Here is a 57,402-nt window from a genome sequence, read left to right on the forward strand (position 1 = left end):
CGCAGCGGCGGGCGCCTCGACCGCGGGCGGAGGGGCCACCGCGGGTGCGGGCGCTTCAGCCGCCGGGGTGTCGGAATCGGCCGGAGCGGCCGAGCCGTCGCCGATCTTCGCCAGCACGGCGCCGACCTCGACGGTCTCGTCCTCCTGGACGAGGATCTCTTCGATCACACCGCTGACGGGCGACGGGATCTCCGTGTCGACCTTGTCCGTGGAGATCTCGAGCAGGCCCTCGTCCGCCTCGATCGTGTCGCCGACCTTCTTGAGCCAGCGGGTGACCGTTCCCTCTGTGACGCTCTCACCGAGAGCGGGGAGGACCACGGAAGTGCTCATGACGATGTCTCCTTCGGAATGGATATCGGATCTAGCTTAGTGATGGCGGACGCCGAGGCGGACGTCACAGCGTGTGCAGCGGCTTGCCCGCCAGTGCGAGGAAGGCCTCGCCGAGGGCTTCGCTCTGTGTCGGGTGGGCGTGCACGTACGGTGCGATGTCCTCGGGGTGGGCTTCCCAGCCGACGGCCAGCTGGCCCTCGGTGATGAGCTCTCCGACCCGATCGCCGATCATGTGGACGCCGAGCACGGGGCCGTCCTTCGCACGCACCACCTTGACGATGCCGCTGGTGCCGAGGATCTCGCTCTTGCCGTTGCCCGCGAGGTTGTACTCGTAGGCGACGATGCCGTCGACGCCATGCGCTTCGGCGGCCTGCGTCTCGGTCAGCCCGACCGAGGCGACCTCGGGGTGACTGTAGGTGACCTTGGGGATGTGGACGTCCGGGATCACGACCGGAGCCAGGCCGGCGATCTCCTCGGCGACGAAGATCCCCTGCTGGAATCCACGGTGCGCCAGCTGGAGGCCGGGCACGATGTCGCCCACGGCCCAGACGTGCTCGACCCCCGTGCGCAGCCGCTCATCGGTGACGACGAACCCGCGGTCGATCGTCACACCGGCCTCCTCGTACCCGAGGCCGGCGGTCGCCGGACCGCGGCCGACAGCGACGAGCAGATAGTCCGCCTCGAACGTCTTGCCGTCCTCGAGGGTGACGGTCACGGCATCCGCAGTCTGCGTGGCGCTCTGGAAGCGCACGCCGAGCGAGTACTGGATGCCGCGGCGGCGGAATGCGCGCTCGAGGCCCTTGCTGAGTGCCACGTCCTCGTTGGGGACGAGGTGGTCCAGGGCCTCGACGATGGTCACCTCGACGCCGAACGAACGCCAGACGCTCGCGAACTCCACGCCGATGACGCCGCCTCCGAGGACGACCACCCGGGCGGGGATCTCGTCGAGCTCCAGCGCGTGCTCGCTCGTGAGAATGCGCCCCCCGACGTCCAGACCCGGGAGCGAGCGGCTGTACGAGCCGGTCGCCAGGATGACGTCGGAACCGCGGTAGAGGTCATCTCCCACGCGGACCGCGGGACCGGCCTCAAGGCGTCCTTCACCCGGCACCACCGTGATCCCTCGGGCCTTGACGAGGCCTTCCAGGCCCTTGAACTTCTTCGCCACGATGCCCTCGCGGTACGCCCTCACCCCGGCCGGATCGACGCCCTCGAAGGTGGTGCGGATGCCGATGGCCGAGGCATCCCGCGCCGTGTCGGCCACCTCGGCCGCGTGCAGCAGCGCCTTGGTGGGGATGCAGCCGCGGTGCAGGCACGTCCCGCCGACCTTGTCCTTCTCCACGAGGGCGACGGACTTGCCCAGTTCCGCGGCACGCAGCGCTGCGGCATATCCGCCGCTGCCGCCGCCGAGGACGACGAGGTCGAAGGTGTGCTCGGTCATCGTGACTCCTCTGTCAGGACGAAGCGGATGAGGCTGCGGACCGAGGCCGCCGTCGGCCCCTTGTCGGTGAAGCCGTACGGAGCGCCCTTGTGCATGCCGACGCCGGCGATATCGAGGTGCACCCACGGGATGCGAGGGGCATCCGCTTCGTCGCCCGCCCGTCCGACGAAGTGACGCAGGAACAGCGCCGCGAACAGCGAGCCACCGGCGGGGTCGCCGATCTTGGCGTTCTGCAGGTCGGCGATCGGCGAGTCGAGCTCCTCGACCATGTGCGCGGGCAACGGAAGCTGCCAGGCCAGCTCGCCTGCCTCGCCCGCGGCGGCGAGGTACCGGGCGACAGCGTCGTCGTCACCCATGACCCCCGCGTGCCGTGTTCCGAGAGCGATCGTGATGGCACCGGTGAGGGTCGCCACGTCGACGATCACATCGGGCTTCATGCGACTTGCCGCGACCAGCCCGTCGGCCAGCACGAGCCGCCCCTCGGCATCCGTGTTGAGCACCTCGACCGTGGTCCCGTCGAGCATGCGCAGCACGTCGCCGGGCCGGGTGGCTCGCCCGGACGGCATGTTGTCGGCGATGCACAGGAATGCCGTGACCCGGACGGGCGCACCGACGGCCGCCACAGCGCGGAGGACGGCGAGAGCCGTGGCCGCGCCGCACATGTCGTACTTCATCCCCACCATCGACGCGGCGGGCTTGAGCGAGAGACCCCCGGTGTCGAACGTGATGCCCTTCCCGACCAGGGCGACATGTCTCGTCGCCTCGGCGGGCGCATACTCGAGGCGCACCAGGCGCGGCGGGCGATCCGATCCCTGTCCGACGCCGAGGATGCCGCCGTAGCCCTGGGCACGGAGAGCCACCTCGTCGAGCACCTCGACGGTGACCGCGAGATTCTCGACCGATTCGGCGGCCCGGGCAGCGAAGTCGGCGGGACCGAGCCACTCGGCCGGCGTCGAGACGAGGTCCTTCACGAGCGCGACGGCCGCCGCCGTCTCGGTGACGATGCGCAGGGCGTCGTCGTCGACAGCCGCCGTGCCGTGCACGATCACGCGCGAGGCCCTCGCCTTCGGGCTCTCGGTCTTGTAGCCGTCGAAGCGGTATCCGCCGAGCGCTGCACCTTCGGCGGCGGCGGTCCACAGCTCCGGGTCTGCGAAGGGCGCGGCGACGGCGACGGTCGGGAATCCCGTGAGGATGCGAACAGCAGCGCCCACCGCGTCACGCAGGGCCGCGGCATCCGGAGCCGTCCCGGTACCGACGACTGCCAGCGGAAGGGTCGTGCTCTCGGGCGCGTACACCCGGGTGAGGCTTCCGGCGCTTCCCGTGAATCCCACCGCGGCCAGAGCGTCGGCTACGCCGGGCCAGTCGGTCAGATCGGGGGATCGATCGCCCTCGAGCGGCGGAAGAGCGAGCACGAGCGCATCGGCATCGGACTCTCGGATCGGTGTGGTGCGGTACTCGAGGTCGGGAAACGACATGAGGTCCATCCTAGGGACGCGAGGTGTTCGCTCTGAGCGCCACCGGTGCGACCCCTCGCCATCGTCCGCCTCGTAGCATGGAGACATGCCCTTTCCCGGTCCGCTTTTCGAGCGTTCGGCGTCTGCGCCGCCGATCCCGCGTGGGCTACCCCTGGTCATCGCGCTCACCGGCTTCACGGATGCGGGCAGTGCCGTCAGCCGCGTGATCGACTACTTCCGTGACGAGCTGGCGCCCACCCCCCTCGTGGTCTACTCCAACGATTCGCTCCTGGACTACCGCGCCCGGCGCCCGATCGTGTCGTTCGAGAAGGACCATCTCACCGACTACCGGCCGCAGCGCCTCGAGCTGTCCTTCGCCCACGACGCGCTCGGTCAGCCGTTCCTGCTGCTCGCGGGATACGAGCCCGATTTCGGGTGGGATGCGTTCGCGGCCTCGGTGGTCGAACTCGCCGAGCAGTACGGCGTGTCGACCGTCACATGGGTGCACGCCATCCCCATGCCCGTGCCGCACACGCGCCCCATCGGCACGACGGTCAGCGGGACCCGGACCGAGCTGACGGAAGCGCACTCGGTGTGGCAGCCGCACACGCAGGTGCCCGCCACCGCCGGCCATCTGCTCGAGTACCGGCTCACGCAGGCCGGAGTGCGGATCGCGGGGTTCGTGCTCCTCATCCCGCACTACCTGGGGGACACGGAGTACCCCGCTGCGGCGCTGGCCGCACTGGACAGCCTCACGGTAGCCACCGGACTCGTCTTCGCGGGCGACGATCTTCGCGACGAGAACCGCGAGTACCTCGCCAAGGTGGGCGAGCAGATCGAAAGCAGTGACGAGCTCGCCCGCATGGTGCAGGGACTCGAGGAGCGGTACGACGCCTATATGGCGGGCTCCACCCTCGCGACCCCCATGATCCACACCGGAGATCTCCCCAGCGCAGATGAGCTGGCCGCCGAGCTCGAGCGATTCCTCGCGACGCGTCCGGGTGAGGACGACAAACGCGGGGCCTGATCGGAATGCGATGCGCCATCGCGGCGTTGTACTCATCGGATCGACGCGCGCCCCTCGAATGGGGTAATGCTGGTGGCGCGCGGCAAGTATGAGATACTGGATGCCCTGACCCGTTGTCAACCGTTTCGGTGAGGCTTCTCATCGAAACGTGGACTTGACAAGGGTCTTACTAGTGTCCGAAATCGACCGGGGGACTGCCGCGCATGTCTGTCGGTGAAAGGCGAAACGTGACTCCAGGCACGAACACCAAGGCTCGCTCGGCCGCGAAGGACACCGAGACGGACGAGACCACCGCTGCCGCGCCCGCGAAGGCGCCGGCGAAGAAGGCTGCTCCCAAGGCGAAGGCCGCTCCGAAGGGCAAGGCAGCCCCGAAGACCGCGACCAAGCGCGGAGCGAAGTCGGGCGATGAGTTCGAGGACGACGTCGAGGAGCTCGACGACGACGTCGAACTCGACACCGACGCCGAGGCCGGCGACGACCTCGAAGACGCCGCCGCCGAAGGAGAGGCCGGCGCACAGCCGGCCGCGAAGGGCGCCGCCAAGGCGACCGGCGAGGCCGCGGCTGCGGGCGAGGACGATGAGGAGGACGAGGAGAGCACCAAGCCGGCGTTCACCGAGCCGCTCCCCACCGGCGCCATCGTCATCTCGTCGAGCGACGAGGACGACGTCCCCGTCTATTCGACCCAGATCACCGGCGCGACCGCCGACCCGGTCAAGGACTACCTGAAGCAGATCGGCAAGGTGCCGCTGCTGAACGCGGCCGAAGAGGTCGAGCTCGCGATGCGCATCGAGGCGGGCCTGTTCGCCGAAGAGAAGCTCTCGCACATGTCTCCTGCCGAGAAGTCGTCCCAGATCGGACTGGACCTGCAGTGGGTGGCGCGCGACGGACAGCGTGCGAAGAGCCACCTGCTCGGCGCGAACCTCCGCCTCGTCGTCTCACTCGCCAAGCGCTACACCGGTCGTGGCATGCAGTTCCTGGACCTCATCCAGGAGGGCAACCTCGGTCTGATCCGCGCCGTCGAGAAGTTCGACTACACCAAGGGCTTCAAGTTCTCCACGTACGCCACGTGGTGGATCCGCCAGGCCATCACCCGCGCCATGGCCGACCAGGCCCGCACGATCCGCATCCCGGTGCACATGGTCGAGGTCATCAACAAGCTGGCGCGCGTGCAGCGTCAGATGCTGCAGGACCTCGGACGCGAGCCCACGCCGGAAGAGCTCAGCCGCGAACTCGACATGACTCCCGAGAAGGTCATCGAGGTCCAGAAGTACGGCCGCGAGCCGATCTCGCTGCACACCCCGCTGGGCGAGGACGGCGACAGCGAGTTCGGCGACCTCATCGAAGACACCGAGGCCGTGGTTCCGGCCGACGCGGTGGGCTTCACCATGCTGCAGCGGCAGCTGGAATCGCTCCTGGACTCGCTCTCCGAGCGCGAGGCGGGCGTCATCCGCATGCGCTTCGGCCTGGGCGACGGTCAGCCCAAGACGCTGGACCAGATCGGCGACACGTTCGGCGTCACTCGCGAACGGATCCGGCAGATCGAGTCCAAGACGATGGCGAAGCTGCGGCACCCGTCGCGATCGCAGTCGCTGCGGGACTACCTCGAGTGAGTGAGGCGAACGCCGGCAAGGCGCTCACCGTTCAGATCGAAGGCTCGTCGTTCGCCCGCATTCCCATCCGCACGCGGGTGGTCCTGCCGGGCGACGACCTCGACGCCTTCATCCGCGAGTACGCCGCCGACCTGGTGCGCGCGGGCGACCTGCTGTTCGTCACCGAGAAGATCGTGGCCATCACGCAGGGCCGTTCGTACCTCGTGGAGGACATCAAGCCCCGCAAGCTCGCGCTCTTCCTGTCGAAGTACGTCACACGCACGCCGTACGGCATCGGACTCGGCATGCCCGAGACCATGGAGATGGCGTTGCGCGAATGCGGCACGCTTCGCATCCTCTTCGCCGCCGCGGTCTCTGCCGTCACCAAGGCGTTCGGTCGAAAGGGCGACTTCTACCGGATCGCCGGCGACAAGGCGCGCGCCATCGACGGACCGACGAGCGGCACCATCCCGCCGTACAACAAGGCCGTCGTGCTCGGGCCCGATCGGCCGCGCGAAGTTGCCGCGCACGTGAAGTCGCTGCTGGGCGGGGTACCCGAGGTGGCTGTCGTCGACATCAACGACCTCGGCGGCAACATTCTCGGATCGACGCTCGACAAGGCGGGGGAGAAGCGCCTGGTCGCGATCCTCAAGGACAACCCGCTCGGTCAGGGCCACGAGTCCACCCCGCTGGGGATCGTCCGCGCGGTCTGAAGCCTCTGACGAAGGGCAGGTCCTGCGGGACCTGCCCTTCGTCGTCAGAACCCGATGGCCGCCCGATAGCGGGGCTTGTGGCCCGTGCGGATGCCGGTGACGCTCGGCTTGTTCTCATACACCCCGGCGCCCCAGTTGCCCTCGACCAGCACCGGGCCCTCCGGCGTCACGACGATGTCCCAGCCGACGTACTGCACCTGAGGCACGACGCGAGCGACCTCATCGACGAAGGCTGCCACCTCATCGACCATCGGCAGCCGGAAGTCCTCGATCGGGAAACCACTGTCGGGGTGCGTTCGGTGCACGTGACCGTGCGAGTCGTAGCCGGGACCGACCGCCTTCCCGTTCTCATCGAGCATCGTGTAGAAGCCGCCGAACGTCATCTGGTCGCTCACGGCGCCGCGGCCGAACTTCTGCGCCATCGCGAGGATGTGCGTCTTCTCGCCGTCGAAGAAGGCGGTCACCCGCGTGGTGTTCACGGTTCCGGGGCAGACCGCGGCGAGGTGGTCGTGCTGCCGGATGACCTCTTCGATCAGCACCTCCCCGCGGGCCAGAAGTCCGCGGTGGAACTCGTCCCAGTCCTCGATCTCGGCCGCGCGGTAACGGTGCACACCGGTCCCCGCCTGCCCGACGGGCTCTTTGGTGACGATGGTGCCGTGCTTCTCGGCGAAGCGCCGCACAGCGTCGGCGTTCCCAGGCTCGACGACCATCCACTCGCGCCGCAGGAAGTCGCTGAAGACGCGATCGAATTCCACCTTGTCCTGGAAGATGTGGCGGTAGTCGGGGTGGTCGTACCTCTGGGACAGCTGATTCGAGACCGGGTGGGTCATGAACGTCGCCCGCTCGGCGCGGCTGAGGATGGCGAAGTCGTAGTCGACGTAGTCCTGGAATCCCACCTGGCGGAAACCGGCCGACCACAGCATGTCGGCCAGCACGGCCGGCGTCCACTTGCCGTGGTCGCGTGCGCTCTCCTTCGCGCGTTCGAGGACCGAGCCGACGTCGATGCGGCGGGCTCGTCCGGCGAGATAGCGAAGGCGGGGCGCGAGGCCGAGGCCCTGAGAAGGCATAGGTACTCCGGGTCGGGAACGAGGGACCCCGATAGTCTAGGTCCGTGAGTTCGACGATCCCGGGGCACGACGCCGCCGTACCGGGATCGGGGGGCCGCAGCGGCCCCGTCGCGTCCGTGTCCCGGTCCGCTCTCACCTCCAACGTGCGAATCGCGGTGGCACGCGGCATCCGTCATTACGACCCGTCCGTGCTGGCGGCGGATGCGTGGGGACACGGCGAGCACCTCGTGAAGGACGTGCTCGGGGCCGAGGGTCTGGGACCCGCGCCGGACGAGTCGGCCGCCGTGATCGACGGCCCGGAGCTCTATGGACTGCCCCCGAGCGCGACCGGCGCGACCGTGCTCCGGCTCGCGGGCACTGTCCTCGCGGTGAAGGCGCTTCGCGCCGGTGAGGGCGTCTCGTATGGATACGCCTATCGCGCCCCCGCCGACACGCGGGTCGCGCTCGTGACAGGCGGGTACGCGCAGGGCATCGTGCGAGCCCTCGGCGGCGCCGTCGAGGTCGGCATCGCGGGGAGGCGACACCGCATCGTCGGACGCGTGGCCATGGACGTCTGCGTGGTCGAGATCGCGGATGCCGCAGCCCGGCGTGGCGACGAGGTCGTCTTCCTCGGCGACGCGTCGCGGGACGAGCCGTCGCTCGATGACTGGATCGGCGCGACCGGCCTGACCGCGGCCGAACTGATCACGGCTGTCGGGTTGCGGGCTCGCCGGGTGGATGCCGCATGAGCGCACGTCTGCACGTGGATCTCGGCGTCCTCGCCACGAACATCGCCCACGTCCGAGCCACTGTCGCTCCGGCCACCCTCATGCTGGTCGTGAAGGACGACGCCTACGGCCATGGGCTCGCGCCGGTCGTGGGTACCGCGTCCGCCGGCGGAGTCACCTGGTTCGGGGCGTTCGATGTCGCCACCGGTCTCGCAGTGCGCGCCGCGCTCAGCAAGGCGCCGGGTCGAAGACTTCACGCCTCGGCGCCGGAGGAGTCACGGGTCTTCGTCTGGATCGCGGCGACCGCCGATGAGCTCGCCGACGCCGTCGCGGCGCGACTGGACGTCGGCGTCGGCGACCCGGAGCTGCTCGAGGAGCTCGCCGCCGCCGCACGAGAGGCCGGGGCCGTCGCCCGCGTCCATCTGAAGATCGACACCGGTCTGCACCGCAACGGCGTGCGTCCGGAGGATTGGCCGGCGTTCGTCGCGCGTGCCGCGGAGCTCGAAGCGGCGGGCGTGATCGACGTCGCCGGAGTGTGGAGTCACATCGCCGAGGCGTCCGACGAAGAGGACGACGCTGCGAGGCACCAGTACGAGCGCGCCCTGCAGGAGGCGGAGTCCGTGGGCCTCAAGCCGCAGGTACGACATCTCGCAGCCAGCGCCGCCGCGTTCGCGCGGCCCGAGTTCCGTTACGACATGGTCCGCGTGGGGGCCTTCTGCTACGGCATCCGCCCCGCAGGCGGACCCTCTGCCGCCGAGCTGGGTGTCGGCCCGGTGTCACGACTCGAGGCCGACGTGGTGGCGGTGGACGCCCGTGGCGTCACCATCGAGCTCGGGTCATTGGACGGCGTCCCGTCGTCGCTGGCGGATCGGGCGAGCGTGGGAACGCCCGCCGGTCCGCGCAGACTGCGCGAGATCGGCGGGCGTTCGGTGATCGACGCGTGGGACGGAGCCGCGGTCGGAGACCAGGTGACGATCTACGGCCCCGGATCAGCGGGCGAAGGCTCTGCCACCGACCTCGCCGAGCTCATCGGCACGATCGGCGAAGAGATCGCGGTACGCGTGTCACCGCTCGTCCCACGCGTGTACTCGGGGGAGTGAAAGGCGTCAGACCGACTCGGCGAGGCGAGCCGTCTCGTCGTGCCATGAGGTGGCGACGGCGCGGAGCTTCTCTTCGTACTTGCGCCCGTGGTGGGCGCAGAAGAGCAGCTCGCTGCCGTTGACCTCGGCGGCGATGTAGGCCTGCGCGCCGCAGGAGTCGCATCGGTCGACCGCCGTGAGACGGTGTTCGAGAACGGCGCCCTGCTCGGTTGCTGTCGAAAGTGTGGTCATATCGGTGCCTCCTCGTATGCGTAGAACTCCGGTGCGGTCATGAAATACAACCACGGGGATCATTCGAGAATGCCGGGAAGGCGCCACATTTCGCTGAGCGCGTACGCCCGCATCCCGAGATGCGTGTCGCCGCGGTCGCGTCGGCCGCCGCGATTACGATGGGAGATTGTGACCGCCGAGTACTCTGCCCATCATCTTCAGGTGCTCGAGGGCCTCGAGGCGGTTCGCAAGCGCCCCGGAATGTACATCGGGTCGACCGACTCCCGCGGGCTGATGCACTGCCTCTGGGAGATCATCGACAACTCCGTCGATGAAGCGCTCGCCGGCCATGGCTCCCGCATCGACGTCGTGCTCCACGCCGACGGCAGCGTCGAGGTGCGCGACCGTGCACGCGGCATTCCTGTCGACATCGAGCCGCGCACGGGGCTCTCCGGAGTCGAGGTGGTCTTCACCAAACTCCACGCCGGCGGCAAGTTCGGCGGAGGCTCGTACGCCGCGTCCGGCGGTCTCCACGGCGTCGGAGCCTCGGTGGTCAACGCGCTGTCCGAGCGGCTCGACGTCGAGGTGGACCGCGGCGGGAAGACCTGGGCGATGTCGTTCCACCGCGGCGAGCCCGGCATCTTCTCCAACGGCAAGCCCGACTCCACCTTCACGCCGTTCGAAGAGCGCAGTGAACTGCGCGCCGCCGGCCGCGCGGCGAAAGGCGTCACCGGGACGCGGATCCGCTACTGGGCCGACCGCCAGATCTTCACGAAGGACGCGGCCTTCAACGTGCAGGAGCTCGAGCAGCGCGCACGGCAGACCGCGTTCCTCGTCCCCGGTCTCGAGATCGTCATCAGCGACGAGCGCGGCGAAGAGCCCGTCGAGACCAGCTACCGCTTCGACGGCGGCATCTCGGAGTTCGCCGAATTCCTCGCACCCGACAGCCCGATCACCGACACCTGGCGGCTCACCGGCTCGGGAACCTTCACCGAGACCATCCCGGTGCTGCAGCCGACCGGTGCCATGGTGGCCACCGAGGTCGAGCGCGAGTGTCACGTCGACGTCGCCGTGCGATGGGGAACCGGGTACGAGACGGCGACGCGGTCCTTCGTCAACATCATCTCGACCCCGAAGGGCGGCACCCATCAGGCGGGCTTCGAGCTGGCGCTGATGAAGGTGCTCCGCACGCAGGTCGAGCAGAACGCCCGGCGGCTCAAGGTCGGCAACGACAAGCTCGAGAAGGACGATATCCTCGCGGGCCTCACCGCCGTGCTGACGGTGCGCCTTCCCGAGCCGCAGTTCGAAGGACAGACGAAGGAGGTCCTCGGCACTCCGGCGGTCCGCCAGATCGTCGCGAACGTCGTCACCCGCGAGCTGACGGCGCGATTCACGTCCTCCAAGCGCGACGACAAGGCGCAGACCGCACTCCTCCTCGACAAGGTCGTCGCCGAGATGAAGGCGCGCATCTCGGCCCGTACCCACAAAGAGACTCAGCGACGCAAGAACGCGCTCGAGTCCTCCTCCCTGCCGGCGAAGCTCGCGGACTGCAGATCCACCGAGGTCGGCGAGTCGGAGCTGTTCATCGTCGAGGGCGACTCCGCTCTCGGCACCGCCAAGCTGGCGCGCAACAGCGAGTACCAGGCGCTCCTGCCGATCCGAGGCAAGATCCTGAACGTCCAGAAGGCGTCGGTGAGCGACATGCTCTCGAACGCCGAGTGCGCCGCGATCATCCAGGTGATCGGCGCCGGCTCGGGGCGGTCGTTCGATCTCGAGACCGCACGCTACGGCAAGGTGATCCTGATGAGCGACGCGGATGTCGACGGCGCGCACATTCGCACCCTGCTGCTGACCCTCTTCTTCCGCTACATGCGCCCTCTCATCGAGGAGGGACGCGTCTTCGCCGCCGTCCCGCCGTTGCACCGGGTGGTGGTGATGAACCCCGGTACGAAGCCGAACGAGACCATCTACACCTACTCGGAGCAGGAGCTGCATGCGCTGCTGACCAAGCTCACGAAGGCCGGCAAGCGCTGGCAGGAGCCCGTGCAGCGCTACAAGGGGCTCGGCGAGATGGACGCCGATCAGCTCGCGACGACGACCATGGACCGCGCCGGCCGCACCTTGCGGCGCGTGCGGATGACGGATGCCGAGGCCGCGGCATCCGTCTTCGAACTGCTCATGGGCAACGACGTCGCGCCCCGCAAGGAGTTCATCGTGGACTCCAGCGACCGCCTCGCGCGCGAACGCATCGACGCCTGACGAAGCCGGGGCCAGCCCGGCGCCGACGCACGCCGGAGGCGAGGTCTGACGGACGCCGATGCCTAGCGGACGCCGGTGCCCACGGCGCCGATGACGCCGTCGAGCGGCACCCCGGACGCGTCGCGCTTCGCACCGGACGCCGGCAGCGCACGCGTGGCGCCGTCGGAACCCACCGCGCGGGGGTCGGTGCCCACCCACGCCAGCGTGAGCGCGTCCTCGCCCTTCAAGAACCGGTGAGCCCGGACTCCGCCGGTCGCGCGGCCCTTCGCGGGGAACTCGCTGAAGAGCGAGACCTTGCCGCTGCCGGGATCAGCGCCCGCCAGCGCCGTCGTCGAGCCGGCGACGGTGACGACGATCGCGTCGAAGTCCGAGGGTCCGACGACGTGGAACGAGATCACCTGCGCGCCCTCGGTCAGCCGGATTCCGGCCATGCCGCCGGCCGACCGCCCTTGCGGGCGCACCGAGGAGGCGTCGAACCGCAGCAGCTGTGCATCGCTGGCCACGAAGACGAGCTCCGCGCCGTCGGAGGCGGGCGCGGCGCCGATGACGTGGTCGCCGTCGCGCAGGGAGATGATCTCGATGTCGTGCTTGGGTCCGAGCTCCGTCGCCGCGACGCGCTTCACGATGCCCTGCTGCGTGCCGATCGCGATCGGCGGCGACTCGACGAGGGGGACGATCGCGACGATGTGCTCGCCGCCGGAGAGCCCCAGGTACTGATCAGCGCGCGTACCCGCCGCCAGCTGGACGGAGTTGCCCGGTACGGACGGCAGATCCACGGGTGAGAATCGGATGAGTCGGCCGGCGCTCGTGACGGCTCCGACGTCGCCGCGCGTGGTCGTGTCGACCGCGGAACGGATCGCGTCATGCTTCGAGCGGCGCGCGGGAGGCACGATCCCGCCGGCGGCGCCCTCGGCGGTGAGGTCCGCGCGGACCATGCGGCCGGTGGCCGAGAGGAACACACGGCAGGGCGCGTCGGCGATCTGGAGGTCGGCCGCCACGGCGGCGGCGCGGGAGCGGGGCGTGACGGGTCCGCCGTTGAGCAGCAGCGTGCGCCGGGGAGTGCCGAACTGCTCCGCTGCGGCGTCCAGCTCCCGTGCGACCTGCGCCCTCAGCAGCACGTCGCTCGCGAGCAGGGTCTCGAGCTCCGCGATCTCGGCCTTCAGCTTGTCGCGTTCCGCCTCGAGCTCGATCCGCGAGAACTTCGTGAGCCGCCTCAGCCGCAGCTCGAGGATGTACTCGGCCTGCAGGTCGGTCAGGTCGAACACGTCCATCAGGCGGGTGCGGGCCTGCTCGCCGTCGTCGGACGTGCGGATGACCTGGATGACCTCGTCGATGTCGAGGATCGCGATCAGGAGGCCCTCGACGAGGTGCAGCCGCTCCTTCCGCCGCGCCAGCCGGAACTGGCTGCGCCGCGTGACGACCCTGAGTCGATGGTCGAGGTAGACCCGGAGAAGCTCCTTGAGTCCCAGGGTCTGCGGCTGCCCCTCGACGAGGGCGACGTTGTTGATGCTGAACGAATCCTCGAGCGGAGTCAGCCGGTAGAGGTGCTCGAGGACGGCCTGCGGGTCGAACCCGGTCTTGATGCCGATGACGAGCCGCAGACCCTTGTGCCGGTCGGTGAGGTCGGTCACGTCGGCGATGCCCTGGAGCTTCTTCGCGTTGACGGCGTCCTTGATCTTCTCGATGATCCGCTCGGGACCCACGAGATACGGCAGCTCGGTCACCACGAGACCGGTGCGACGCGGACCCAGCGGTTCGACCGCGACCTTGGCACGGGTGCGGAAGCTGCCGCGACCGGTGGCATAGGCGTCCTTGATGCCGTCGACCCCCACGATGATCCCGCCGCCCGGAAGATCCGGGCCCGGGACGTACTCCATGAGCTCTTCGACGGTCGCATCCGGATTCTCGAGCAGGTGCGTCGCAGCGCCGACGACCTCGATGAGATTGTGCGGGGCCATGTTCGTCGCCATGCCGACCGCGATACCGGTGGTGCCGTTGACGAGCAGGTTCGGGAACGCGGCGGGCAGCACCTCGGGCTGCTGGAACTGCCCGTCGTAGTTCGGGATGAAATCGACGACGTCCTCGTCGAGGTTCTCCGTAAGCGCGAGGGCGGAGGGAGCCAGCCGGGCCTCCGTATAGCGCGCGGCGGCCGGACCGTCGTCGAGCGAGCCGAAGTTGCCGTGCCCGTCGACCAGTGCGACGCGCAGCGAGAACGGCTGCGCGAGCCGGACCAGCGCGTCGTAGATGGGCGCGTCGCCGTGCGGATGCAGCTTTCCCATCACCTCGCCGACCACGCGCGCGCTCTTGACGTGACCGCGGTCGGGCCGCAAGCCCATGTCGGCCATCTGGAAGAGAATGCGCCGCTGCACCGGTTTGAGGCCGTCTCGCGCGTCGGGGAGCGCGCGAGAGTAGATCACGGAGTACGCGTACTCGAGGAACGACGTCTGCATCTCGGACGAGACGTCGATGTCTTCGATGCGGCCGTGGTCGGCGGGTACGGAGTCGGTGCGGGAAGCGGGCATAGACGAATGAGGCCTCGGGTGACGGCGGAGCGGCGGGGGCCTCCAGGCGGTGTGCGAGACTGGCCCCGATGTCCCTCAGCCTACCTGCGGACCCGCCGAGCGCCCGGAGCCTGACCCGTGTCGTGCCCGAGATGTCGGCGGCGCTCGACGGACGCTCCGAGTGGTTCGCGCCCGCGCGGAGCGCGATCGTGTGGGTGCTGGACGGCCTCGGCGCGCACAACCTCACGACGCGCGCCGGTCATGCCCGCTTCCTCTCGGAGGCGCGTTCGAAGAAGGATGCCGCGCGCACGGTGTTCCCCTCGACGACCGCGGCCGCGCTCACGAGTCTCCTGACCGGCGTGCTGCCTGGCCAGCACGGGATCGTCGGCTACCGAGCGCGCGTTCCCGGCACGGACGAGGTCGTCAATCAGCTGCGCGGCTGGGACACGGATGGACTCGATCTGTCCTTCCAGCGCGCCGCTCCGCTGTCCACGACGCTCGGGCGGCCCTTCTTCGCCGTCTCCCGGCAGGAGTACGAGGGCACCGGCTTCACCGCCGCCACGCTGCCTGGTGCGAAGTTTCACGGAATCGATGATCTGGGGGATCGCGTCCGCGCGGCCGCCGACCTCGCCGCGCGGCATCCGGGATCTCTCGTGTATCTGTACGCGCCGGATCTCGACGGAATCGGGCACAAGCGCGGGTGGGAGTCGGACGAGTGGGTGGCGGTGCTGGAGACGGTGGATGCCGCGGCCCGCACTCTGGCCGCGGCGCTGGCGCCCGGAACCGGCGTCGTGGTGACGTCCGACCACGGCATGGTCGACGTCCCCCGCCACCGGCACGTCCTGCTCGGCGAGGGGGACCCCCTGCTCGAGGGCGTCAGGCTGATCGGCGGCGAGCCCCGGATGCTGCACCTGTATGCGGAGCCCGGGCAGGGCGCCGGCGTCCTCGAGCGCTGGCGCGCCGCAGAGTCGTCACGATCCTGGGTGATCGCCCGCGACGAGCTCGTCGTGTCGGGTCTGCTGGGCGCGGTGGCGCCGGAGGTGATCGAGCGGATCGGCGATGTCCTCGTCGCACCGCGGGCCGGCATCGCGTACTACGACGACCGGCTCACCGACAAGGCTCCCCAGAAGATGGTCGGGCAGCACGGCTCGCTCACCGACGAGGAGCGGATCGTCCCGCTGATCCGCCTCGGCGCGTTCGCCTGACGCGTCAGTCGTCGGAGCGGGCCCCGAAGACGATCTCGTCCCACGACGGCATCGAGGGACGTCCCTTTCGCCGACCGGCCTCGGCGACCGCTGAGGGCGCGGCGGGGTAGTCCGGGGCCGGCGTGGGCTCGTCGGCGTCGTCGTCCGTCGTGGACGCGTCGTAGCCCGGCTCGAGCGCATCGAAAAGGGCGACCGGCGCGGCGCCGCGTGCGGGAGAAGCCGCTGGCTCGTCGAGGCCGGGAAGCGGCTCGCGCTGACCTCGGCGACGACGCAGCGCTTCGAGCAGGTCGGCCGTCTCGGCCGAGGTCACGATCGGCTCGTTGGCGCGCTTGATGGCGGCCTCCTGCACCGCCGGCGCGGTGGGGGAGGGAAGGTCCGGCGACTCGAGATCCGCCTCAGGGAGATGGCGCGGGCCGAACGCACCGCTGTCGAAGCGCGAGTCGTCCTTCGCGGGAACGCTGTCCAGAGCGCGCAGCCGCGGAATCAGGCCCTCGGGAAGGGAACCCTGACGCGACAGCTGAATGGCGTCGGTGTTGAGCGGCGACAGTGTGCTGCGGCGAGGATCGAAACCCCACCGGGCGTCGTGGTCGACGTCGTTCGCGGTGAACTCGAGCTTCACGATCCAGCCCGTGGGCTCTTTCCAGCTCGTCCAGCGCTCACCGGTCGATCCCGCTTCCGCGAGCTTCCCGCGCACCGCCGACCCGAACGTCGCGTGCCCATCGCCCTCCAGATCTCCACCGAGGAGAACGGGAACCGCGAGCGCCTGGCCGACGATGTGCTCGCGCTCGGCCAGGACGGGGCCCTCGAACCGCACGATGTCTTCGACGCGCGCGCCGAGAAGCTCGGCGACCTCCCGAGCCGAGAGCCCGGCGCGGATGTGCGATTGGATCTCGCGGGGACTCGGCCGGGACGCATTCGCGTCGACGTCCCGTTCCCGGCGTGCTTTGCGCAGTTCCGCGCGCAGCACATCGTTGACGGCGAGCGAGAATCTCTCGCCAGAGTCGGTCGCCAGGATGAGCTTGTCGTCCTCGGTGCCGATGACCTTGAGCTGTTCCATGCGAAACGCCCCTCCGATCCTGCCTGTGCGCCCATGGTGTCACAGCGCATCGCGTGCGCCGGGAATATCCAGCGCGTGGCGCGAGTTTCATGGCAACGCACGAGCGAGACGCAACCGGAATGCATTTGCAAAAGGGGATCCGGTCGTGCAAACTATCGCCGCCCGTAAGGGCACGCGCAACCCGCCTTACCCGGAAGTAGGACCCTCACGCATGGCCACCGATTACGACGCCCCCCGCAAGACCGAGGATGACAGCGAGTCGATCGAGGCGCTCAAGGAGCGCGTTCCCGACAAGCTCTCGGGCGCGGTCGACGTGGAGGACGCCGACAACCCGTCGGGCTTCGAGCTGCCGGGTGCCGACCTGTCGGACCTCGAGCTCGACGTCGTCGTGCTGCCGCCGCAGGAGGACGAGTTCACCTGTTCGAACTGCTTCCTCGTGAAGCACCGCTCGCAGCTCGATCACGACACCGCCGACGGGCCTATCTGCGCGGAGTGCTCCGCGTAGCCTGCGCCTGTCGCACTGCAGCGGCGAGACGATCCGGCGTCCGCGACGAGATCGTCCACGCCGCTGTCGGATCGTCGGGGTCGGTCACCGGAAGCACGACCACCCCGTCGATCCCGCCGCGGATCAGATGCCATCCCCGCGGATCCAGCCCCGCCCCTCGCGCGTGACGCGCGGCATCGCCCGTATGGACCTCGGGAGCGCCGAGGAATTCGACGCCGATGTGCGCACGGCCCGCCCGCAGCTCCCCGCCATCGACCTCGAGGATCGGCGACGTCAGCACGAGCAGTCCCACGATCGCGATCCCCACAGCGGCCCCGGCCACCAGGGCTATCGTGGTGTCGAACGGCGAGAGCACGAGGGCTGCCATGGGGGCCGTGACGGCCGCGGCGCACAGGATCCACAGCGACGGACCCAGCCGCTCTCGATAGCGGGGCCGCTCCCTGCGGCCGCGGGGCTCGGGATGGCCGCCGGACCCGGCATGACGCGCTGTCTTCTGCATTACCCTCGTTGGGTGACTGAAACGGTGGACGTCCCCATTATCGCCCCCGATGTTCCGGCGTACGCGCACCCGGGCGATGCCGGGGCGGACCTCGTCGCCGCGGAGGCGCTGCGACTCGGTCCCGGCGATCGCGCCATGGTGGGCACCGGCGTCCGCATCGCCCTGCCGGAGGGCTACGCCGCATTCGTCGTCCCGCGCAGCGGGCTCGCGGCCAAGCACGGCATCACCGTCGTGAACTCGCCCGGCACGGTCGATGCGGGCTACCGCGGCGAGATCAAGGTCATCCTGCTCAACACCGACAAAGAGCGCGCCCACGACATCGCGGTGGGCGACCGCATCGCTCAGCTCATCGTGATGCCGGTGACCCGCGCTGTCTTCCTCCCCGCCGAGGTGCTGCCCGACAGCGCCCGCGGCGAAGGCGGCTTCGGCTCCACCGGCTACCAGAAGGACGGAGTCCTGGCATGACCGATCCCACATCCGCAGACGCCCCGCGCAAGGCGGCCCCCGAAGACCGCGCGAGCACCGGCCCGTTCGACGAGTCGGAAGCGAACCCCGTCCGTCCCTATATCGACCTCGGCGGCATCAAGATCCTTCCGCGCGAGGGCCTGAACCTGCGCCTCGAGGTCGAGGAGCAGACGAAACGGATCGTGGCGGTGGGTCTGGACTACGCGGGTTCCACCCTCCAGGTGCAGCCGTTCGCGGCTCCGCGCTCGGTCGGCCTGTGGGAGGAGACCCGCGAGCAGATCCGGCAGCAGATCCGTCAGCAGGGCGGCCGCGTCGAGGAGCGGGAGGGCCCGCTGGGTCCGGAGCTGCTCGCCGAGGTTCCGGTCGTCGCAGGCCCCGACAGCACCGCCGGCAAGCGTCTGGCGCGATTCGTCGGCGTCGACGGCCCGCGCTGGTTCCTGCGCGGTGTGATCGGGGGAGCGGCCACGAGCGATGTGGCGGCCGCCGCCGACATCGAGGATCTGTTCCGCTCGATCGTCGTGGTGCGCGGCGGCTCGCCGATGCCGCCACGGGATCTCATTCCGCTGCGCATGCCGGCCACCCCGGGCGTCGCGTGAGCGATCTGCATCCGCCCGAAGATCCTTCGCGCCGCGCCGATCGCGGCCCGGAGGGCACGGAGGGTGCGCAAGGCGAGGCCTCGGCCTCCGACATCCTGGGTGCGGCGCTCGGCGACGCCGCGCGCCGTGCCGGATTGGACCCTTCCGAGGGGAAGAGCACCGGCACCGTGGTGTGGACCGCGATGGGCGGGTGGCGGGGCGTGCTCGAATCCGTCCTTCCGGGCCTCGTCTTCATCGTCGTCTACACCCTGACGATCGACCCTGCGACGGGTGACGGAGATCTGTGGCTGTCGCTCGGCCTGTCGGTCGGCATCGCCGCGGTCTTCACGATCGTGCGCCTGGTGGCGCGGCAGCCGGTCACCGCCGCCGTCGGCGGGCTCGTCGCCGCAGGTGCCGCCGCCGCGATCGCCGCGTTCACCGGTGAGGCCAGCAACAACTTCATCCCCGGATTCGTCACCAACGCGCTGTACGGCTCGGCATTCCTGGTGTCGGCCCTCGTCGGCTGGTCGCTCATCGGGCTCGCCGTCGGCTTCCTCATGGGAGAGGGCACGGCGTGGCGACGCGACAAGCGCAAGCGGCGCGTCTTCTTCTGGCTGGCGATCGCGTGGGCGGGCCTGTTCGCCGCACGGCTGCTCGTGCAGCTCCCGCTCTACTTCGCCGACAACGTGACGGCGCTCGGAACCCTCAAGCTCGTGATGGGCCTGCCGCTGTTCGCGCCGCTGGTGGCTGTGACGTGGCTCGCCGTGCGAGCGCTCTACCCACCCGCCCCGAAGTGATACATTTATCTTGATATCGAGATAAATTCTCTCCGCCCGAATAAGGCCATCCTCACTAGCCGAGGGCTCCGGGGCGGGGGAAGATGGGGAAGCCGGGCATCGGCCCGCTCCCGCCGCCGACGAAGGAGACAGACGTGTCCACGGTTGACAGCTTCGGTGCCAAGAGCACCCTGACGGTCGGCAGCACCGACTACGAGATCTTCCGCATCAGCACCGTCGAGGGGCATCAGAAGCTCCCGTTCAGCCTGAAGGTGCTGCTCGAGAACCTGCTTCGCACCGAAGACGGCGCGAACGTGACGAAAGCGCAGATCGAGGCGCTCGGCGCGTGGGATGCCGACGCCGAGCCGAACACCGAGATCCAGTTCACGCCGGCGCGCGTCGTCATGCAGGACTTCACCGGTGTGCCCTGCATCGTGGACCTCGCCACGATGCGCGAGGCTGTCGAGACCCTGGGCGGTGACCCCAAGCGGATCAATCCGCTGTCGCCCGCCGAGATGGTCATCGACCACTCCGTCATCGCCGACCTCTTCGGCACCGAGAACGCCCTCGAGCGCAACGTCGAGATCGAGTACGAGCGCAACGGCGAGCGGTACCAGTTCCTTCGCTGGGGCCAGACCGCCTTCGACGACTTCAAGGTCGTCCCGCCCGGCACCGGCATCGTCCACCAGGTGAACATCGAGCACCTCGCCAAGGTGATCTACGACCGCACCGTCGACGGCGTGCTGCGTGCGTATCCCGACACCTGCGTCGGGACCGACTCGCACACCACGATGGTCAACGGCCTGGGCGTGCTCGGCTGGGGCGTGGGCGGCATCGAGGCCGAGGCCGCGATGCTCGGCCAGCCGGTCTCCATGCTCATCCCGCGCGTCGTCGGATTCAAGCTCTCGGGCAGCATCCCGACCGGTGTCACCGCGACGGACGTGGTGCTCACGATCACCGACATGCTGCGCCAGCACGGCGTGGTCGGCAAGTTCGTCGAGTTCTACGGCGAAGGCGTCGCCTCCGTCCCGCTCGCGAACCGCGCGACCATCGGCAACATGAGCCCCGAGTTCGGCTCGACCGCCGCGATCTTCCCCATCGACGACGTCACGATCGACTACCTGCGCCTGACGGGCCGCAGCGAGCAGAGCCTGGCTCTGGTCGAGGCGTACGCCAAGGAGCAGCGCCTGTGGCACGACCCGGCGGTGGAGCCGGTGTTCAGCGAATACATGGAACTGGACCTGTCGACGGTGGTTCCCTCCATTGCGGGGCCCAAGCGCCCGCAGGACCGCATCCGGCTCTCCGACGCCAAGGCGCAGTTCGAGAGGGACATCGTCAACTACGCCGACGCGTCCGAGTCGACCTCGATCGTCGACCTCGAGTCCAAGCACTCGTTCCCCGCATCCGACCCGGGCGCCGTACCCGGGGATGAGGAGCCCGTCACTCGGACGGTCCACATCGCGAGTGGAGGACCGGCCGCGGCATCCAAGCCGGTCACGGTGGAGCCCGCCGACGGCAGTCCTTACATCATCGACAACGGCGCCGTCACGATCGCCGCGATCACCTCGTGCACGAACACCTCGAACCCGTCGGTCATGCTGGCCGCCGGCCTGCTCGCCCGCAACGCGGTGAAGAAGGGACTCAAGGCCAAGCCGTGGGTGAAGACCACTCTCGCGCCGGGTTCCAAGGTGGTCACCGACTACTACGAGAAGGCAGGACTGACCAAGGACCTGGAGGACCTCGGGTTCTACACGGTGGGGTACGGCTGCACCACGTGCATCGGCAACTCGGGACCGCTCATCGAAGAGGTCTCGGCAGCCGTCCAGCAGAACGACCTCGCCGTGACGGCCGTGCTCTCGGGCAACCGCAACTTCGAGGGGCGCATCAACCCCGACGTGAAGATGAACTACCTCGCCAGCCCGCCCCTGGTGATCGCGTACTCCCTCGCCGGCTCGATGCACTTCGACTTCGAGACCGACCCGCTGGGCAAGGACCAGGACGGCAACGACGTCTTCTTGAAGGACATCTGGCCCGACGCCGCCGAGGTGCAGGCCACCATCGACTCGTCCATCAGCGAGGACATGTTCACCAAGCAGTACGCCACCGTGTTCGAGGGCGACGACCGCTGGAAGAACCTGCCGACCCCGACGGGCGACGTCTTCGAATGGGACGAGTCCTCGACGTACGTCCGCAAGCCCCCGTACTTCGACGGCATGACCATGGAGCTCACGCCGGTGTCGAACATCCAGGGCGCTCGCGTGCTGGCCGCGCTCGGCGACTCGGTCACCACCGACCACATCTCGCCGGCCGGCAACATCAAGGCGGGCACCCCGGCCGCGCAGTACCTCACCGAGCACGGCGTCGCGCAGAAGGACTTCAACTCCTACGGCTCGCGCCGCGGCAACCATGAGGTCATGATCCGGGGCACCTTCGCGAACATCCGGCTGAAGAACGAGCTCGTCGCCGCCGTCAACGACGGTCAGATCGTCGAGGGCGGCTACACCCGCGACTTCACGCAGGCGGACGGACCGCAGTCGTTCATCTACGACGCCAGCCAGAACTATCAGGCGCAGGACACTCCGCTCGTGATTTTCGGAGGCAAGGAGTACGGCTCGGGCTCGTCCCGCGACTGGGCGGCCAAGGGCACCAGTCTGCTGGGCGTAAAGGCCGTCATCACCGAGAGCTTCGAGCGCATCCACCGCTCGAACCTCATCGGGATGGGCGTCGTGCCGCTGCAGTTCCCGGCCGGCCAGACCTGGAAGTCGCTGGGCCTGGACGGCACCGAGATCGTCTCGATCGAGGGCCTGGACGAGCTGAACGAGGGTGTCACGCCCAAGACCGTCAAGGTGACCGCCGAGCCGAGCGAGTTCTCGGCCGAGGGCAAGCAGACCGTCACCTTCGACGCGGTCGTGCGCATCGACACGCCCGGTGAGGCGGACTACTACCGCAACGGCGGCATCCTGCAGTACGTGCTGCGCTCGCTGGTCTGACAGCGGTTTCACGGGGACCGGATGCCGCGGCATCCGGTCCCCGTCCGTGTCCCGGGTAGACTTGCAGGGCCCTCCTGGGCCGGGAAAGGAGCGGGAATGCCGCTGCTGTCGTCCATCGCCGGACCACGTGACCTCGATGCTCTCAGCCTCGACCAGCTGGAACAGCTCGCGGACGAGATCCGCGGATTCCTGGTCGAGAACGTCGCGCGCACCGGGGGCCACCTCGGACCCAATCTGGGTGTCGTCGAGCTCACGATCGCGCTGCATCGGGTGTTCGATTCGCCGTCGGATCCCTTCATCTTCGACACCGGACATCAGTCGTATGTGCACAAGCTGCTCACCGGGCGACAGGACTTCACCCGTCTCCGTGCCCGGGGCGGTCTGGCCGGCTATCCGCAGCGCTCCGAGAGCCCGCACGACGTCGTCGAGTCCTCCCACGCGTCGAGCTCGCTGAGCTGGGCCGACGGGGTCTCGCGTGCCCTCACCCGCACCGGTCGCAGAGACCGCCACGTCATCGCGGTCGTCGGCGACGGCGCGCTGACGGGGGGAATGACGTGGGAGGCGCTCAACAACATCTCCGACGACAACGACCGCAACCTCGTCATCGTCGTCAACGACAACGGGCGCTCCTATGCGCCGACGATCGGCGGAATGGCGCGCTATCTGAACCGGGTGCGCACCGCGGACTCGTATCGCACCCTCCACCGCGGCTCCGACACGCTGTTCCGCAAGCTCGGTCCCGCCGCGCGGGCGGTCTACCGCGGCGTTCGCGGGGGGACGCACGGCTTCCTGTCGCGCTTCACGAACAACGCGGCCCTCTACTCCAACCTCGACATCAAGTACCTGGGTCCTGTCGACGGACACGACCTGCCGACGCTCATCGAGACGCTCGAGCTCGCGAAGGAGTACGGCGCGCCGGTGATCGTCCACGCGATCACCGAGAAGGGTCGCGGCTACGGACCCGCCCTGGAAGACGAGGCCGATCAGTTCCACGCCGTCGGCAAGATCGACCCGCTCACGGGCGTGGCGCTCGGCGGCCCCGGCGACACGACGTGGACCGACGTCTTCGCCGACGAGCTGGTCGCCGTGGGCGAGGAGCGCGACGATGTCATCGCGATGACCGCCGCAATGCTGCGACCCACTGGCCTGCTCCCGTTCGCTCAGCGCTTCCCGGATCGCGTCTACGACGTCGGCATCGCCGAGCAGCACGCCGTGGCCTCGGCCGCGGGTCTGGCGTTCGGCGGTCTTCATCCGGTCGTCGCGATCTACGCGACGTTCATGAACCGCGCCTTCGACCAGGTGCTGATGGATGTCGGCCTCCATCGTGCGGGTGTGACGTTCGTCCTGGACCGTGCCGGCGTTACCGGCCCCGACGGCCCCAGCCATCACGGCATCTGGGATCTTGCGATGCTGCAGATCGTCCCGAACATCCGCATCGCCGTGCCTCGGGACGGCGAGCGGCTGCGTGAGGAGCTGCGCGAAGCGGTCGCCGTCGACGATGCTCCGACGGTGGTGCGGTTCCCCAAGGCGACTCTCGGCGCGGAGCTTCCCGCGATCGAGCGTCTCGACGACGGCGTCGACGTCCTGGTGCGGTCCGAGGCCCACGACGTGCTGCTGGTCGGCATCGGACCCATGGCGCACACCGCGGTGGACGTGGCGCAGCGCCTGCGCGCCCAGGGCATCGGCGCGACGGTCGTCGACCCGCGATGGGTGATCCCGGTGCAGCCGTCGATCGTCGAGCTCGCGGCATCCCATCGCCTCGTCATCACGATCGAGGACGGCATCCGCGTCGGAGGCATCGGCACCCGTGTGCGTCAAGTGCTGCGCGAGGCGGGGGTCGACACCGCCGTCGACGAGCTCGGCGTTCCCGATGCGTTCATCGATCATGCGACCCGGGACCAGATCATGGAGGACGCCGGCCTGCTGCCCGCCAAGATCGCGCAGGACGTGGTCGCCCAGGTGCTCGGCACGCGGATCCCCGTGGCGCGCGGAGCGGCCCCCGGCGACGTCTCGACGCTCGACGACCTCGCCCGGGCCCGCGAGTCCCGCGACTGACCGCCGGGCGGGACGCCGAAAGGGCACATCCTCACCATGAGGATGTGCCCTTTCGCCGATCGCTGCGGCGGACTACGCCTTGATGCCCCTGATGGCCGGGTGGTGGAAGGTGTCGCCGAAGACGCGCTCCGACGCTCCCTCGCGGTCGAGGTACGGCGATGCTCCGCCGTCGATGAAGGGCCAGCCGGCGCCGAGGATCAGGCAGAGGTCGATGTCCTGCACCTCGGGCACCACGCCTTCGTCGAGCATGATCCGGATCTCCTGCGCCAGGCCGTCCTGCACGCGGCGCAGGATCTCGGCGGCGGGGGTCGGCGTCTTGCCGACCGCGGGCCTGAGGGTCTTCTCCGCCGCCTTGGTCCATCCCGTTACGCGACCGCCCTTGTCCTTCTCGACGACCTCGGGCAGCTCGGCAAGGGCGTGGAAGTTGTCGTTGGCGTAGAACCGGTCGGGGAAGGCGCCCACCATCGTGTCCTGCACGTGGGCCGCGACCTTCCAGCCGACGAGATCGATCAGCTGGAACGGTCCCATCGGCAGCCCGAGGGGAGCGAACGCCTTCTCGACGTCGGCCACCGGCGTGCCCTCGTACACGGCTCGGGCGGCCTCGCCCATCACTTTCGCGAGCAGCCGGTTCACGACGAAGCCCGGAGCGTCGGCCGTGAGCACCGCGTTCTTGCCGAGGTTCTTGGCCACGACGAACGCGGTGGAGAGCGCGGCATCCGCCGTGTGCGGCGTCTTGACGATCTCGATCAGCGGCATCACCGCCACCGGATTGAAGAAGTGGAAGCCGACCAGGCGCTCGGGGTGTGCGAGCGTGGCGCCGATCTCCTCGACCGACAGCGATGAGGTGTTCGTCGCGAGGATCGCGTCCTCGGCCACGATCTTCTCGATCTCGCCGAAGACCTGCTGCTTGACGCCGACCTCCTCGAAGACCGCCTCGATCACGAAATCGCAGTCCGCGTAGAGGCTCTTGTCGGTCGTGCCGGTCACCAGGGCTCGCAGCTGGTTGGCGGTGTCGCCGTCGAGGCGTCCCTTCGCCTCGAGCTTGCCGATCTCTTCGTGGATGTAGGCGACGCCCTTGTCGACGCGAGCCTGGTCGAGGTCGGTGATGAGGACGGGCACCCGGAGCTTGCGCACGAACAGCAGCGCGAACTGAGAGGCCATGAGGCCTGCGCCGATGATGCCGACCTTGGCGACCTTCTTGGCGAGCGCCTTGTCCGGCGCGCCCACCGGACGCTTGGCCCGCTTCTGCACCAGATCGAAGGCGTACATCGATGCGGCGAACTGGTCGCCTGCCACGAGCTCGGCCAGCGCCTCGTCCTCGCGCGCGAAGCCCTCGGCTCGCGTACCGCCCCTCGCCTTGTCGAGCAGCTCGAGCGCCGCGTACGGGGAGCGCGGCATGGTGCCGATCTTCGACTCGAGCATGCCGCGCGCCATCTTGATCGCGACGGGCCACTTGACGGCGCGCTCGATCTTGCCGGGCTCGTTCCTGCGGTCCACCTTCACGCGTCCGCTGAGCACGCGGTCGGCCCACCCGAGGGACTCCTCGAGATAGTTCGCCGCCGGGAAGATCGCATCGACGATGCCGTAGTCGAAGGCCTGCTGCGGCTTGAGCATCCGGTTCTGCTTGAGCGGGTTGGAGACCACGACCTCGAGCGCGTTCTCGATCCCGATCAGGTTCGGCAGCAGGTAGGCCCCGCCCCAGCCGGGGATGATGCCGAGGAACACCTCGGGCAGCGCGATGGCGGCGGCCGAGGCATCCACCGTCCGATATGTCGAGTTGAGCGCGATCTCGAGCCCGCCGCCGAGGGCGAGTCCGTTGACGAAGGCGAAGGACGGCACTCCGAGGTCGGACAGCTTGCCCAGCACGTGGTGGCCGAGCTGGGCGATCAGGCGGGCGTGGTCTTTCGAGCCCACCTTCGAGATGTCGGAGAGATCGGCGCCGGCGGCCAGGATGTACTGCTTGCCGGTGATGCCGACCGCCTGGATCTCGCCCTTGCCGGCGCGGGTACGGAGGGTGTCGAGCGTCTCTCCGAGCTCGGTGAGGGTCGCCGGCCCCAGTGTGTTCGGGCGGGTGTGGTCCCGGCCGTTGTCGAGCGTGATGAGAGCGAGCACCTTGCCGGAGGCGAGGCGGATGTCGCGCACGCGGGAGTGCGTGATCACCTCGCCCTCCGTCAGGGCCTGAATGGGGGAGAAGTCGATCTGTTCGTAGTTCGTCATTCCAGCCGGCCCCTACTTCTTCCGCTTGCCGTCGTAGTGCGGGTTCTCCCAGATGACCGATCCGCCCTGCCCGAGTCCCACGCACATCGCGGTGAGGCCGTAGCGGACGTCCGGGCGCTCAGCGAACTGCGCGGCGAGCTGGATCATGAGGCGCACGCCGGACGCGGCGAGCGGGTGGCCCACCGCGATCGCGCCGCCCCACTGGTTGACGCGAGGGTCGTCGTCGGCGATCCCGAAGTGGTCCAGCAGCGAGATGACCTGGATGGCGAAGGCCTCGTTGAGCTCGAACAGCGCGATGTCGTCGATCTTCAAGCCGGCCTTCCTCAGCGCCTTCTCGGTCGCCGGGATCGGCCCGATGCCCATGATCTCGGGCTGGACGCCCGCGAACGCGAACGAGACGAGCCTCATCTTCGGCGCGAGCCCGAGCTCCTTGACGGCTGCGCCGCCGGCCAGCAGCGACATCGTCGCTCCGTCGGTGAGGGGCGAGGAGGTGCCGGCCGTGACACGGCCGTGCGGACGGAAGGGCGTCTTGAGGCCCGCCAGGTCTTCCATCGTCGTCTGGGGGCGACGTCCCTCGTCCTCGGTGGCAAGACCCCACGCGCCTTCGGCGTCCTTGACCGCGACCGGCACCAGGTCGGGCTGGATCTTGCCGGTGTCATAGGCGGCCTGCAGCTTGTGCTGGCTCAGCATGCCGAACCGGTCGGAGCGCTCCTTGGTCAGATGCGGGAAGCGGTCGAAGATGCGCTCGGCGGTGACGCCCATGTTGAGCGCGCCGGGGTCGACCATCTTCTCCGCGACGAACCGCGGGTTGGGGTCCGCATTGGCACCGATCGGGTGGTGGCCCATGTGCTCCACACCGCCGGCCAGCGCGACGTCGTACATGCCGACTCCGATGGACGCGGCCATCGTCGTGACGCTCGTCATGGCGCCCGCGCACATGCGGTCGATCGCGAACCCGGGGACGCTCTGCGGCAGCCCGGCCAGGATCGCGACGCTCCGGCCCAGGGTCAGGCCCTGGTCGCCGGTCTGCGAGGTCGCGGCGATCGCGACGTCGTCGATGCGGTCCCGGGGAACGTCGGCGTTGCGCTCCATCAGGCCGATCGTCGCCTTGACGGCAAGATCGTCCGCTCGGGTGTTCCAGTACATGCCTTTCTCGCCGGCGCGCCCGAACGGGGTGCGCATTCCATCGACGAAGAAGACGTCCGAAATCTCGGCCACTCTGCCTCCAAAAATAGGGATGACGTCAGCCTAGGAGCGGCCGCTGGCCGCTGAGAATCGGGTGGCGGAAACCTACGAAGCCGTTTCCGACGCGGTCGCGGGCTCTTGCACGGATCCCACAAAGGCATCGGCAATAGGCTGTGCAGTCTGCTCAATCTGCCAGCGGCGCGCGCCGAGCGTTTCCAGGGCATCGCCGACGGATGCCGCGGTCAGCGGTTCCGGCGGAGACCAGGCGACGCGACGCAGCAGGTCGGGCGTCAGCAGGTTCTCGGTCGGCATGCCGAGCTCCTGGGCACGCTGCTCCACCACAGGGCGCGCCGCCTTGAGCCGCGCGTCGGCCTCCGGGTTGCGGTCGCTCCATGCCCGAGGCGGGGGGAGGGAGTCTCCGCCGCCGCCGCGCTCCAGGGGGAGCGGATCAGCTGCCCGCCCGGCCTCGATCGCGGCCCACCAGCGATCCAGCTGCGATCGGCTGGCGCGTCCGGTGAAGTCCTTGACAGCCGCCAGGGCGCTCTTGGACGCGGGATCGGCCAGCACCGCGGCGACGAGCGCCCGATCGGGTACGAGGCGCCCCGGCGCCACGTCCTGCTCCTGCGCGAACTCCTCGCGTGCCGTCCACAGCGCGCGGGCGACGGCAAGCGCCCGCCGGCCGCGGACCGTATGCAGCCCGCTCAGCCGGCGCCACGGCTCTTCGCGGACGGGCTTGGGCTCGCGCTCGAGGACCGCCAGGAACTCCTGTGCGGCGAATTCGGTCTTGCCCTGCTCTGCGAGCTCGTCGGCGAGCTTGTCTCGGACGTCCACGAGGTGCTCGACATCCAACGCGGCGTACTCGAGCCAGGCCTGGGGCAGCGGGCGGGTCGACCAGTCGGAGGCGGAGTGCGCCTTGGCGAGCGAGATGCCGAGGGTGTCCTCGACGACGGCGCCGAGACCGACCCGCTCGTGTCCGAGCAGCCGGGCGGCGAGCTCGGTGTCGAAGATCTTCGCCGGCCGGAGTCCGAGCTCGCGCAGCGAGGGCAGGTCTTGGCTGGCGGCATGCAGAACCCACTCCGCGTCGCCGATCGCGTCCTGCAGCGCGGTGAAGTCGCCGATGGGCGGCGGGTCGAACAAGAAAAGGCCCGCGCCACGCCGGAACACCTGTACGAGGTAGGCGCGCTGGGAGTAGCGGAAGCCGGACGCGCGTTCCACGTCGACGGCCACGGGGCCGCTCCCTCCGGCGAGCACGCGAGCTGCTTCGACAGCACCTTCGAGCTCGTCGATGACGACGTAATCAACCACGCGTCGACCTGCGAGAATCCAGCATCGCAATCCCTTCAGAGCCCGGCGGTAGCCCGGCCAGCATGCACACCAACTCTGCCCATGCTTCCACGTGCGGAGCGATCGCGCCTTCCGGCGACCAGGATGCGCGCAGTTCTATCTGCGCGCCGTCGCCCTCGGCCGCCAGGGATCCGAAGCCCTTCGAGAGAGTCTTGGTGGCGGTTCCGGATGCCGAGTGATAGCTCGCCCGGCGCGAGTCCAGGGCGTCGGTCAGCCATGACCACGCCACGTCGGCGAGCAGGGGGTCGACGCCGATGTCTGGTTCCAGCGGCGCCTGCGCGAAGCAGACGATCCGCCACGGGCCGTTCCACGGAGCCGGCTCGTCGGCGTCGTACAGAAGGATCAGCCGCCCGGTGCCGTAGGGCGAGTCCAGGCCGTCCGGTTCCTCCTCTGCGCGCACGTCGCCCGCGATCGCAAGGGCGTGCGGAGCGATGCCGGTGGGTGCGGGGATCTCGCGCACGGTGAGGTCGTCGCGGAACGACATGGCGCGCACATCGTCGGCCGCTTGCGCGAACGAGGACGGCGCCGCCGGAGGACGATGCTCAGCCACGCGGACAGACTAGGCTGAGGCCTCGATGGTCGACTCCAGGCGCGCCGCGATGCCCGGCGCATCTCCCGCTCTCGTGGCCGGAGTGAGAGCGGCGCTCGCGGTGCTGAGCCTCGCCCTCGCCGGCGTGCTCGGCCTCCTCGCAGCGGGATCGGTGCGCATGGCGCGCCGAGTGGTCACCCCGGCGCGGCGCGTGCCCGACACGCGCATCCTCTCGCTCGACACGGCGGCGCAGACGATCACGCTCGCGCGCACCCCCGACACCGAGCTGCCCGGGCGGTACGGGCTCTTCACGAGCGGGACCGCCGACTACATCAAGCTCGGCTCGGTGCTCTCGGAGGACGAGGTCAGTGTCAAGCGCAAGCTGCTGACGCACGTCGGGTCCGATGCCCGGCTCGCACCGGAGGCGGCGTTCAGCGGCTGGTACTACGACACACCTGAACAGCTGCATCTGCCGTACACTCCCGAGCTGATCGGCTCGACGGTAGGACCGTGCCCGGCGTGGCTGTTTCCCGCCGGCGACGGCGACACGTGGGTGGTCCAGGTTCACGGACGGGGAACGACGCGCGCCGAGTGCCTGCGGGCGGTCCCGGTGTTCCACGGACTCGGCATCACCACCCTCGTGGTCTCGTATCGCAACGACGGCGAGGCTCCCCGCAGCCGGAGCGGCGCCTACACCCTGGGTGCGACCGAATGGCGGGATGTCGACGCGGCGGTCGGCTTCGCCCGCCGGCGCGGCGCACGACGCGTGATCGTCATGGGATGGTCGATGGGCGGCGCGATCGCGCTGCAGCTCTCGCTCAACTCCGCCCACGGCGATTCGATCGCCGGCCTGATCCTGGAGTCGCCCGTCGTGGACTGGCGGATCGTCCTGGACTATCAGGCTCGTGCCATGCGCGTCCCGCCGGCAGTGAGCGGACTCGCGATCGAGGCGCTGAAGACCGAGTGGGCCTCACCCCTGACGCGGTCCGGGGGAGCGATCCCGTTCGACCGCCTCGACGTCGTGGCGCGCGCGGCCGAGCTGCGGCATCCGGTCCTCATCCTCCACAGCGACGACGACGGCTTCGTGCCCTCGGACGCCTCGCACGACCTCGCCGTGGCACGACCGGACCTCGTCGACCTGAACGTCTTCGAAGTGGCGCGTCACACCAAGCTCTGGAACTACGACCAGGGCCGCTGGAGCGACAGCATCCGCTCCTGGCTGGCCGCTCAGGGCCTTGTCGAGCCTGCGGCGAGCACCGACCGCTGACGAGCCTCAGCCGGCGCTCGTCGCGCTTGCGCGCTTGGCGCTCACCTGCCGCTTGGCGCGGAGCAGCATGCCGGTCATGCCTGAGATGCGCAGGGGCGACACCACGCGCGTCAGGCCGATGCTCTGCGGGAAGTCGGACGGGATGGAGAGCACCTCGTCGGCGCTGAGGCCGGTGATGCCCTGCGCGAGGATGCTCGCGAATCCCCGTGTCGTGGGCGCCTCGGGCGGCGCCGTGGCGTGCATCGCCACCGTGTCGTCGGGGTCGACATCGATCACGATGAAGACGGGGGACTGGCACTCCGCCACCCGCTCGTACAGCTCGGGGTGGTCCTCGTACTCGGCCGGCACCGGCGGCAGCTCCTGCGAGAACTCCAGCAGCAGCTGCAGGCGATCGGACTCGGGGAGCGCGAGGAACTCGTCGCGGATCTCGGCGAGGCTTTCAGGCAGATCGGCGTCGGTCATCGCTCACCGCCCCTGCTGCACGGAGCCGGGCTCGGAGCCGGCCACGATCGGCACGCGCACGGCACTGCCCCACTCCGTCCACGAGCCGTCGTAGTTGCGCACGTCGCCGAAACCGAGCAGGTGCCGGAGCACGAACCAGGTGTGACTGGACCGCTCGCCGATGCGGCAGTACGCGACGATCGAGTCGTCGTCGCGCAGTCCGATCTCGTCGCGGTAGATGGCGTCCAGCTCGGCGCGCGTCTTGAAGCCGCCGTCCGCGCCGACCGCGCGCGCCCAGGGCACGCTCTGCGCGGTGGGGATGTGGCCGGCGCGCAAGGCGCTCTCCTCCGGATACGCGGGCGCCGTCGTGCGGGACCCGTCGTACTCCTCGGGCGAGCGCACGTCGATGAGCGGTCCGGCGCCGAGGTGAGCGAGCACGTCTTTCTTGTAGGCGCGCAGCGCCGAGTCGTCCCGCTCCACCACGGGATAGTCGGTCGGCACGGGCGAGGACGCGTCGGTGGTGAGCGGGCGCCCCTCCGCGATCCACTTGTCGCGCCCGCCGTCGAGCAGCCGAACGTCCTCGTGCCCGAACAGCGAGAAGACCCACAGCGCGTAGGCCGCCCACCAGTTGCTCTTGTCTCCGTAGAGCACGACGGTGTCGTCTCGGGAGATGCCCTTGGCGCTGAGGAGCTTCGCGAATCCCTCGCCATCGACGTAGTCGCGCACCACCGGATCGTTGAGCTCGGTGTGCCAGTCGACCTTGACGGCGCCGGGGATGTGGCCGGTCTCGTACAGGAGGACGTCCTCGTCCGACTCCACGACGACCAGGCCCGGCCGGCCCAGCCGGCTCTCCAGCCATTCACCGGTCACGAGCCGCCCGGGCTCGGCGTACTCGGCGAACTTCTCGGACGACGTGTCGGTCTCGACGGACATGATTGCTCCTCGGGTCGGGGGCGTTGGGCGACGACTAAGGTTGAACCGCCTCCTCCGACGATAGATTCCCCGGCGAGGCCCCACGCACTTCCAGTAAGACTCCGTCACAGCCAGGATCCCTCATGACCGCCTCCGCCACCGGCACCGGTGTCATTCAGCTCGCCGATCGCACGCCGCAGCTCGCCGGCGCCGATATGGTCGCCGCCCTGGTTCCGCCGCCGCAGTTCGCCGACGCCACGTTCGAGACCTACCGGGCCGATTCCTCGTACCCCTCGCAGCAGGAGGCGAAGGATCTCCTCTCGGTCTTCGCCGGCGCGGTCGCTCCCGCCAAGGGGGGCGGATTGTTCCGGCGCGCGAAGCGACCCGAGGTGAAGCCGGGCGTCTACCTCGACGGCGGGTTCGGTGTGGGAAAGACGCACCTCCTGGCCGCGGTCTACCACGCGATGCCCGCCCGCCGGAAGTACTTCGGCTCGTTCATCGAGTACACCGCCCTCGTCGGTGCGATCGGCTACCAGAACACCGTGGCGCTCTTCCGCGGGTCCGATCTCCTGTGCATCGACGAGTTCGAGCTCGACGACCCGGGCGACACGATGGTGATGACGCGCCTGCTGGGCGAGCTCGTCGCGTCGGGCACCCGCCTGGCCGCGACATCCAACACTCCTCCCAACGCCCTCGGCGAGGGCCGGTTCGCCGCCCAGGACTTCCTGCGCGAGATCCACGCCATGGCCTCCAGCTTCCAGACCATCCGGATCGACGGGACCGACTACCGCCACCGCGCGGTCGACGGTCACGCCGCCGTCCTCGAGGCCTCGGCGTATCAGGCGGCGATCACGGATGCCGCGGCGCGCGGCCTCGCGTCCGACGACAGGTTCGCCGATCTCGTCGCACATCTGGCGCGCGTGCACCCCTCCCGGTACATCAAGCTGATCGAGGGCCTCTCCGTGGTCGGCCTCCGAGAAGTCGAGCCGTTCACCGACCAGTCGGCCGCGCTCCGCTTCGTCGCGTTCATCGATCGCGTGTACGACGCCGAGCTGCCGATCCGGGCGACGGGGACCTCGCTGGACCTGGTTTTCCCCGACGAGATGCTCACCGGCGGCTACCGCAAGAAGTACCTGCGGGCCATCTCACGGCTGGTCGCCTCTACTCTCGCGTGACGCGACGCGCCGTCGTCCCTTCGTGATTCGCGGGACGCTCTCGTCGCCGCGAAACACGATGTTTACGTGAATCGCCCTCGTGTAACGCGCGGGAAACACGGGGTGGACCGCTGCCGAAACCGTGAATCGCAACACTGAGGGAACCCGACGCTACACCTGCGTCCCTGCAGAGAGGTTCACTTCGAGATGGATCAAGGAAACACCGCATTCATCCTGATATGCGCAGCGCTCGTGCTGTTGATGACGCCAGGACTCGCGTTCTTCTACGGCGGACTCGTGAAGGCGAAGAGCGTCATCAGCATGATGATGCTGAGCTTCGGCGCTCTCGGACTCATCGGCGTGCTGTGGGTGCTCTACGGCTACGCGATCGCCTTCCCCGCCACGGAGGAGGGCACCATCCAGGCGCCCTGGACGATCGACTGGAACGAGCTCGGACTGACGAGCCTTCTCGAAGCCGGTGACGGCGCCTACCCGCCGCTGGCATTCGTCGCCTTCCAGGCCACCTTCGCGATCCTCACCGTCGCGCTGGTCTCGGGCGCCATCGCCGACCGCGCCAAGTTCGGCTCCTGGATGATCTTCGCGCTCCTGTGGGCGACCATCGTCTACTTCCCGGTCGCGAGCTGGGTCTTCAACTTCGGCCTCGCCGAGGACGGCAGCTTCGCCTACGGCGGCTGGATCACGATGGGCCTGCAGGAGTGGTTCGGTGCCGGCGCGATCGACTTCGCCGGTGGCACCGCGGTCCACATCAACGCCGGTGCCGCAGCCCTCGCCCTCGCGCTGGTCCTGGGCAAGCGCCTGGGCTTCCAGAAGGGCGTCCACGTCCCGCACAACCCGCCGTTCGTGCTCCTCGGCGCCGGACTGCTGTGGTTCGGCTGGTTCGGCTTCAACGCCGGCTCGGAGCTCGCCGCCGACGGCGTCGCGGCCCTGGCATTCGTCAACACCATCGCCGCGCCCGCCGCAGCGCTGCTCGCCTGGCTCGTCGTCGAGAAGTTCAAGGACGGCAAGCCGACCTCGGTGGGCGCCGCTTCCGGTGCCGTCGCGGGCCTGGTCGCGATCACCCCGGCCTGTGCATCGGTGACGCCGTTCTGGGCGATCGTGCTCGGACTCATCGCCGGAGCCGTCTGCGCCCTCGCGATCGAGCTCAAGTACAAGTGGGGCTTCGACGATTCGCTCGACGTGGTGGGCATCCACCTGGTCGGCGGCCTCATCGGCACCCTGTTCATCGGGTTCTTCGCGACCGACGTGGGCCTGTTCATGGGCGGCGGCGGCACGCAGCTGCTCGTTCAGGCGATCGCCGCCTTCGCGGTGCTGATCTACTCCTTCGTGCTCGCCTACGTCATCGGCTTCGCGATCGAGAAGACGATCGGGTTCCGCGTCAAGAACGAGGACGAGGTCGCCGGCATCGACACGGTCGTCCACGGCGAGGAGGGCTACGTACTCGAGGGCTCGCGCGGCTGAGCCGACCACGCACAACGCCAGGGGCGCCGCGGGCTACCGCGGCGCCCCTGCGCGCTATCGTGCCCCTATGACCCCGCGTTCCGGCATCCTGCACCGTCTCGCGCGCTTGTTCGTGAAGCCCGCCGGCGACGACCGCGTCCCCGTCGCGTCACGCGCCGTCGTGGACGTCGACACCTCCGCCGCCCGCACCGGCCGCACCGCGACGGTCGAGATCGCACCCCCGCCGCGCCGAGCACTGCACATCGAATACGCTCCCGATCGCGACGGTGCTCCCGACGGGGGCGAGATCGTCTGGACATGGGTGCCCTACGACGAGGCCGACGGCCGAGGCAAGGACCGACCGGTCCTCGTCATCGCGCGGCAGGATGCGGATCGCGTCTACGCGGTGCGGCTGACCAGCAAGGCGCACGACGGAGACCGCGACTACCTCGCGATCGGCGCGGGGGAGTGGGACGCCCGGGGCCGGCCCTCCTGGGTCGACGTCGAGCAGGTGTACAGCGTCCACCGGGACGGCATGCGGCGCGAGGCATCCGCTCTGCCGCGCGATCGCTTCGCTCGCGTCGCCGCGGCGCTGCACAGCCGCTACGGCTGGTCGGCCGGGCGGTGAGTCCGAGCAGAACGGCCCGATCGAATCGATCGGGCCGTGGAGGTGGTGGGCGATACCAGACTCGAACTGATGACCTCTTCCGTGTGAAGGAAGCGCGCTACCAACTGCGCCAATCGCCCGTCTCCCGAGGGGGACGAGTAACGATCCTACCGGATGCGCGCGGGCGTCTCGAACCGGCTGGGAAGACACGCGCGACGTGCGCCCGGTTTGGCAGTGCGCGATTCGTGGGCTAAAGTTTTCCAAGTGCCCGGGTGCGAATCCGGACACGAAATGCGGATGTAGCGCAGTTGGTAGCGCATCACCTTGCCAAGGTGAGGGTCGCGAGTTCGAGTCTCGTCATCCGCTCGAGTGCAGGGGTCTCCTTCGGGAGATCACAGCACGTGGGGTCAATCCACACGCGGTGGCGTGGCCGAGCGGCTAGGCACCGGCCTGCAAAGCCGTTTACACGGGTTCGAATCCCGTCGCCACCTCGCCTGCACAACTGAATAGCCCGAACGGGCGCGATTGGCGCAGCGGTAGCGCGCTTCCCTGACACGGAAGAGGTCACTGGTTCGATCCCAGTATCGCGCACCACCCGAACCCCCGCCCCGGCGGGGGTTCTTCTTTTCCCCGCACGGCGGCACCACCCGGTCCAACACTCGTGACACTTGCCATATCTATCGCGAAACGATAGATTTCGGTTGTTCCGCGAGAAGGGTGAGGCAAATGGGTCAGGCAACGATTCTGGCGCTCCGTGTCGTGATCGCGCTGGCGCTGGTCGGGTCGCTGGTGGTGCAGGTCTTCATCGTTCCGGCCATCTGGCTGGACCTGGAAGGCGAGCTGCTGTGGGCGCGCATCGTCTTCGTCACCCTGATCGTGCTGGGGGTGGTGACGATGCAGATCTTCGCGGTCTGCGTCTGGCAGCTCCTGACCAAGGTGCGAAAAGGCTCTGTCTTCTCCGAATCCTCCTTCCGCTATGTCGACGTCATCGTCTGGACCATCGCGGCGGCGGCGGCGCTGGCGCTCCTGATGGCTGTTCTCCTCGCCTCCGGCACGACGGCGCCGGGCATCGTCGGACTGGTGTGCGGGGCATCGCTGGTGCTGGGCGGGATGGCGCTGCTGGTCGTCGTGATGAAGACGCTGCTCAAGCAGGCCATCGAGCGCGAGGCGGAAGCCCGCGCCCTGCGTGCCGAGCTGAATGAGATGGTCTGAATGCCCATCGTCGTCGATATCGATGTGATGCTCGCGCGGCGCAAGATGGCCGTCGGCACGCTGGCCGACCGGATCGGCATCACGCCCGCCAACCTTGCCGCCCTCAAGAACGGTCGTGCCCGCGGCGTCCGGTTCGCCACGCTCGAGGCCCTCTGCGAGGCTCTCGAATGCCAGCCGGGTGATCTCCTCCGCTGGGAGTCGTCGCCGGCACCGGAGAGCGGCGCTGTTCCTCCGGCCGATTCCGACGTGGCCGGCGTGGCCGGCCGCGCCGATCAGCGCTTCTGACGCGTGGGATACACGTCGCGGACGTGCGCGGCGAAGAATCGGCCCGCGCTCGGCGCCTCGAGCATCGCGCGATGCACAGACGGAGGCACGGCGAAGTACTCGTAGACGTCGCCCGACGTGAACTCGAGCTCCAGAATCGCCGTGGCTGCGTCGTAACCCGCCGACGCGATGACCGTCGACTCCACCTGCTGGCGCCTCACGCCTCCGAGGCTACGCCTCCGGGCCGGCGGTGAGGGCAGGGCTACACTCGAGGGCATGGAACTCTCCCGGTCGATCGCCGCTGCCTCGCGGGCGACGACCGGTACGCGAACGCTCGGCGCCTGAGCGGGCGGGGCGCGGTGCGCGTCCGAAGCTGAGTAGCCTTGATCCGAGCCATCTCCAGGAGAGTTTCCGTGTCTGACGCCGTGTCCTACCCCGCCGACGGGTTCGCCCTTTTCCCCGACCGATCCGTGGTCGCCCTCCGTGTCAACGGAGAGCTGAAGGATCTTGCGACGCAGGTCCACGAGACCGACGTGGTGGAACCGGTCGCCATCGACAGCCCGGATGGACTCGACATCCTCCGTCACTCGACCGCACATGTGCTGGCGCAGGCTGTTCAGCGCATCAACCCGCAGGCGAACCTCGGCATCGGGCCGCCGATCACCGACGGCTTCTACTACGACTTCGGGGTGGACCAGCCGTTCACGCCCGAGGACGTCAAGGCGATCGACAAGGAGATGCAGCGCATCGTCCGCGAGGGACAGCGCTTCGTGCGCCGCGTCGTGACCGATGAAGAGGCGCGTGTCGAGCTGGTCGACGAGCCGTTCAAGCTCGAGCTGATCGGTCTGAAGGGCGGCGCTGCGAAGACCGAGGGCGCCTCGGTCGAGGTCGGAGCCGGCGAGCTCACGATCTACGACAACGTCGACCGCGACGGCCAGACGGTCTGGAAGGACCTGTGTCGCGGACCCCACCTTCCCAACACCCGCATGATCGGCAACGGCTGGTCGCTGCAGCGCATCGCCGGCGCGTACTGGCGAGGGAGCGAGAAGAACCCCCCAGCTGCAGCGCATCTACGGCACCGCCTGGCCGACCAAGGACGAGCTGCGGGCCTATCAGACCCGCCTCGAGGAGGCCGCGAAGCGCGACCACCGCAAGCTCGGCAAGGAGCTCGACCTGTTCTCGTTCCCGGACGAGATCGGCTCCGGCCTGTCTGTCTGGCATCCGCGCGGCGGCATCGTGCGGGGCGAGATGGAGCAGCACGCCCGCCGTCGCCACATCGAGGGCGGCTACACCTACGTCTACACCCCGCACATCTCGAAGCAGGACCTGTTCCTGCAGTCCAATCACCTCGTCACCTACCGGGAGGGCATGTTCCCGCCCATCCATCTCGACGAGGAGCGCGACGAGAACGGCGAAGTGACCAAGCCGGGCGTCGACTACTACCTCAAGCCGATGAACTGCCCGATGCACATCCTGATCTACAAGGAGCGCGCACGCAGCTACCGCGATCTGCCGATGAGGCTCGCTGAGAACGGCACCGTCTATCGCAATGAGCTCTCGGGCGCCCTCCACGGGCTGACCCGCGTGCGCGGCTTCACGCAGGACGACTCGCACCTCTTCGTCACCCCGGACCAGCTCGAAGAGGAGACCACGCGGGTCCTCCAGTTCGTCATCTCGATGCTGCGCGACTTCGGCCTCGAGGACTTCGAGCTCGAACTGTCGATGCGCGACGACGAGAAGGACAAGTGGATCGGCTCGGACGAGTTCTGGGAGTACTCGACGGATGCGCTGCGCAACGTCGCACTCGCCAGCGGACTCAAGCTGACCGAGGTGCCGGGCGAGGCGGCGTTCTACGGCCCGAAGATCGATCTGAAGACCCGTGACGCGATCGGCCGCACCTGGCAGCTGTCGACTGTGCAGGTCGATCCGAACCTTCCCGAGCGCTTCGAGCTCGAGTACACCGATCGCGACGGCCAGAAGAAGCGGCCGATTATGATCCACCGCGCGCTGTTCGGCTCGATCGAGCGGTTCTTCGCGATCCTGCTCGAGCACTACGCCGGCGCGTTCCCCGTCTGGCTGTCGCCCGTGCAGGTCGTCGGCATCCCCGTCGCGGAGGAGTATGCCGACTACCTCGGCGAGGTCATCGCCCGACTGCAGTCCGAGGGAGTGCGGGCCGAGCTCGATCACTCCGACGATCGCATGCAGAAGAAGATCCGGACCCACGCCACCCAGAAGGTTCCCTTGCAGCTGATCGCGGGGGAGCAGGACCGTTCCGCCGGCACGGTCTCGTTCCGTTTCCGCGACGGCACGCAGGAGAACGGTGTTCCGATCGACGACGCGGTGCGCCGTGTCCGGGAGGCGATCGCCGCCCACACCCTCGTGAACACCGCGGAGGACTTCGCGTGAGCAGCGACCCGCTCGCAGGAAGTCGCGGTCGCGAAGGTTCGGTTCCGGAGCGCGTCGACGGGGGCGTGAGAGACGTCGACGAGAGCCGGAGAGAGGCGCCGGATGCGGGTGCCGGCGAATCGACCCTGGTCGACGCGGCGACACTCGCCGGGGTGCCCGACGAGTTCCAGCGGCTGTGGACCCCGCACCGGATGGCGTACATCAAAGCCGGGCCCGAGGTCCTGCGGCACGAGTGCCCGTTCTGTGATGCACCGCGCAAGAGCGACGAGGACGGGCTCATCGTGTTCCGCGGGCGCACGGCCTATGCGCTGCTGAATCTGTTCCCCTACAACTCAGGACATCTGCTGGTCTGCCCGTACCGCCATATCGCGACCTACGATCAGGCGTCCGACGAAGAGGTCGCCGAGATCGGCGCCCTCACGCAGCAGGGCATGCGCGTGCTGCGTGAGGTCTCGCGGTGCGACGGGTTCAACATCGGCATGAACCAGGGCCATGTCGCCGGCGCCGGGGTCGACGAGCATCTGCACCAGCACATCGTGCCGCGGTGGGCGTCCGACGCGAACTTCTTCCCGATCATCGCCAAGACGAAGGCGCTGCCGCAGCTGCTCGGCGACGTCCGTCGGGCGGTGGCCGACGCCTGGCACGGCTGAGCCCGGGAAGAGCGGATGCCGCACCCGCGGTTCGCGCGGAAGCGGCTCGAGCCGCCTCCTCCGGTGTCAGCGGACCTGCTGCACCGTGAACTGCATACGGGGGCTCGCGTAGGCCTCCTGCGACTCGACGAGCTGAAGCTCGCGCTCGCCCGAGGCGTGCGTCCGCTCGAGGAGGTCGAAGACGCTCGAGGTGGTGCGGGCCAGCGCGTCGGCGGCGTCCGCTGTGCGACGGTAGTGCGCGGTGAACAGCGCCGCGGTGACGTCTCCCGAGCCGTTCGCCTTCATCGGGATGTAGGGCGTCGCGATCAGCCACGCCCCTGCGTCGTTCACGGCCAGCATCTCGATCGTCTCGGGATCGCGGTCGGGGCGCTCGACGCTCGTCACCAGGACCGTGCCCGGCCCCGTCGCGCGGACCAGATCGACCGACTGCAGGGTGGATTCGAGCGTGTCGGGTGACGTGTCCGTGAGATACCCGAGCTCGAACTGGTTGGGGGTGATGATGTCGGCCGCCGGCACCACGCGATCACGGAGCAGGTCCGGGATCGCCGGGGCGACGAAGCACCCCGACTTCGCGTTGCCCATGACCGGGTCGCAGGCGTACACCGCGCCGGGATTGGCCTCCTTCACGCGAGCGACGGCATCGAGGATGACGTCCGCGATGCCCTCGCCGCCCTGATAGCCCGACAGCACGACGTCGATCTGCGGAAGGACGCCGCGCTCCTCGATGCCGAGGATGACGTCGCGCACGTCATCGGGGCTGATGAGCGGCCCTCGCCATGCGCCGTAGCCGGTGTGATTGGAGAAGTTCACGGTGTAGACCGGGAGCACCTCGACGCCGATGCGCTGGAGAGGGAAGACGGCGGCGGAGTTGCCGACATGGCCGTACGCGACCGCGGACTGGATCGACAGGATCTTCACCGCTCGATCATCCCACCTCGGCGGGCGCCGGTCGTCCGTGCGAGGCCTGCACGGCGGCACCGATATCGGTCGCGAGCTGCTCGGCGTCGTCGTCATCGAGATCGTGCACCGTCAGGCGGAGGCGGTGAGAAGGGCCGGCGCCGGCCACCTGGAAGTCGTCGCCGCTGCGGGCGAGCCAGCCCCGGCGCATCAGCCGCTCCGAGACGCTGCGCGCCGGGACGGGCAGATCGACCCACAGATTCAGGCCGTCCCCGATCCGGGTGGCGATACCGCGCGCCGCCAGGCGATCCGCGAAAGCGGCGTTCCGCGCGGCGTAGTGCACGCCGGCCCGCTCGATCGCGGCGAGCACCTCCGGATCGGTGACCATCGCGAGCACCAGTCGCTGGAGGAGGTGGCTCACCCAGGTGGTGCCGGGTGTCAGCCGCATCGCGAGTCGCTGCGCGGTCTCGGGATCCGAGGCCGTCACCGCGAGGCACATGTCGGGTCCGAGGAACTTGGACACCGACCGGATGAGGGCCCACCGCCGGTGATCGGGACCGATCAGCGAGTGAAAGGGCTGCTGCGACAGCAGGGAGAAGTGATCGTCCTCGATCACCAGCACGTAGGGATGCTCGCGCAGCACCGATCGCAGGTCGCGCGCGCGGTCCGCGGACAGGCTCGCGCCGGTCGGGTTCTGCGCTCGCGGCGTGCACACCACCGCTCGGACGCCCTGGGCGAGCGCAGCTCGCAGGCCCTCGACCGTCATGCCCTCGTCGTCGACCGGCACCGCCACCGGGCGGTATCCGCCGAGCCGCACGGTGTGCATGCTGGTGAGGAAGCAGGGGTCCTCCAGCGCGACCCCGTCGTCGCGCGTGAGCGCCTGCGCCAGAAGCCTCTCGACGGCATCGGCGGCGCCGCTCGTGATCGTCAGTCGCATCGGGCCGGCCCCGCCGAGGTCTTCGCTCATCCAGCGGTGCGCCCACTGCTCCAGACCGGGGTCGATCACCGGCTCGCCGTACAGCACGGGCCGGCCTGCCATACCGGCGAGCGCCCGGGACGGGTCGGGGATGAGGTCGGGGTCGGGATTGCCCGTGCCCACATCACGCAGCACGCTGTCGGCGGCGAAGCCCTCCTGCGCCACGGGCGATCGGCCGGCGACCCGCGTGCCGCCACGGCCGAGGGTCACGACGACGCCCGTCTGCGTGAGCTGCCGGTACGCCGCCACCGCGGTGTTGCGATTGATCCCCAGGCTTTCGGCGAGGGTGCGCACCGGGGGAAGCGAGTCACCGGCCCGCAGCGCGCCGCGGTCGATGAGCTGTCGCAGGCTGTCGGCGATCTCACTGGCCGTCCGACCGCTGATTCCGAGGTTCATGTCACCGTCCATCGCCTTCCCGAGTGTAGGCCCGGTACATGCTATCTTTTGGCCTAGGTCAATCGCCCGATTTGTCCGCTCTGCCGCGCCGCGTGGCGCGTCCTCCGAAGGGAAGACCCTGTGACCACTGCCGACACCGGAACCAGCCGCGTCAAGCGCGGCCTCGCCGAGATGCTGAAGGGCGGCGTCATCATGGACGTCGTCACGGCGGAGCAGGCCAAGATCGCCGAGGACGCGGGCGCTGTGGCTGTCATGGCGCTGGAGCGCGTTCCCGCCGACATCCGTGCGCAGGGCGGTGTGTCTCGGATGAGCGACCCCGACATGATCGACAGCATCATCGAGTCCGTCTCCATCCCGGTCATGGCGAAGGCGCGCATCGGGCACTTCGTCGAGGCGCAGGTGCTGCAGGAGCTCGGCGTCGACTACATCGACGAGTCGGAGGTGCTCTCGCCCGCCGACTACGTCAACCACATCGACAAGTGGAACTTCACCGTGCCGTTCGTGTGCGGCGCCACGCACCTGGGCGAGGCGCTGCGTCGCATCAACGAGGGTGCCGCCATGATCAGGTCCAAGGGCGAGGCCGGCACCGGCGACGTCTCGGAGGCGACCAAGCACATCCGCAAGATCACGGGTGAGATCAACGCGCTGCGCTCGATGTCGAAGGACGAGCTGTACGTCGCCGCGAAGGAGCTGCAGGCTCCGTACGACCTCGTCGCCGAGGTCGCCGCGACCGGCACGCTGCCCGTCGTCCTGTTCGTCGCCGGAGGCGTCGCGACGCCCGCCGACGCGGCGATGATGATGCAGATGGGCGCGGACGGCGTATTCGTCGGCTCGGGGATCTTCAAGTCCGGCAATCCCGCCCAGCGCGCGGCGGCCATCGTGAAGGCCACGACGTTCTACGACGACGCCGCAGTGATCGCCGAGGTCTCGCGCGGTCTGGGTGAGGCGATGGTGGGCATCAACGTGGCCGACCTGGCCGCGCCGCACCGACTCGCCGAGCGCGGCTGGTGACCTCGACGCGGCCCCGCGTCGGGGTCCTCGCCCTGCAGGGCGACGTGCGCGAGCACGCGCGCGTTCTCGCCGGGCTGGGCGCCGACGTGGGCCTCGTGCGGCGGCCCCGGGAGCTGGCCGACGTGGACGGGCTGGTGATCCCCGGTGGCGAATCGAGCGTGATCGACAAGCTCTCGCGTTCATTCGGGATGCGTGAGCCCGTTCGCGACGCCATCGCCTCAGGACTCCCGGTCTTCGGGACGTGCGCCGGACTGATCCTGCTCGCCGACCGCATCACCGACGGGATCGAGGGGCAGCAGACGTTCGGCGGCCTGGATGCGACGGTGCGTCGCAACGCGTTCGGCAGTCAGGTCGACTCGTTCGAGGTGGACCTCGATGTGCCGGCGCTCGGCGCACCGCCGGTGCACGCCGCGTTCATCCGCGCACCGCGGGTCGAGCAGGTCGGGCCGGGGGTCGAGACCCTGGCGACGCTCGTGGACGGCGACATCGTCGCCGTCCGGCAGGGCGCCCTCCTCGGCACGGCCTTCCACCCGGAGGTGACCGGCGAGCACCGGTTCCACCGGATGTTCCTCGACATGGTCGAGCAGCGCGCGGCCTGACCGACGCCGCCGTCCGCGCAGCCGCGGTGGAGTCGACGAGGAGGGCGCTCGGCGCTGTCTTAGAATGGTCTGCCGGCAGCAGCCGCGCCGACCCGGCCACCGCGGGCCGCGCACGAGCCGCCGAACAGGATTACAGGAGGACCATGTCCGGGCATTCCAAGTGGGCGACGACCAAGCACAAGAAGGCCGTCATCGACGCGCGCCGTGCCAAGTCGTTCGCCAAGCTCATCAAGAACATCGAGGTCGCCGCGAAGATCGGCGGCGCCGACCTGTCGGGCAACCCGACCCTGTACGACGCCGTGCAGAAGGCCAAGAAGACATCGGTCCCCAATGACAACATCGACCGCGCGATCAAGCGCGGCGCGGGGATCGGCGGCGAGGCCGTCGAGTACACCTCGATCATGTACGAGGGGTACGGGCCCAACGGCGTGGCCCTCATGATCGAGTGCCTCACCGACAACAAGAACCGTGCCGCCGCCGAGGTGCGCACCGCGCTGACCCGCAACGGCGGCAGCCTCGCCGATCCCGGCAGTGTCGCCTACAACTTCACGCGCAAGGGCGTCATCGTCGTCTCGGGCGAGGGCACCACCGAGGACGACGTCATGATGGCGGTCCTCGAGGCCGGCGCCGAGGAGGTCGAGTCCCACCCGCAGGGGTTCGAGGTCGTCACCGAGGCCTCGGATCTGGTGACGGTGCGAAGCGCGCTGCAGGACGCCGGAATCGACTACGAGTCCGCCGACGTGGAATTCGTCCCGAACCTCAAGGTCGAGGTCGACGCCGACACGGCGCGCAAGGTCTTCCGCCTCATCGACGCCCTCGAGGACAGCGACGACGTGCAGAACGTCTACAGCAACTTCGACCTTAGCGCCGAGGTGCAGGCCGAGCTGGAGAGCGAAGAGGACTGAGCGTCCACCTCTGCCGCCTCCGGGGCGCGCCTGGCCGAGGCATCCTTCGTGCTGGCCTAACGTGAGGGAGTGGCCAACGGATCCTCCCGCCCGACGCTTCGCGTGCTCGGCATCGACCCGGGTCTGACGCGCTGCGGCGTGGGGGTCGTGGACGTCGCGCCGGACCGGTCCGCCCGCCTGGTGCACGTGGGTGTCGTGCGCTCCGAGCCGCACGCGCCGATCGAGGAGCGCCTCGCCGTGATCGCATCGGGCCTGCGCGCCGTCATCGAGGCGCACGGACCCGACGTCGTCGCCGTCGAGCGCGTGTTCGCCCAGCACAACCGGGCCACGGTCATGGGCACTGCGCAGGCGAGCGGGATCGCACTGCTGGTGGCGGGGGAGCGCGGTCTTCCCGCGGCGACGCACACGCCTTCCGAGGTCAAGGCGGCGATCACCGGGTACGGCTCCGCCGACAAGCGGCAGGTGCAGACGATGGTCGCGCGGGTGCTGCGTCTGGACGCCCTCCCGCAGCCGGCCGATGCGGCTGACGCGCTGGCCCTCGCCCTGTGCCACGCCTGGCGCGGCGGGGCGACGCCGGCCGCGGCATCCGGTCCGCTCACGCCCGCTCAGCGCGCCTGGGCCGACGCCGAGCGCCTCTCCCGGCGGTGACCGACGCCTCCCACGCGTGTCGCTCGAACAAACGTCCGAACCGACTCGTAGGCTGATCGCATGATCTCGTCAGTCCGGGGCACCGCCGTGCATGTCGATGCCGACTCGGTCGTCGTCGAGGTCGGGGGCGTGGGCCTTCATGTTGCCGTCACCCCTCAGGTGGCGCGCGCCACCCACGTCGGGGAGCAGGTGCTGCTCCACACCACGCTCATCGTCCGCGAAGACGCCCTGTCCCTCTTCGGCTTCGAATCGCGCGAAGAGCTGGCGGTCTTCTCGCAGCTTCTCGGAGTGACGGGCGTCGGCCCCAAGTCGGCTCTGGGCGTTCTCGCGACGCTCACGGTCCCGCAGATCGCCGATGCCGTCGAAGCCGACGACGACGCGCCGTTCCGGCGGGTCTCGGGCATCGGGCCCAAGACGGCCAAGCTCATCGTGGTCCAGCTCACCGGCAAGATCGCGGCGACGCGCACCGCGGTGAGCGGGGGAGCGGATGCCGGTGCCGCCGCCTCCGTGCCGGCCCAGGTCGTGCAGGCCCTCGTCGGTCTCGGCTGGTCCGAGCGCGTCGCGGCCGAGGCCGTCGAGGACGCCGCGGCCGACGCCCCGGACCACGATCGCGGCTCCGTTCCCGCCCTGCTCCGGCTGACGCTGGCCGCGCTCGGCCCGGCACGGAAGGAGCCGGTGCGTGGCTGACGTCCGCGAGACGGCCGAGCCCGTCGACGAGACCGAGCTCGCGATCGAGGGGGCGCTCCGCCCGGCCTCGCTCGCCGAATTCGTCGGCCAGCAGAAGGTGCGCGGCCAGCTGCAGCTGCTGCTCGATGCCGCCCGCATCCAGCAGCGCCCCGCCGACCACATCCTCCTCTCGGGTCCTCCGGGGCTCGGCAAGACGACGCTGGCGATGATCGTCGCGCACGAGAGCAACCGTCCGCTGCGGCTGTCGAGCGGGCCGGCGATCCAGCACGCCGGAGACCTGGCCGCCCTCCTTTCGAGCCTCACTCCGGGCGAGGTGCTGTTCATCGACGAGGTGCACCGGATGGCGCGGTCGGCCGAAGAGATGCTGTACCTCGCCATGGAGGATTTCCGGATCGACATCATGGTCGGCAAGGGGGCGGGGGCGACGAGCATCCCCCTCGATCTCGCGCCGTTCACCCTCGTGGGCGCCACGACGCGCTCGGGGATGCTTCCCAACCCGCTCCGCGACCGGTTCGGGTTCACCGCCCATCTCGAGTACTACGAGCCCGAAGAGCTCGAGCGGGTCATCGAGCGCTCCGCGGCGATGCTGGGCGTCTCCGTCCCACCCGGACCGCGGGCCGAGATCGCGCGGCGTTCACGCGGCACGCCACGGATCGCGAACCGGCTCCTGCGCCGTGTGCGCGACTACAGCATCGTGCATGGCAACGGCCGAGCCGCCGACGCGGCGATCGTCGACGCCGCGCTCGACCTGTACGACGTCGACGCCATCGGCCTGGATCGGCTCGACCGGGCCGTCCTGGACGCGCTCGTCCGTCGTTTCCGTGGCGGTCCGGTCGGACTCGGCACCCTCGCGGTGACGGTCGGTGAAGAGGCCGACACGATCGAGTCGGTCGTCGAGCCGTACCTCGTGCGCATCGGGTTCATCGGACGCACCCCGCGCGGCCGCGTGGCCATGCCCGAGGCGTACGCGCACCTCGGGGTCGCCTCGGCCGAATCGGTGCTGGGATTCGATGACCTATAATCGCTGGAGGCTTTCGCCCACCTCCCTCTTGCAAGGCAGCGCCGCCCTGGCGCGTGCCTGACCCGAAAGGTCTCTCGCCTCCATGGACATCGCTGCCTTCTTGAGCAACTACGGCCTCATCATCCTTCTGGTCGTGCTCCTCGTCTTCATGTTCTGGAGCTCGCGCCGCCGGATGCAGAAGCAGAAGCTCGAGCAGGAGGCGAAGGCCCGTCAGACCGTGCCCGGGGCCGAGGTGCTGCTGCAGGGCGGTCTGTACGGCACGATCGTGGCCTACGACCCCGACAACCTGGACCAGCCGGCCATCGTCGAGCTCGCGCCCGGTGTCGAGATCAAGGTCCACAGCCAGGCCATCCTCCGCATCGTCGAGCCGACCACCGGCACTGTCACCGAGGACGAGTTCCTCGCCGCCGAGGAGAGCCACGCCGAGTACGCCGAGGGTGTCGCCAACGGCGACATCACGTCGATCAGCGACGATCACCACGCGACCCGTAAGGACGAGATCGACCCGGACGCCGAGCCCGGCTCGAAGTCTCGCGACTGATCGTCTGACCGACCGCCCGCGAGGGCATCTCCAGAAAGCGAAGACGTGGCGACATCCACTCCCGTCCGGCATGCGTGGCGCGCGCTCATCGGCCTTCTCGCCATCACCGCCGTGCTGTTCGGCATCAACGCCCTCGGCGTCTACGTGTTCAAGGGCAGCACCTGGGTGCCCGAGCTGGCGCTCGACCTGCAGGGCGGCACGCAGATCGTGCTCGAGGCGCAGACCGAGGACGGCGCCGAGCCCGGTGCCGAGCAGATGCAGCAGGCCGTCACGATCATCCGCCAGCGAGTGGACGCCTCGGGCGTCGGCGAAGCGGACGTGACGACGCAGGGCGGCAATCAGATCGTCGTGCAGATCCCCGGCCAGGCGGACGAGGAGACGCGCAACCGCATCGAGGCCTCCGCGCAGCTGCAGTTGCGCGCGGTGCTCCTCGCGGGCGAGCCCGCCAACACCTTCGTCGGCGAGGACGGCACGGCCACGCCGTATCCGACGCCGGATCCGGCTCTGAACGCCACGCCGACCGCCGAGCCGACGGATGCCAGCGACCCGGCCTGGATCACCGACCGGCTGTACGCCGAGTTCCTCGCGTACGACTGCGAGGACCCGAGCAACGACCCGGCGAACGCGCCGGCCGATCAGCCGCTCGTCACGTGCGAGGCCGACAGCTCCATCAAGTACATCCTCGGGCCGGTCGAGCTGGACGGGTCGTCCATCGACGACGCGACCTTCGGTCTGCAGACCACCAACAACCAGTGGTCGGTGAACCTCGCCTTCGACTCGGAGGGGACTCAGACCTTCGGCGAGATCAGCCAGCGCCTCTACGGCGCCGACCCGCCCCTGAACCAGTTCGCCTTCGTGCTCGACGGCTACGTGCTGTCGGCTCCGTCGATGAACGGCGTGATCCTCGACGGCAAGCCCAGCATCACCGGAAGCTTCACGCAGGAGTCGGCGAAGGTCCTCGCGGATCAGCTCAAGTACGGCGCGCTGCCGCTGAGCTTCACCGTGGAGAGCTCCAACTCGATCTCCGCCACGCTCGGCTCGCAGCAGCTCCAGATCGGTCTCATCGCCGGCCTGATCGGACTCGCGCTCGTCGCCCTCTATTCGCTCATCGTCTACCGCGCTCTCGGGTTCGTGATCATCGCATCGCTCGTGGTGATGGCCGTGCTGACGTACGTGACGCTCTGCATCCTGGCGTGGCGCATGGGATTCCGCCTGTCGCTGGCCGGTGTCGCCGGTCTGATCGTCACGATCGGCTTCACGGCGGACTCGTTCATCGTGTACTTCGAGCGCATCCGCGACGAGCTCCGCGACGGCAAGTCGATCACGAGCGCCGTCGAGGACGGCTGGGGCCGCGCCAAGCGCACGATCTACATCTCCAAGTCGATCAACATCCTGGCCGCCGTCGTGCTGTACATCCTCGCCGACTCGACGGTGAAGGGCTTCGCCTTCACCCTGGGTCTGACGACCGCGATCGACGTGCTGATCTTCATCCTCTTCACGCACCCGGTGATGCAGCTTCTCGCCCGCACACGCTTCTTCGGGTCGGGGCATCCGCTCTCGGGGCTGGATCCGACGGCGCTCGGTGCGGTGTATCGCGGTCGCGCGCAATTCCGCGCCCCCGTTCCGGCCGCCGCCACGACGGCCGCCGGTCGCCGCGCCGTGAAGTCGCGCGGCGAGGCCGCACGACGCCAGACGATCGCCGAGCGCAAGCAGGCCGAGCTCGCGGCGGCTGCGGGCGACGGATCCAAGTCCGCCGCGGCGAAACCGGGCACGACCGCCAAGAAGGGTGACGACTGATGCGCTCCATGGGTCAGCTCGGCAACGACCTCTACACCGGCAAGACGTCGTTCCCCTTCGTCGGACGCCGCAAGCTGTGGTTCCTCATCGCCGCCGTCCTCGTGATCGGCTCGGCACTGGTGCCCCTCATCCGTCCCATCCAGTTCTCGATCGAGTTCACCGGCGGGTCGCAGTTCACGGTGAACGGCGTGGCGGAGACCGATCAGCTCATCGCGACCGAAGCCGTGCAGTCGGTCGTCCCCGACGCGACGACGAAGGTCGTCACGATCGGCGACGACGCCGTGCGCGTGCAGACCGATCAGGTGACGGATGCCGAGAGCCGCGAGGTCTCGGCGGCCCTGGCCGAGGCGTACGACGTGCCGGCCAGCGAGGTGAGCTACTCGTTCATCGGCCCCAGCTGGGGATCCGACGTCACGCGCACCTCGCTGTGGGGCCTGGCGATCTTCCTCGCCCTCACCTTCCTGATCCTGGCGCTGTACTTCCGGACGTGGAAGATGTCGGTGTCGGCGATCATCGGTCTGGTCGACGTGCTCGTGATCACGATCGGCGTGTACGCGCTGTTCGGGTTCGAGATCTCCCCGGCCGCGGTGATCGGCTTCCTGACGATCCTCTCGTACGCCCTGTACGACACCACGGTCGTCTTCGACAAGATCAGGGAGAACACGAGCGAGGACGGCGAGGTCTCCGGCCGCACGTTCGGCGAGTCGGTCAACCTCGCGGTGAACCAGACGCTCGTGCGGTCGATCAACACGACGGTGGTCGCCATCCTGCCCACCGGCGCGATCCTGTTCATCGGTCTGCTGTGGGTCGGCGCTCAGACGCTGACCGACCTGTCGCTGTCGATCTTCGTCGGCACGATCGTCGCGGCGTACTCGACGATCTTCGTCGCGGCCCCGCTGTACTCCCTGCTTCGCGAGAACGAGTCCGGCATCAAGACGCGCGACCAGCGCGTCGTCGAGGCGCGCGAGCTCGCCGGCACGCCCGCATAGCCGTCTTCTGCGCGGCAGGCCCCCGGTCAAGGGGCCTGCCGCGCGGGCGTAGGATTGGTGGGTCCAGGGGAGGGAGGCGATCGGATGGCAGAGACCGTTCCCCCCGCCCAGACCTCGTCGCTGCGCCGCCTCGTTCCGCGCATCTTCTCCCGCTCGGCCCGACGCGATGACGTCGAGCAGCTCCTGCGAACGGTCCGCACCCATCATCCCAAGGGCGACCTCTCGATCATCGAGCGGGCGTACTCGGTGGCGGAGGGCGCACACAGCGGTCAGGCGCGGCAGAGTGGCGAGCCGTACATCACGCACCCGCTCGCGGTCGCGCAGATCCTCGCCGATCTGGGGCTCGGACCCCGCGCGATCGCTGCCGCGCTGCTGCACGACACCGTCGAGGACACGCAGTACTCGCTCGAGACCCTGACGGCCGAGTTCGGCGACGAGGTCGCGATGCTCGTCGACGGCGTCACCAAGCTCGACAAGGTCAAGTACGGCGAGAGCGCGCAGGCCGAGACGGTCCGGAAGATGATCGTCGCGATGTCCCGCGACATCCGCGTGCTGCTCATCAAGCTCGCCGATCGTCTCCACAACGCCCGCACGTGGGGCTTCGTCCCGCCGGAGAAGGCGCGCAAGAAGGCGACCGAGACGCTCGAGATCTACGCCCCGCTGGCGCATCGACTCGGTATCCAGGCGATCAAGTCGGAGCTGGAGGACCTGTCCTTCGCGGTGCTGCACCCCAAGCTCTACGCCGAGATCGACAGTCTCGTCAAACAGCGCACGCCGCAGCGCGAGCAGTACGTGCACAACGTGATCGAGGCCGTCGACGCCGATCTTCGTGAGCTGCGCATCCGCGGACGCGTGATGGGCCGCCCGAAGCAGCTGTACTCCGTCTACCAGAAGATGGTCGTGCGCGGCCGCGAGTTCGATGACATCTACGACCTCATCGGCATCCGCATCATGGTCGGAAGCGTCCGCGACTGCTACGCCGTCCTCGGCGCGATCCACGCGCGGTGGACGCCGCTGCCCGGCCGATTCAAGGACTACATCGCGACGCCGAAGTTCAATCTGTACCAGTCCCTGCACACGACCGTCATCGGTCCGGGGGGCCGCACGGTCGAGATCCAGATCCGCACCAACGAGATGCACCAGCAGGCCGAGTACGGCGTGGCGGCGCACTGGAAGTACAAGGAGCGGATGAACGGCGGCAAGACGGACGCGAAGTCCGTCGACACCGACATGGCATGGCTCGCGCACATCTCGGACTGGCAGGCCGAGACGGCCGACCCGGGGGAGTTCCTCGACTCGCTGCGCTTCGAGATCGGCGCCAAAGAGGTCTACGTCTTCACGCCCAAGGGCCGCGTCATCGGTCTTCCCGCCAGCGCCACGCCGGTCGACTTCGCCTATGCCGTGCACACCGAGGTGGGGCACCGCACCATGGGGGCGAAGGTCAACGGCCGGCTCGTGCCGCTGGAGTCCGAGCTCAAGAGCGGCGACGTCGTCGAGGTCTTCACATCGAAGAACCCCGATGCCGGCCCGAGCCAGGACTGGCTCGGATTCGTCAAGAGCACCAGGGCGCGCAACAAGATCCGCGGCTGGTTCACCAAGGAGCGACGCGAAGAGGCGGTAGAGCAGGGCAAGGAGGCGATCGCCCGGGCGATGCGCCGCCAGAACCTGCCGCTGCAGCGCTTGATGAGCCAGGACTCGTTCTCAGAGGTCGCCCACCAGCTCCGCTACGAGGACGTCTCGGCGCTCTACGCCGCCGTCGGCGAGGGGCACGTGTCGACGCAGTCCGTCATCGAGAAGGTCACCGCACTCGTGGCGGCGAACGACACGGCGACCGGTCCGATCGATCTTCCCGCCGTCGGTCGTGCGCGGGCCTCCCGCTCCGGCGACTCGGGCGTGCTGGTGCGCGGTGCACCCGACATCCTCGTAAAGCTCGCGAAATGCTGCACGCCGGTGCCCGGAGATGAGATCGTGGGGTTCGTCACGCGCGGCAGCGGTGTCTCGGTCCACCGCGGCGACTGCACCAACGTGAAGTCGCTCATGCAGGACTCCGAGCGCCTGATCGACGTCGAGTGGGCCCCGACGACGAAGAGCATCTTCCTCGTGCAGATCCAGGTCGAGGCGCTCGACCGCTCAGGCCTGCTGAGCGACGTGACCCGCGTGCTCAGCGAGCACCACGTCAACATCCTCTCGGCCTCGGTGTCCACGACGAACGACCGGCTGGCACTGAGCCGCTTCGTCTTCGAGATGGGCGACATCGTCCACCTGGATCGCGTCCTCAACGCGGTCCGGCGCATCGACGCCGTCTACGACGTGTACCGGGTCACCTCGTCCTGAGCTGACGAGAGCACGGCGCCGCGGAGGAATGCGAGCGCACGGCGCTTGTGCGGAAGCGCCCCGGCGTCCAGCGCCGCGATCGCCTGAGGCACGGCGTCCGGGTGCGTCGCCGCCAGCAGGAGCGCTGCGCGGGCGTGCGGGACGTCGTCGACCCGGGCGAGGTCGACCATGGTGCGGACGGGAGAGGTGACACGCACACCGCCCAGAATGTGCAGATCGCCCGGGGCGATCGCAAGGTCGCGGTAGACGAGCTGGCGGTCCGGAACGACATGCAGGCGCCGGGCGACCGCGCGCTGCACGGTGTGCCGGCTCGGCGGCGTCGGCAGCGCGCCGTGGATCCATGCGGCCGTCAGGTGGGTGGCCGCGAGCGTGTCGCCCAGCGTGCGCAGCAGGGATCCCGCGCGCAGCGCCGCCGTCTCGACCGCGTCCGCGGGGATGTACGCCTCGCCGAGCTCCACGAGGTCGCCGTCGAGGCATGCGGCCGACAGCTCGGCACGCGAGAGCCGGTCGTCGGCGAAATACAGGAACGGAGACGCCATGGGGGAAGTGTGCCCGACGCCGGACGCCGACGGATGCCGGGACGCCCGGTCTGTGGAGAACCCCCACTGCACACGCCCAGGTGTGCCGCTGCGTGCGCCCCTCAGCCGCCGAGGGCCTTGAGCCACGACCGGCGCGCCTCGAGCGCGTCGGTCGCATCCCGGATCGCCTTCGCGTTGCCCGTCTTCTTGGCAGCTTCGAGTTCGTCCTCGAGCTTCTCGATCGCGTCCTGGAGCTGGCGCGTCATGTCGTTCGCGCGCGCCTTCGTCTCGGGGTCGTTGCGCTTCCAGTCGGCGTCCTCGCGGGTGCGCAGAGCCTGCTCGATCTTGCGCAGCTCGTCGTCGAGCGACCGCTCCGCGTCACGCGGGAAGATGCGGCCGATCTCGTCCCAGCGCCGCTGGATTCCGGTGAGGACGCTCCGCGCCTTCGAGACCTCGCGCTCATCGGCGACGGCTTTCGCCTCTTCGAGCAGCGCTCGCTTGGCGTCGATCTTCTCGCGAGAGGCCTCGGCATCCGCCGTCTCACGTTCGATCCGCGCGCCGTACAGCGCGTCGCCGGCGGCCTTGAATCGCGCCCACAGCGCGTCATCGACCTTCTTGCCGGCGCGGCCGGCCGACTTCCACTGGTCGAGAAGCTCGCGATAGGCGGGGATGCCGTCCTCGCCCTTGGGCGCGAGCGCCTCAGCCTTCTCGACGAGCTGGGTCTTACGGTCGCGGACGCCCTTGTGCGCCTCGTCGAGCTCTGCGTAGAACGCCCGGCGGTGCTTGTCGACGGTCGCCCGCGCGTCGCGGAATCGCTTCCAGAGCTGCTGGGCGGTCGACTTCGGAAGGCGCGGGCCGTTCTGCTGCTGCGCCTGCCACTGGTCGAAGAGCGTGTTCAGCTCGACCGTCGCCTGCTTCCACTGCACGCTGCGCGGATCACGCGCCGCCAGTGCCTCAGCCTTCTCGACCAGCTCGGTGCGCGCGCGCACCGCCTCGTCGACGGCTTCCCGAGCGGCAGCGGCCTCGCTCGCGGAGGCCTCGTTGAGTGTCTCGCTGAGGGCGGCGATGCGTGCGACCAGACCCGCGAGGTCGCCGACGGCGGCGGCACCTTCGAGCTTGCCGCTGATCGTGCGGGCGGTGGCACGCAGGTCTGCCGCGGAGGCGCCGCCACGGCGGTGACGGACCTCGAGAAGGGTGACCTCGCTGGCGAGGTCCGCGTACTTGCGCTCGAAGTAGGCGAGAGCCTCCTCCTTGGAGCCGTCCGGGAACTGTCCGACCACGCGCCACCCGTCCGCCTCGCGGACGGACACGGTGCCGTCGTCCTCGACGCGTCCCCAGGGCTCTCCGGCCGGCGCGGCGGCGACGGCGGACCCCGGTCGCGGTCGCGGCGTCGGGCGCGGGATCGGCGATGGGGCCGGCGCGGGCGTCGCAGCGGAGGTCTCGTCGGCGCTCGCCTCCGTCGAATCGGCGCCCTCCGCAGCGGCGTCCGCGGCCACGTCGGCGGAGGCGGCAGCTTCGTCTGTGGAGGCGGCAGCTTCGTCGGTGGAGGCGGCAGCTTCGTCGGCGGAGGCGGCAGCTTCGTCGGCGGGAGGAGCGGCCCCCTCAGCGGAAGCCTCCGGTCCTTCGACAGGAGCTGCCGGCTCGGCGGGCGCCGCCTCTTCGGCGGGAGCCGGCTCTGCGTCAGGCGCGACCTCGGGCACGGGCGCGTCGGTCACGTCGGCGTCGGCGCTGATCGCCTCGGACTCGTCGGCCACGGCGCTCTCGGGAGCGGCGTTCTCGGGGTAGGACTCTGCTGCGGCAGTCACGGAATGCACCTCATCGCGGCTCTCGCCGCCTGTGGGGGAGTAGGACGGTTCCCCAGCCTAGTACGGCCGATGCTCCCGCTCCGATGCCGTTCCGCGGGTCAGGGAGTGGGCACCGGGGTCGTCTCAGGAGCCGGTGAGGTGGTGGGCTCCGGTGTGCCCGACGGCGCCGGGGTGGTGCCCGTCGGCGTGGGCGTCGAGGTGGGAGTGGGCTCGGGCATGCCGGGTCCCGCCACGAAGTACGCGGTCTGCGCGGCGACGAGGCCCAGGACGAGGATCCCACCGGCGACGCCGGCGATCAGATTGTCGCGGGTGCGACGCCGTGCCTGACCGTCGTGGAACTGCCGTCGCGCCTGATAGAGGCGCGCGCGCTCGCGCTCCGCACGTGCATCGCGATCCTTGCGATCCTTGCCACCGACCGCCACGAGGCCTCCTTCGTCCGGGTCCGAGCCCGGGCCGGGTTGATCCTATGCGGCGGGCGTCACGGCGACCAAACCTCGGCGCTCGGCCCCGCGTCGGGCCCGGGGGATAGCCTGGAATCGTGACTGTCCCCGCGCCCTCTCCACGCGCCGCTGGCGCGTCGCGCGGAGCCTCCGGGACCGTGGGCCCACAGACCGCGTTGTTCCAGGGCCAGACGCCCCTCGCCGTCCGGATGCGTCCGACTTCCCTCGACGAGGTGGCGGGCCAATCGCACCTGCTGCGCGCCGGCTCGCCGCTGGTGACGCTGGCGGATCCGGATGCCTCGGCCCGCGCCGGCACGTCGGTCATCCTGTGGGGCCCGCCGGGCACGGGCAAGACCACGCTCGCCCAGGCGATCGCCCGCTCCTCGGGCCGGAGGTTCGTGGAGCTCTCGGCAGTCACCGCCGGAGTGCCCGCGACGTGCGGGAGGTGATGCAGGAGGCGCTGACCCAGCGCGACCTGTACGGGCAGTCCACGATCCTGTTCCTCGACGAGATCCACCGATTCACGAAGGCTCAGCAGGACGCCCTGCTTCCGGGGGTCGAGAACGGCTGGGTGGTGCTGATCGCCGCCACCACCGAGAACCCGTCGTTCTCCGTAGTGTCCCCGCTGCTCTCCCGGTCGCTTCTGCTGACCCTCAAGCCCCTCACCGACGACGACCTGCGCATGCTCGTCGATCGCGCCGTGGCCGACCCGCGCGGGCTGGCCGGCGCCGTCACCATCGGCGATGAGGCGCGCGACGCACTGGTGCGCCTGGCGTCGGGCGATGCGCGTCGAGCACTCACCGCTCTCGAGGCCGCGGCATCCCTCGCCGTCCCGATCGAGGACGACGAAGCGGATGCCGATGCCGCACCCGAGATCACCCCCGAGCACGTGGCGCAGGCCGTCGACCGCGCGCTGCTGCGGTACGACCGTCAGGGCGACGAGCACTACGACGTCATCAGCGCGTTCATCAAGTCGATCCGCGGATCCGATGTCGACGCCGCACTGCACTATCTCGCGCGCATGATCGAAGCGGGGGAGGACCCGCGCTTCATCGCGCGCCGCCTGATCATCTCGGCGGCGGAAGACATCGGGCTGGCCGACCCGCAGGCGCTGCCGCTGGCGGTCGCGGCGGCCGACGCCGTGCAGTTCATCGGGATGCCGGAGGGCCGGATCCCGCTGGCCGAGGCGACGGCATACCTGGCGACGACCGCGAAATCGAACGCCGCGTACCGCGCGATCGACGCCGCCATCGCCGACGTGCGAGCGGGCGGCTTCGGGCGCGTGCCGATCCACCTGCGCGACGCGCACTATGCCGGAGCGAAGCGACTCGGTCACGGCAAGGGGTATGTGTATCCGCACGACGCCGAGATCGGCATCGCCGCGCAGCAGTACCTGCCCGACGAGCTTCGGGGACGTCGCTACTACGAGCCGAAGGCGCTCGGCGCCGAGCGCGACGTGCAGGCGCGGCTCGAGAAGATCCGGCGGATTCTGGACGGGAAGTGACGCCCGCGGAACCGGAACGGGGGCTCTGATAGACTTGACGGGCTCGAAACGGAGTTTTCGGGCATCCCCTCTCTTCTTCACCACCTTCCGGCATGCCCCGGCGTGCAGTCCGGACAGGGCGAAGACAGGCGATACGTCCGCGAGCCGTGAAAGACACGGCAGCGTC

General features: G+C 69.4%; 50 protein-coding genes, 4 tRNA genes and 2 pseudogenes. 35 read left to right on the forward strand and 21 right to left on the reverse strand.

The features are described from left to right. The 3 genes from WYM_RS19830 to WYM_RS09585 all read right to left on the reverse strand — a co-directional run. On the reverse strand, positions 1-330 hold a 330-nt coding region (locus WYM_RS19830; RefSeq protein WP_019180615.1), incomplete at its 3' end, for a biotin/lipoyl-containing protein. Between the two features lie 64 nt (positions 331-394). Then, positions 395-1,768 carry a dihydrolipoyl dehydrogenase gene (gene lpdA / locus WYM_RS09580; RefSeq protein ID WP_019180616.1) on the reverse strand — a complete coding sequence of 458 codons (1,374 nt, stop codon included), beginning with the start codon at positions 1,766-1,768 and terminating at the stop codon, positions 395-397. Next, entirely contained in the window at positions 1,765-3,243 is a 1,479-nt protein-coding gene (locus WYM_RS09585) for a leucyl aminopeptidase (protein WP_019180617.1), read from the reverse strand. The genes lpdA and WYM_RS09585 overlap by 4 nt, the downstream gene beginning before the upstream one ends. Before the next feature lie 85 nt (positions 3,244-3,328). Between WYM_RS09585 and WYM_RS09590 the strand changes: the two genes are divergently transcribed. The 3 genes from WYM_RS09590 to WYM_RS09600 all read left to right on the forward strand — a co-directional run bounded on the left by WYM_RS09590 (position 3,329) and on the right by WYM_RS09600 (position 6,551). Further along, positions 3,329-4,249, forward strand: coding sequence for a proteasome assembly chaperone family protein (locus tag WYM_RS09590; protein ID WP_019180618.1), 921 nt, complete (start codon positions 3,329-3,331; stop codon positions 4,247-4,249). Between the two features lie 227 nt (positions 4,250-4,476). Next, positions 4,477-5,859 carry an RNA polymerase sigma factor gene (locus WYM_RS09595; RefSeq protein WP_019180619.1) on the forward strand — a complete coding sequence of 461 codons (1,383 nt, stop codon included), beginning with the start codon at positions 4,477-4,479 and terminating at the stop codon, positions 5,857-5,859. After that, on the forward strand, positions 5,856-6,551 hold the full coding sequence (locus WYM_RS09600) for a coenzyme F420-0:L-glutamate ligase (protein ID WP_019180620.1): 696 nt from the start codon (positions 5,856-5,858) through the stop codon (positions 6,549-6,551). The genes WYM_RS09595 and WYM_RS09600 overlap by 4 nt, the downstream gene beginning before the upstream one ends. A 44-nt stretch (positions 6,552-6,595) precedes the next feature. On the opposite strand, the gene WYM_RS09605 is transcribed toward WYM_RS09600, so the two are convergent. Then, on the reverse strand, positions 6,596-7,618 hold the full coding sequence (locus WYM_RS09605; RefSeq protein WP_019180621.1) for a sugar-transfer associated ATP-grasp domain-containing protein: 1,023 nt from the start codon (positions 7,616-7,618) through the stop codon (positions 6,596-6,598). A 44-nt stretch (positions 7,619-7,662) separates the two neighbouring features. Between WYM_RS09605 and WYM_RS09610 the strand changes: the two genes are divergently transcribed. Both WYM_RS09610 and WYM_RS09615 read left to right on the forward strand, forming a co-directional pair. After that, on the forward strand, positions 7,663-8,346 hold the full coding sequence (locus WYM_RS09610) for an alanine racemase (RefSeq protein WP_019180622.1): 684 nt from the start codon (positions 7,663-7,665) through the stop codon (positions 8,344-8,346). Next, the gene (locus WYM_RS09615) at positions 8,343-9,425 is read left to right on the forward strand and encodes an alanine racemase (RefSeq protein ID WP_019180623.1); all 1,083 of its coding nucleotides are present in this window, start codon (positions 8,343-8,345) and stop codon (positions 9,423-9,425) included. The genes WYM_RS09610 and WYM_RS09615 overlap by 4 nt, the downstream gene beginning before the upstream one ends. A gap of 6 nt (positions 9,426-9,431) precedes the next feature. Here WYM_RS09615 and WYM_RS09620 read toward each other — a convergent pair whose 3' ends face one another. Continuing rightward, a complete protein-coding gene (locus WYM_RS09620; protein ID WP_019180624.1) occupies positions 9,432-9,656 on the reverse strand; it encodes a DUF7455 domain-containing protein in 225 nt (74 codons plus the stop codon). 168 nt (positions 9,657-9,824) lie between these two features. Between WYM_RS09620 and WYM_RS09625 the strand changes: the two genes are divergently transcribed. Beyond that, on the forward strand, positions 9,825-11,894 hold the full coding sequence (locus tag WYM_RS09625) for a DNA gyrase subunit B (protein ID WP_019180625.1): 2,070 nt from the start codon (positions 9,825-9,827) through the stop codon (positions 11,892-11,894). A gap of 62 nt (positions 11,895-11,956) precedes the next feature. Here WYM_RS09625 and WYM_RS09630 read toward each other — a convergent pair whose 3' ends face one another. Then, positions 11,957-14,416, reverse strand: coding sequence for a DNA gyrase/topoisomerase IV subunit A (locus tag WYM_RS09630; protein ID WP_019180626.1), 2,460 nt, complete (start codon positions 14,414-14,416; stop codon positions 11,957-11,959). Between the two features lie 68 nt (positions 14,417-14,484). Here WYM_RS09630 and WYM_RS09635 point away from each other — a divergent pair, with 68 nt between their 5' ends. After that, positions 14,485-15,600, forward strand: coding sequence for an alkaline phosphatase family protein (locus WYM_RS09635; protein ID WP_026059704.1), 1,116 nt, complete (start codon positions 14,485-14,487; stop codon positions 15,598-15,600). Between the two features lie 4 nt (positions 15,601-15,604). On the opposite strand, the gene sepH is transcribed toward WYM_RS09635, so the two are convergent. After that, positions 15,605-16,657: a septation protein SepH gene (gene sepH / locus WYM_RS09640; protein WP_019180628.1), complete on the reverse strand. Its 1,053-nt coding sequence runs from the start codon at positions 16,655-16,657 to the stop codon at positions 15,605-15,607. Positions 16,658-16,868: 211 nt separating this feature from the next. Here sepH and WYM_RS09645 point away from each other — a divergent pair, with 211 nt between their 5' ends. Next, positions 16,869-17,162 carry a DUF4193 domain-containing protein gene (locus tag WYM_RS09645; RefSeq protein WP_019180629.1) on the forward strand — a complete coding sequence of 98 codons (294 nt, stop codon included), beginning with the start codon at positions 16,869-16,871 and terminating at the stop codon, positions 17,160-17,162. Here WYM_RS09645 and WYM_RS09650 read toward each other — a convergent pair. Beyond that, positions 17,137-17,661: a DUF3093 domain-containing protein gene (locus WYM_RS09650; protein ID WP_019180630.1), complete on the reverse strand. Its 525-nt coding sequence runs from the start codon at positions 17,659-17,661 to the stop codon at positions 17,137-17,139. The genes WYM_RS09645 and WYM_RS09650 overlap by 26 nt on opposite strands. Positions 17,662-17,673: 12 nt before the next feature. On the opposite strand from WYM_RS09650, the gene dut reads away from it, so the two are divergent. The 5 genes from dut (at position 17,674) to dxs (ending at position 24,522) form a co-directional block, all read left to right on the forward strand. Beyond that, positions 17,674-18,126 carry a dUTP diphosphatase gene (dut, locus tag WYM_RS09655; RefSeq protein WP_192813737.1) on the forward strand — a complete coding sequence of 151 codons (453 nt, stop codon included), beginning with the start codon at positions 17,674-17,676 and terminating at the stop codon, positions 18,124-18,126. Continuing rightward, a complete protein-coding gene (locus WYM_RS09660; protein ID WP_019180632.1) occupies positions 18,123-18,722 on the forward strand; it encodes a DUF3710 domain-containing protein in 600 nt (199 codons plus the stop codon). The genes dut and WYM_RS09660 overlap by 4 nt, the downstream gene beginning before the upstream one ends. Then, positions 18,719-19,498: a DUF3159 domain-containing protein gene (locus WYM_RS09665; protein WP_019180633.1), complete on the forward strand. Its 780-nt coding sequence runs from the start codon at positions 18,719-18,721 to the stop codon at positions 19,496-19,498. Before WYM_RS09660 ends, WYM_RS09665 begins: the two co-directional genes overlap by 4 nt. A gap of 134 nt (positions 19,499-19,632) precedes the next feature. Beyond that, entirely contained in the window at positions 19,633-22,467 is a 2,835-nt protein-coding gene (locus WYM_RS09670; protein WP_026059705.1) for an aconitate hydratase, read from the forward strand. A gap of 96 nt (positions 22,468-22,563) precedes the next feature. Beyond that, positions 22,564-24,522 (forward strand): 1-deoxy-D-xylulose-5-phosphate synthase, encoded by a 1,959-nt coding sequence (dxs, locus tag WYM_RS09675; RefSeq protein WP_019180635.1) that lies wholly within the window; start codon positions 22,564-22,566, stop codon positions 24,520-24,522. Positions 24,523-24,594: 72 nt separating this feature from the next. On the opposite strand, the gene WYM_RS09680 is transcribed toward dxs, so the two are convergent. From WYM_RS09680 to WYM_RS09695, 4 genes are all read right to left on the reverse strand, one after another. Then, positions 24,595-26,739: a 3-hydroxyacyl-CoA dehydrogenase NAD-binding domain-containing protein gene (locus tag WYM_RS09680; RefSeq protein WP_019180636.1), complete on the reverse strand. Its 2,145-nt coding sequence runs from the start codon at positions 26,737-26,739 to the stop codon at positions 24,595-24,597. A gap of 12 nt (positions 26,740-26,751) precedes the next feature. Further along, on the reverse strand, positions 26,752-27,957 hold the full coding sequence (locus WYM_RS09685; RefSeq protein ID WP_019180637.1) for a thiolase family protein: 1,206 nt from the start codon (positions 27,955-27,957) through the stop codon (positions 26,752-26,754). Between the two features lie 72 nt (positions 27,958-28,029). Continuing rightward, positions 28,030-29,229 carry a ribonuclease D gene (locus WYM_RS09690; protein ID WP_019180638.1) on the reverse strand — a complete coding sequence of 400 codons (1,200 nt, stop codon included), beginning with the start codon at positions 29,227-29,229 and terminating at the stop codon, positions 28,030-28,032. After that, positions 29,222-29,818: a DUF3000 domain-containing protein gene (locus tag WYM_RS09695; RefSeq protein ID WP_019180639.1), complete on the reverse strand. Its 597-nt coding sequence runs from the start codon at positions 29,816-29,818 to the stop codon at positions 29,222-29,224. Before WYM_RS09695 ends, WYM_RS09690 begins: the two co-directional genes overlap by 8 nt. Positions 29,819-29,843: 25 nt before the next feature. On the opposite strand from WYM_RS09695, the gene WYM_RS09700 reads away from it, so the two are divergent. After that, positions 29,844-31,064 (forward strand): alpha/beta hydrolase family protein, encoded by a 1,221-nt coding sequence (locus tag WYM_RS09700; RefSeq protein ID WP_019180640.1) that lies wholly within the window; start codon positions 29,844-29,846, stop codon positions 31,062-31,064. A gap of 6 nt (positions 31,065-31,070) precedes the next feature. Here the strand turns inward: WYM_RS09700 and WYM_RS09705 are convergent, their stop codons facing one another. Together WYM_RS09705 and WYM_RS09710 are read right to left on the reverse strand one after the other, a co-directional pair. After that, positions 31,071-31,526, reverse strand: a complete 456-nt coding sequence (locus WYM_RS09705; RefSeq protein WP_019180641.1) for a SufE family protein — start codon at positions 31,524-31,526, stop codon at positions 31,071-31,073. 3 nt (positions 31,527-31,529) lie between these two features. Then, on the reverse strand, positions 31,530-32,438 hold the full coding sequence (locus WYM_RS09710; RefSeq protein ID WP_019180642.1) for a sulfurtransferase: 909 nt from the start codon (positions 32,436-32,438) through the stop codon (positions 31,530-31,532). A 122-nt stretch (positions 32,439-32,560) separates the two neighbouring features. Here WYM_RS09710 and zapE point away from each other — a divergent pair, with 122 nt between their 5' ends. The 3 genes from zapE to WYM_RS09725 all read left to right on the forward strand — a co-directional run bounded on the left by zapE (position 32,561) and on the right by WYM_RS09725 (position 35,657). After that, a complete protein-coding gene (zapE, locus tag WYM_RS09715; protein ID WP_019180643.1) occupies positions 32,561-33,592 on the forward strand; it encodes a cell division protein ZapE in 1,032 nt (343 codons plus the stop codon). A 186-nt stretch (positions 33,593-33,778) separates the two neighbouring features. After that, the gene (locus WYM_RS09720; protein WP_019180644.1) at positions 33,779-35,050 is read left to right on the forward strand and encodes an ammonium transporter; all 1,272 of its coding nucleotides are present in this window, start codon (positions 33,779-33,781) and stop codon (positions 35,048-35,050) included. Between the two features lie 67 nt (positions 35,051-35,117). Next, positions 35,118-35,657 (forward strand): type II toxin-antitoxin system PemK/MazF family toxin, encoded by a 540-nt coding sequence (locus tag WYM_RS09725; protein WP_019180645.1) that lies wholly within the window; start codon positions 35,118-35,120, stop codon positions 35,655-35,657. A 43-nt stretch (positions 35,658-35,700) separates the two neighbouring features. Here the strand turns inward: WYM_RS09725 and WYM_RS09730 are convergent. Next, positions 35,701-35,776 (reverse strand) — tRNA-Val (locus WYM_RS09730). 153 nt (positions 35,777-35,929) lie between these two features. Here WYM_RS09730 and WYM_RS09735 point away from each other — a divergent pair. The 5 genes from WYM_RS09735 (at position 35,930) to WYM_RS19835 (ending at position 37,133) form a co-directional block, all read left to right on the forward strand. Further along, positions 35,930-36,002 (forward strand) — tRNA-Gly (locus WYM_RS09735). A gap of 54 nt (positions 36,003-36,056) precedes the next feature. Then, positions 36,057-36,127: transfer RNA gene (locus WYM_RS09740), tRNA-Cys, on the forward strand. A gap of 28 nt (positions 36,128-36,155) precedes the next feature. Then, positions 36,156-36,230 (forward strand) — tRNA-Val (locus tag WYM_RS09745). Between the two features lie 132 nt (positions 36,231-36,362). Next, entirely contained in the window at positions 36,363-36,848 is a 486-nt protein-coding gene (locus WYM_RS09750; protein WP_019180646.1) for a DUF2975 domain-containing protein, read from the forward strand. Continuing rightward, positions 36,849-37,133, forward strand: coding sequence for a helix-turn-helix domain-containing protein (locus WYM_RS19835; RefSeq protein ID WP_019180647.1), 285 nt, complete (start codon positions 36,849-36,851; stop codon positions 37,131-37,133). It abuts the gene before it with no gap. Here WYM_RS19835 and WYM_RS09760 read toward each other — a convergent pair. Then, positions 37,121-37,333, reverse strand: coding sequence for a KTSC domain-containing protein (locus WYM_RS09760; RefSeq protein WP_026059706.1), 213 nt, complete (start codon positions 37,331-37,333; stop codon positions 37,121-37,123). The two genes, WYM_RS19835 and WYM_RS09760, sit on opposite strands and share 13 nt — an antisense overlap. Before the next feature lie 204 nt (positions 37,334-37,537). On the opposite strand from WYM_RS09760, the pseudogene thrS reads away from it, so the two are divergent. Both thrS and WYM_RS09770 read left to right on the forward strand, forming a co-directional pair. Next, positions 37,538-39,518 (forward strand): annotated as a pseudogene (thrS, locus tag WYM_RS19840) (threonine--tRNA ligase). A 65-nt stretch (positions 39,519-39,583) separates the two neighbouring features. After that, positions 39,584-40,168 (forward strand): HIT family protein, encoded by a 585-nt coding sequence (locus tag WYM_RS09770; RefSeq protein WP_423793904.1) that lies wholly within the window; start codon positions 39,584-39,586, stop codon positions 40,166-40,168. A 66-nt stretch (positions 40,169-40,234) separates the two neighbouring features. On the opposite strand, the gene pdxY is transcribed toward WYM_RS09770, so the two are convergent. Beyond that, complete coding sequence (gene pdxY / locus WYM_RS09775; protein WP_019180651.1) at positions 40,235-41,086, reverse strand: pyridoxal kinase PdxY; 852 nt, start codon at positions 41,084-41,086, stop codon at positions 40,235-40,237. A gap of 7 nt (positions 41,087-41,093) precedes the next feature. Beyond that, positions 41,094-42,449 carry an aminotransferase class I/II-fold pyridoxal phosphate-dependent enzyme gene (locus WYM_RS09780; protein WP_040569233.1) on the reverse strand — a complete coding sequence of 452 codons (1,356 nt, stop codon included), beginning with the start codon at positions 42,447-42,449 and terminating at the stop codon, positions 41,094-41,096. A gap of 108 nt (positions 42,450-42,557) precedes the next feature. Between WYM_RS09780 and pdxS the strand changes: the two genes are divergently transcribed. From pdxS to WYM_RS09830, 10 genes are all read left to right on the forward strand, one after another. Continuing rightward, on the forward strand, positions 42,558-43,448 hold the full coding sequence (gene pdxS, locus WYM_RS09785; RefSeq protein ID WP_019180653.1) for a pyridoxal 5'-phosphate synthase lyase subunit PdxS: 891 nt from the start codon (positions 42,558-42,560) through the stop codon (positions 43,446-43,448). Beyond that, positions 43,445-44,047 (forward strand): pyridoxal 5'-phosphate synthase glutaminase subunit PdxT, encoded by a 603-nt coding sequence (gene pdxT / locus WYM_RS09790; protein WP_019180654.1) that lies wholly within the window; start codon positions 43,445-43,447, stop codon positions 44,045-44,047. Before pdxS ends, pdxT begins: the two co-directional genes overlap by 4 nt. Before the next feature lie 143 nt (positions 44,048-44,190). Further along, positions 44,191-44,952, forward strand: a complete 762-nt coding sequence (locus WYM_RS09795; RefSeq protein ID WP_019180655.1) for a YebC/PmpR family DNA-binding transcriptional regulator — start codon at positions 44,191-44,193, stop codon at positions 44,950-44,952. A gap of 69 nt (positions 44,953-45,021) precedes the next feature. Continuing rightward, on the forward strand, positions 45,022-45,600 hold the full coding sequence (gene ruvC / locus WYM_RS09800; protein ID WP_040569234.1) for a crossover junction endodeoxyribonuclease RuvC: 579 nt from the start codon (positions 45,022-45,024) through the stop codon (positions 45,598-45,600). A gap of 60 nt (positions 45,601-45,660) precedes the next feature. Then, positions 45,661-46,287, forward strand: coding sequence for a Holliday junction branch migration protein RuvA (gene ruvA, locus WYM_RS09805; protein ID WP_019180657.1), 627 nt, complete (start codon positions 45,661-45,663; stop codon positions 46,285-46,287). Beyond that, on the forward strand, positions 46,280-47,308 hold the full coding sequence (gene ruvB / locus WYM_RS09810; protein WP_019180658.1) for a Holliday junction branch migration DNA helicase RuvB: 1,029 nt from the start codon (positions 46,280-46,282) through the stop codon (positions 47,306-47,308). The genes ruvA and ruvB overlap by 8 nt, the downstream gene beginning before the upstream one ends. Positions 47,309-47,390: 82 nt before the next feature. After that, positions 47,391-47,849, forward strand: coding sequence for a preprotein translocase subunit YajC (locus WYM_RS09815; protein WP_019180659.1), 459 nt, complete (start codon positions 47,391-47,393; stop codon positions 47,847-47,849). Positions 47,850-47,894: 45 nt separating this feature from the next. After that, positions 47,895-49,646 carry a protein translocase subunit SecD gene (secD, locus tag WYM_RS09820; protein ID WP_019180660.1) on the forward strand — a complete coding sequence of 584 codons (1,752 nt, stop codon included), beginning with the start codon at positions 47,895-47,897 and terminating at the stop codon, positions 49,644-49,646. Then, positions 49,646-50,635 carry a protein translocase subunit SecF gene (secF, locus tag WYM_RS09825; protein WP_019180661.1) on the forward strand — a complete coding sequence of 330 codons (990 nt, stop codon included), beginning with the start codon at positions 49,646-49,648 and terminating at the stop codon, positions 50,633-50,635. Before secD ends, secF begins: the two co-directional genes overlap by 1 nt. Before the next feature lie 84 nt (positions 50,636-50,719). Then, the gene (locus tag WYM_RS09830) at positions 50,720-52,969 is read left to right on the forward strand and encodes a RelA/SpoT family protein (protein ID WP_019180662.1); all 2,250 of its coding nucleotides are present in this window, start codon (positions 50,720-50,722) and stop codon (positions 52,967-52,969) included. Here WYM_RS09830 and WYM_RS09835 read toward each other — a convergent pair. The 3 genes from WYM_RS09835 to WYM_RS09845 form a co-directional block, all read right to left on the reverse strand. Then, positions 52,939-53,508, reverse strand: coding sequence for a hypothetical protein (locus tag WYM_RS09835; protein WP_019180663.1), 570 nt, complete (start codon positions 53,506-53,508; stop codon positions 52,939-52,941). The two genes, WYM_RS09830 and WYM_RS09835, sit on opposite strands and share 31 nt — an antisense overlap. Positions 53,509-53,609: 101 nt before the next feature. Beyond that, a complete protein-coding gene (locus WYM_RS09840) occupies positions 53,610-55,292 on the reverse strand; it encodes a DUF349 domain-containing protein (RefSeq protein ID WP_019180664.1) in 1,683 nt (560 codons plus the stop codon). 98 nt (positions 55,293-55,390) lie between these two features. Beyond that, positions 55,391-55,714 carry a hypothetical protein gene (locus WYM_RS09845; protein ID WP_019180665.1) on the reverse strand — a complete coding sequence of 108 codons (324 nt, stop codon included), beginning with the start codon at positions 55,712-55,714 and terminating at the stop codon, positions 55,391-55,393. Positions 55,715-55,941: 227 nt separating this feature from the next. On the opposite strand from WYM_RS09845, the pseudogene WYM_RS19845 reads away from it, so the two are divergent. Beyond that, a pseudogene (locus WYM_RS19845) lies at positions 55,942-57,236 on the forward strand (replication-associated recombination protein A). Positions 57,237-57,402 lie beyond the last annotated feature (166 nt).

It is taken from the genome of Microbacterium yannicii PS01, from assembly GCF_000304335.1.
In the GTDB taxonomy this organism is placed as follows: Bacteria; Actinomycetota; Actinomycetes; order Actinomycetales; family Microbacteriaceae; genus Microbacterium; species Microbacterium yannicii_A.

Excerpts from the sequence above, each read along its gene's own strand:
- WYM_RS09630 (WP_019180626.1), bottom strand. The coding sequence starts at position 14,416 with ATGCCCGCTTCCCGCACCGACTCCGTACCCGCCGACCACGGCCGCATC.
- WYM_RS09650 (WP_019180630.1), bottom strand. The coding sequence starts at position 17,661 with ATGCAGAAGACAGCGCGTCATGCCGGGTCCGGCGGCCATCCCGAGCCC.
- WYM_RS09725 (WP_019180645.1), top strand. The coding sequence starts at position 35,118 with ATGACCCCGCGTTCCGGCATCCTGCACCGTCTCGCGCGCTTGTTCGTG.
- zapE (WP_019180643.1), top strand. The coding sequence starts at position 32,561 with ATGACCGCCTCCGCCACCGGCACCGGTGTCATTCAGCTCGCCGATCGC.
- WYM_RS09585 (WP_019180617.1), bottom strand. The coding sequence starts at position 3,243 with ATGTCGTTTCCCGACCTCGAGTACCGCACCACACCGATCCGAGAGTCC.
- WYM_RS09615 (WP_019180623.1), top strand. The coding sequence starts at position 8,343 with ATGAGCGCACGTCTGCACGTGGATCTCGGCGTCCTCGCCACGAACATC.
- WYM_RS09795 (WP_019180655.1), top strand. The coding sequence starts at position 44,191 with ATGTCCGGGCATTCCAAGTGGGCGACGACCAAGCACAAGAAGGCCGTC.
- WYM_RS09620 (WP_019180624.1), bottom strand. The coding sequence starts at position 9,656 with ATGACCACACTTTCGACAGCAACCGAGCAGGGCGCCGTTCTCGAACAC.
- WYM_RS09700 (WP_019180640.1), top strand. The coding sequence starts at position 29,844 with ATGGTCGACTCCAGGCGCGCCGCGATGCCCGGCGCATCTCCCGCTCTC.
- WYM_RS09710 (WP_019180642.1), bottom strand. The coding sequence starts at position 32,438 with ATGTCCGTCGAGACCGACACGTCGTCCGAGAAGTTCGCCGAGTACGCC.
- ruvA (WP_019180657.1), top strand. The coding sequence starts at position 45,661 with ATGATCTCGTCAGTCCGGGGCACCGCCGTGCATGTCGATGCCGACTCG.
- WYM_RS09750 (WP_019180646.1), top strand. The coding sequence starts at position 36,363 with ATGGGTCAGGCAACGATTCTGGCGCTCCGTGTCGTGATCGCGCTGGCG.
- WYM_RS09815 (WP_019180659.1), top strand. The coding sequence starts at position 47,391 with ATGGACATCGCTGCCTTCTTGAGCAACTACGGCCTCATCATCCTTCTG.
- sepH (WP_019180628.1), bottom strand. The coding sequence starts at position 16,657 with ATGGAACAGCTCAAGGTCATCGGCACCGAGGACGACAAGCTCATCCTG.
- lpdA (WP_019180616.1), bottom strand. The coding sequence starts at position 1,768 with ATGACCGAGCACACCTTCGACCTCGTCGTCCTCGGCGGCGGCAGCGGC.
- WYM_RS09830 (WP_019180662.1), top strand. The coding sequence starts at position 50,720 with ATGGCAGAGACCGTTCCCCCCGCCCAGACCTCGTCGCTGCGCCGCCTC.
- WYM_RS09720 (WP_019180644.1), top strand. The coding sequence starts at position 33,779 with ATGGATCAAGGAAACACCGCATTCATCCTGATATGCGCAGCGCTCGTG.
- WYM_RS09680 (WP_019180636.1), bottom strand. The coding sequence starts at position 26,739 with ATGACGAACTACGAACAGATCGACTTCTCCCCCATTCAGGCCCTGACG.
- WYM_RS19835 (WP_019180647.1), top strand. The coding sequence starts at position 36,849 with ATGCCCATCGTCGTCGATATCGATGTGATGCTCGCGCGGCGCAAGATG.
- WYM_RS09660 (WP_019180632.1), top strand. The coding sequence starts at position 18,123 with ATGACCGATCCCACATCCGCAGACGCCCCGCGCAAGGCGGCCCCCGAA.
- WYM_RS09645 (WP_019180629.1), top strand. The coding sequence starts at position 16,869 with ATGGCCACCGATTACGACGCCCCCCGCAAGACCGAGGATGACAGCGAG.
- WYM_RS09835 (WP_019180663.1), bottom strand. The coding sequence starts at position 53,508 with ATGGCGTCTCCGTTCCTGTATTTCGCCGACGACCGGCTCTCGCGTGCC.
- WYM_RS09705 (WP_019180641.1), bottom strand. The coding sequence starts at position 31,526 with ATGACCGACGCCGATCTGCCTGAAAGCCTCGCCGAGATCCGCGACGAG.
- WYM_RS09605 (WP_019180621.1), bottom strand. The coding sequence starts at position 7,618 with ATGCCTTCTCAGGGCCTCGGCCTCGCGCCCCGCCTTCGCTATCTCGCC.
- WYM_RS09590 (WP_019180618.1), top strand. The coding sequence starts at position 3,329 with ATGCCCTTTCCCGGTCCGCTTTTCGAGCGTTCGGCGTCTGCGCCGCCG.
- secF (WP_019180661.1), top strand. The coding sequence starts at position 49,646 with ATGCGCTCCATGGGTCAGCTCGGCAACGACCTCTACACCGGCAAGACG.
- dxs (WP_019180635.1), top strand. The coding sequence starts at position 22,564 with ATGCCGCTGCTGTCGTCCATCGCCGGACCACGTGACCTCGATGCTCTC.
- WYM_RS09635 (WP_026059704.1), top strand. The coding sequence starts at position 14,485 with ATGTCCCTCAGCCTACCTGCGGACCCGCCGAGCGCCCGGAGCCTGACC.
- WYM_RS09780 (WP_040569233.1), bottom strand. The coding sequence starts at position 42,449 with ATGGACGGTGACATGAACCTCGGAATCAGCGGTCGGACGGCCAGTGAG.